General features: G+C 57.7%; 30 protein-coding genes, 3 tRNA genes and 1 riboswitch (1 of these 34 running past the window's edge). Of the genes, 17 read left to right on the top strand and 16 right to left on the bottom strand.

Annotated features, from left to right (window positions below; all coding sequences use genetic code 11):
- Positions 1–608 precede the first annotated feature (608 nt).
- The 3 genes from QOX26_RS06350 to QOX26_RS06340 all read left to right on the top strand — a co-directional run bounded on the left by QOX26_RS06350 (position 609) and on the right by QOX26_RS06340 (position 4,638).
- The gene (locus QOX26_RS06350) at positions 609–1,712 is read left to right on the top strand and encodes a galactose ABC transporter substrate-binding protein (protein WP_283674119.1); all 1,104 of its coding nucleotides are present in this window, start codon (positions 609–611) and stop codon (positions 1,710–1,712) included.
- Positions 1,713–1,829: 117 nt separating this feature from the next.
- Positions 1,830–3,329: a sugar ABC transporter ATP-binding protein gene (locus tag QOX26_RS06345; protein ID WP_283674118.1), complete on the top strand. Its 1,500-nt coding sequence runs from the start codon at positions 1,830–1,832 to the stop codon at positions 3,327–3,329.
- Between the two features lie 130 nt (positions 3,330–3,459).
- Positions 3,460–4,638 carry a galactose/methyl galactoside ABC transporter permease MglC gene (locus tag QOX26_RS06340; RefSeq protein WP_283674132.1) on the top strand — a complete coding sequence of 393 codons (1,179 nt, stop codon included), beginning with the start codon at positions 3,460–3,462 and terminating at the stop codon, positions 4,636–4,638.
- Positions 4,639–4,721: 83 nt separating this feature from the next.
- On the opposite strand, the gene QOX26_RS06335 is transcribed toward QOX26_RS06340, so the two are convergent.
- The 8 genes from QOX26_RS06335 to pflB form a co-directional block, all read right to left on the bottom strand.
- A complete protein-coding gene (locus QOX26_RS06335; RefSeq protein WP_283674117.1) occupies positions 4,722–5,429 on the bottom strand; it encodes a class I SAM-dependent methyltransferase in 708 nt (235 codons plus the stop codon).
- 20 nt (positions 5,430–5,449) lie between these two features.
- Positions 5,450–5,914 carry a VOC family protein gene (locus tag QOX26_RS06330; protein WP_283674116.1) on the bottom strand — a complete coding sequence of 155 codons (465 nt, stop codon included), beginning with the start codon at positions 5,912–5,914 and terminating at the stop codon, positions 5,450–5,452.
- Between the two features lie 184 nt (positions 5,915–6,098).
- A complete protein-coding gene (locus QOX26_RS06325) occupies positions 6,099–7,127 on the bottom strand; it encodes a galactose ABC transporter substrate-binding protein (RefSeq protein ID WP_283674115.1) in 1,029 nt (342 codons plus the stop codon).
- Between the two features lie 3 nt (positions 7,128–7,130).
- Entirely contained in the window at positions 7,131–8,078 is a 948-nt protein-coding gene (locus QOX26_RS06320) for a substrate-binding domain-containing protein (RefSeq protein ID WP_283674114.1), read from the bottom strand.
- Positions 8,075–9,886 carry a cache domain-containing sensor histidine kinase gene (locus QOX26_RS06315; RefSeq protein ID WP_283674113.1) on the bottom strand — a complete coding sequence of 604 codons (1,812 nt, stop codon included), beginning with the start codon at positions 9,884–9,886 and terminating at the stop codon, positions 8,075–8,077. Before QOX26_RS06315 ends, QOX26_RS06320 begins: the two co-directional genes overlap by 4 nt.
- Complete coding sequence (locus QOX26_RS06310) at positions 9,883–11,475, bottom strand: response regulator (protein ID WP_283674112.1); 1,593 nt, start codon at positions 11,473–11,475, stop codon at positions 9,883–9,885. The genes QOX26_RS06315 and QOX26_RS06310 overlap by 4 nt, the downstream gene beginning before the upstream one ends.
- A 150-nt stretch (positions 11,476–11,625) precedes the next feature.
- The gene (pflA, locus tag QOX26_RS06305; RefSeq protein WP_283674131.1) at positions 11,626–12,324 is read right to left on the bottom strand and encodes a pyruvate formate-lyase-activating protein; all 699 of its coding nucleotides are present in this window, start codon (positions 12,322–12,324) and stop codon (positions 11,626–11,628) included.
- Between the two features lie 434 nt (positions 12,325–12,758).
- A complete protein-coding gene (pflB, locus tag QOX26_RS06300; RefSeq protein WP_283674111.1) occupies positions 12,759–14,987 on the bottom strand; it encodes a formate C-acetyltransferase in 2,229 nt (742 codons plus the stop codon).
- 79 nt (positions 14,988–15,066) lie between these two features.
- Positions 15,067–15,149: riboswitch (ZMP/ZTP riboswitch) on the bottom strand.
- 205 nt (positions 15,150–15,354) lie between these two features.
- Here pflB and QOX26_RS06295 point away from each other — a divergent pair.
- Positions 15,355–16,431 carry a 6-phosphofructokinase gene (locus tag QOX26_RS06295; RefSeq protein ID WP_283674110.1) on the top strand — a complete coding sequence of 359 codons (1,077 nt, stop codon included), beginning with the start codon at positions 15,355–15,357 and terminating at the stop codon, positions 16,429–16,431.
- Between the two features lie 49 nt (positions 16,432–16,480).
- On the opposite strand, the gene QOX26_RS06290 is transcribed toward QOX26_RS06295, so the two are convergent.
- A complete protein-coding gene (locus tag QOX26_RS06290) occupies positions 16,481–17,095 on the bottom strand; it encodes a hypothetical protein (protein ID WP_283674109.1) in 615 nt (204 codons plus the stop codon).
- A gap of 240 nt (positions 17,096–17,335) precedes the next feature.
- On the opposite strand from QOX26_RS06290, the gene QOX26_RS06285 reads away from it, so the two are divergent.
- The 3 genes from QOX26_RS06285 to QOX26_RS06275 all read left to right on the top strand — a co-directional run bounded on the left by QOX26_RS06285 (position 17,336) and on the right by QOX26_RS06275 (position 20,462).
- Positions 17,336–18,706, top strand: coding sequence for a Mur ligase family protein (locus QOX26_RS06285; protein WP_283674108.1), 1,371 nt, complete (start codon positions 17,336–17,338; stop codon positions 18,704–18,706).
- Between the two features lie 11 nt (positions 18,707–18,717).
- Positions 18,718–19,455: a type 1 glutamine amidotransferase gene (locus QOX26_RS06280; protein WP_283674107.1), complete on the top strand. Its 738-nt coding sequence runs from the start codon at positions 18,718–18,720 to the stop codon at positions 19,453–19,455.
- A 185-nt stretch (positions 19,456–19,640) separates the two neighbouring features.
- The gene (locus QOX26_RS06275; RefSeq protein WP_283674106.1) at positions 19,641–20,462 is read left to right on the top strand and encodes a DUF4405 domain-containing protein; all 822 of its coding nucleotides are present in this window, start codon (positions 19,641–19,643) and stop codon (positions 20,460–20,462) included.
- Between the two features lie 171 nt (positions 20,463–20,633).
- On the opposite strand, the gene QOX26_RS06270 is transcribed toward QOX26_RS06275, so the two are convergent.
- The 4 genes from QOX26_RS06270 to QOX26_RS06255 form a co-directional block, all read right to left on the bottom strand.
- A tRNA-Thr gene (locus tag QOX26_RS06270) sits at positions 20,634–20,709 on the bottom strand.
- Positions 20,710–20,712: 3 nt separating this feature from the next.
- Positions 20,713–20,788: transfer RNA gene (locus tag QOX26_RS06265), tRNA-Trp, on the bottom strand.
- A 45-nt stretch (positions 20,789–20,833) separates the two neighbouring features.
- A tRNA-Asn gene (locus QOX26_RS06260) sits at positions 20,834–20,909 on the bottom strand.
- Between the two features lie 138 nt (positions 20,910–21,047).
- The gene (locus tag QOX26_RS06255; RefSeq protein ID WP_283674105.1) at positions 21,048–22,226 is read right to left on the bottom strand and encodes an iron-containing alcohol dehydrogenase; all 1,179 of its coding nucleotides are present in this window, start codon (positions 22,224–22,226) and stop codon (positions 21,048–21,050) included.
- 132 nt (positions 22,227–22,358) lie between these two features.
- On the opposite strand from QOX26_RS06255, the gene QOX26_RS06250 reads away from it, so the two are divergent.
- From QOX26_RS06250 to cysS, 6 genes are all read left to right on the top strand, one after another.
- Entirely contained in the window at positions 22,359–23,273 is a 915-nt protein-coding gene (locus QOX26_RS06250) for a putative ABC transporter permease (RefSeq protein ID WP_283674104.1), read from the top strand.
- A gap of 150 nt (positions 23,274–23,423) precedes the next feature.
- Positions 23,424–24,659 carry a cysteine desulfurase family protein gene (locus QOX26_RS06245; RefSeq protein ID WP_283674103.1) on the top strand — a complete coding sequence of 412 codons (1,236 nt, stop codon included), beginning with the start codon at positions 23,424–23,426 and terminating at the stop codon, positions 24,657–24,659.
- A 74-nt stretch (positions 24,660–24,733) separates the two neighbouring features.
- Positions 24,734–25,180, top strand: a complete 447-nt coding sequence (nifU, locus tag QOX26_RS06240; protein ID WP_283674102.1) for a Fe-S cluster assembly scaffold protein NifU — start codon at positions 24,734–24,736, stop codon at positions 25,178–25,180.
- 72 nt (positions 25,181–25,252) lie between these two features.
- Complete coding sequence (gene mfd, locus QOX26_RS06235; RefSeq protein WP_283674101.1) at positions 25,253–28,735, top strand: transcription-repair coupling factor; 3,483 nt, start codon at positions 25,253–25,255, stop codon at positions 28,733–28,735.
- Positions 28,736–28,832: 97 nt separating this feature from the next.
- Entirely contained in the window at positions 28,833–28,979 is a 147-nt protein-coding gene (locus QOX26_RS06230) for a hypothetical protein (RefSeq protein ID WP_283674100.1), read from the top strand.
- An 85-nt stretch (positions 28,980–29,064) separates the two neighbouring features.
- Positions 29,065–30,483 carry a cysteine--tRNA ligase gene (gene cysS / locus QOX26_RS06225; protein WP_283674099.1) on the top strand — a complete coding sequence of 473 codons (1,419 nt, stop codon included), beginning with the start codon at positions 29,065–29,067 and terminating at the stop codon, positions 30,481–30,483.
- A 65-nt stretch (positions 30,484–30,548) separates the two neighbouring features.
- Here the strand turns inward: cysS and ppk1 are convergent, their stop codons facing one another.
- On the bottom strand, positions 30,549–32,687 hold the full coding sequence (gene ppk1, locus QOX26_RS06220; protein ID WP_283674098.1) for a polyphosphate kinase 1: 2,139 nt from the start codon (positions 32,685–32,687) through the stop codon (positions 30,549–30,551).
- A gap of 346 nt (positions 32,688–33,033) precedes the next feature.
- Here ppk1 and QOX26_RS06215 point away from each other — a divergent pair, with 346 nt between their 5' ends.
- Entirely contained in the window at positions 33,034–33,645 is a 612-nt protein-coding gene (locus QOX26_RS06215; RefSeq protein ID WP_283674130.1) for an inorganic diphosphatase, read from the top strand.
- Positions 33,646–33,766: 121 nt separating this feature from the next.
- On the opposite strand, the gene QOX26_RS06210 is transcribed toward QOX26_RS06215, so the two are convergent.
- Positions 33,767–36,403, bottom strand: a complete 2,637-nt coding sequence (locus tag QOX26_RS06210; protein WP_283674097.1) for an S-layer homology domain-containing protein — start codon at positions 36,401–36,403, stop codon at positions 33,767–33,769.
- Positions 36,404–36,655: 252 nt separating this feature from the next.
- Positions 36,656–37,444, bottom strand: coding sequence for a TIM barrel protein (locus tag QOX26_RS06205; RefSeq protein WP_283674096.1), 789 nt, complete (start codon positions 37,442–37,444; stop codon positions 36,656–36,658).
- Between the two features lie 397 nt (positions 37,445–37,841).
- Between QOX26_RS06205 and QOX26_RS06200 the strand changes: the two genes are divergently transcribed.
- From QOX26_RS06200 to QOX26_RS06190, 3 genes are all read left to right on the top strand, one after another.
- Positions 37,842–38,882 (top strand): LacI family DNA-binding transcriptional regulator, encoded by a 1,041-nt coding sequence (locus tag QOX26_RS06200; protein WP_283674095.1) that lies wholly within the window; start codon positions 37,842–37,844, stop codon positions 38,880–38,882.
- A gap of 181 nt (positions 38,883–39,063) precedes the next feature.
- Positions 39,064–40,407, top strand: coding sequence for an ABC transporter substrate-binding protein (locus tag QOX26_RS06195; RefSeq protein WP_283674094.1), 1,344 nt, complete (start codon positions 39,064–39,066; stop codon positions 40,405–40,407).
- Between the two features lie 74 nt (positions 40,408–40,481).
- On the top strand, positions 40,482–41,309 hold the 5' portion of the coding sequence (locus QOX26_RS06190) for a carbohydrate ABC transporter permease (protein ID WP_283674093.1). It continues 15 nt past the right edge of the window; only the first 828 of its 843 coding nucleotides appear in the window; its start codon is at positions 40,482–40,484; its stop codon lies beyond the right edge, outside the window.

The raw sequence follows: 41,309 nt of genomic DNA, 5'->3' as shown, positions 1-41,309 counted from the left end.
TTTTTTCAAGTTTTGACTTCGTTCTCGGCAAGTTTCGAACTTTTCCGACCGCCGCTCAAAGAGCAGCTTAGTTAGTTTACCAAACTCAAGGCGTTTTGTCAAGAACTTTTTTCAGCTTCCGGAGAAGTTTTTTGTTCTCGCCGTATCCGCTTTTCCGCTTGGCCGCCGCCTCAAAAGACAGCTTAGTTAGAATACCACACCCCACCTATGCTTGTCAACGGTTTTCTTTTGAGTTTTTAAATTCTTTTTCGGGAGATGATTTCCTTCCTATTTAATATATAGGGCTTGCAACCGCAGCGGCAATTTCACTTGGCATGAACCGCGGACAGCGTGTTATTTGACAGTTTTTTCAGTAAATTTTCTCCGTGGTCTGAAATTATTACACCCTGTTTCAGTCAGTTTCTCCGCTCATTTGTGGCATATGCACAACAAGATATGTTTTACAATAGCCATACTGCACGATATAGGCAAAAAAATTTAAAGATACTGCAAAGAAAATTATAGAGTAATATTGGTAAATTTCCTTTATCATGGGTTTATCAAAAGGAGCGGGGACGAAAAGAGAGCACCCGCACCGACACGTCACTAACTTTTAGGAGGAAGAGAAAATGAGCAAAAAGAGATTACTCGCCCTGACACTGGCAGGCATGATGGCCACTTCGGTACTGGCGGGCTGCGGCGGCCAGAAGACGACAACACCGGACGCGACGAATCCTGATGCCTCGACCGACCAGCCCAGCGCAGACAGCGGTGCGGTCGACTATTCCGACATCACCATCGGTTCCTGCATCTATAAGTTTGACGACACCTTTATGACCAATGTCCGCAATGCAATGACGGAAGCCGCCGGCACGCTCGGCTGCAAGGTCGATTTGGTGGACTCTCAGAACAAGCAGCCCGAGCAGAACAATCAGGTGGATACCTTTATCACCAAGGGCGTTTCCGCACTTGCAATCAATGCGGTAGACCGCACAGCCGCAGGCCCGCTGGTTGAAAAGGCTAAGGCCGAGAGCCTGCCGATCGTATTCCTCAACCGTGAACCCGAAGCGGACGTCATGCAGTCCTACGACAAAATCTGGTACGTCGGTGCCAAGGCTGAAGAGTCCGGCACGATGTCCGGCGAGATTATCGTAGATTACTGGAAGGCGCATCCCGAAATGGACCGCAACGGCGACGGCAAGCTGCAGTACATCATGATTACCGGCGAGCCGGGTCATCAGGACGCAACCCTGCGCACCGAGTATTCGGTTAAGGCCATCACCGACGCGGGCATTCAGGTTGAAGAGCTCGGCAACGACACCGCAATGTGGGATAAGGTTAAGGCGACCGATCTGGTTACCTCGCTGCTCGCCGCAAAGGGCGTTGAGCGCGTAGAAGCTATCCTCTGCAATAACGACGACATGGCACTCGGCGCAATCGAAGCGCTCAAGGCTGCCGGCTACAACAAGGGCGACGCCGCTATGTACACTCCTGTCGTCGGCGTTGACGCAACCGACGCTGCACTGCAGGCAATGAGCGAAGGCACACTGCTCGGCACCGTACTGAACGACGCCGTCAACCAGGGCACCGCAACCGTCAACATCGCAGCAGCCGCAGCAGCCGGTCAGGAAATCACCAAGGATACCATCGGCTACGAAGTGACCGACGGCAAGTATGTTTGGATTCCCTACGTCAAGGTTACCGTTGACAACTATAAGGATTACATCAAATAAGTATTTCACCTTGTGCGGCGGGCCAATCGGCCCGCCGTATGCAGGAGGCGGAACGGGAGCCTGCGCTCCCGTTTTCCTTCCCTGCATCAATCCTCAAAAAGGAGGCCGGAGAAATTTATGGGCGAATACATACTGGAAATGAACGGCATCTGCAAATACTTCCCCGGCGTTAAGGCGCTCGACAATGTTTCTCTCAAAGTGCGGCCGGGTACCGTGCACGCGCTGATGGGCGAAAACGGTGCGGGCAAATCGACGCTGATGAAATGCCTGTTCGGCATCTACCAGGAAAATGCCGGAGAAATTATCCTAGACGGACAGCAGCAAAACATCACAAGCTCCAAAATGGCGCTCGATTTGGGCGTTTCCATGATTCATCAGGAGCTGCATCCCATCCGGTACCGTCCGGTCATGGAAAACATCTGGCTGGGACGCTTCCCGAAAAAGGGCATTGCGGTCAGCCACAAGCAAATGTACGAAAAGACCCGCAAGCTGTTTCAGCAGCTTGACCTGAACATCGACCCCGCCGTGCTGGCCGGAACACTTTCGGCCTCGACGCTGCAGTTGGTCGAGATCGCCAAGGCGGTCAGCTATGACTCGAAAATAATCATCATGGACGAACCGACCTCCTCGCTGACCGAGGACGAGGTCGGGCGCCTGTTCAAGATCATCAATCAGCTGCGATCGGAAGGGCGCGCCATCATTTACATATCGCATAAGATGGAGGAAATCCTCAAAATTTCGGACGAAGTCACCATCATGCGTGACGGCACGTACGTCGGCACATGGCCGTCCGCAGAGCTGACGACCGACCTGATTATCAAGCGCATGGTCGGCCGCGACCTGACCAATCGGTTCCCTGTCAAAAACTACGAAACAGGCACGGAAACCATTCTCGAGGTCAGCCACCTGACCAGCGCCAACCCCCGCTCGTTCAAGGACGTCTCATTCACGCTGCACCGTGGCGAGATTCTCGGCATCGGCGGACTGGTCGGCGCACAGCGCACCGAGCTGGTGGAGTCCATCTTCGGCCTGCGTTCCATCGCTTCGGGCGAAATGCAGATTGACGGCAAACCCTACCACGCCAAAAACGTAGCCGACGCGAAAAACCACAAAATTGCGCTTCTGACCGAGGAGCGCCGCGCAACCGGTATTTTCGGCTGTCTGTCGATTTTGGACAACACGGTCATTGCCGCGCAGAAACAGTATGCGCACGGCGGCGTGCTCAACGACAAGGCACGAATGGACGCGGCAACCGATTCCAACGCCCGTCTGCGCACCAAAACGCCATCCATGAACGAGCTGATTCAGAATCTGTCGGGCGGCAACCAGCAGAAGGTGCTGCTCGCCCGCTGGCTGCTGACCGAGCCGGACATTCTGATTCTCGACGAACCGACCCGCGGCATCGACGTCGGCGCGAAGTATGAGATTTACACCATCATGCAGTCGCTCGCGGCGCAGGGCAAGGGCATCATTATGATTTCCTCCGAAATGCCCGAGCTGCTCGGCATGAGCGACCGCGTTATGGTCATGTGCGCCGGACGTGAGTCAGGCATCCTGAATAAAGAGGACGCCGATCAGGTCAAGGTCATGGAACTGGCCACCCAGTTTATGAACTAACGGAAAACGGGGGACTGAAACAATGAGTAAAGAAAAAACCATACCGGCAAACCGGTATTATTTGACGCAGGCCGTAATCGGTGCGGTCATTCTGGCGCTGGCGCTTGCACTGGCGGGTGTCGAAGCATCCATGGGCTTGAAAAAGGTGCTGTACGACCTGCCGTGGTTCATCGGACTGATTGGCGTGGCCGTGCTCGGACTCGGACTGGCCAACTGGAAGAAGTCCGGCAAGGTTGAGGGTGCGTCTGTCACACTGAGCAAGTCACGCACCCACGATTTCCTGCTGAACAACGCCATTATTCTGGCATTGGCCGTACTGGTCGTTGTCATCTGCTTTAAGGAGCACTCCTTCATGCAGCTCAAGGTGATGAAGGACATCCTCGCACAGGCATCGCCCCGCATTATCATCGCACTGGGCATCTGCTTTACGCTGCTGATTGCCGGCACCGACCTGTCGGCATGCCGCATGGTCGGTCTGGCCGCCGTTATCTCGGCCTCCATGATGCAGACCGTGGAATATGCAAACCGCTTTTATCCCGATTTGCCGCAGATTAACCCGATTTTCGCCATCATCCCGGCGATTCTCGCGTGCATGTGCTTCGGTGCACTCAACGGCTTCCTCGTCGCAAAGTTTGACATGCACCCCTTCATTGCAACCCTAGCCGTGCAGGTTATTATCTACGGCGCGTGCTCGCTGTACTTTGACCTGCCCCCCAACAACTCGCAGCCGATCGGCGGCATCCGCCCGGATTTCTCCGCCATCGGCCAGACCCGCATTTTCGCGGGTGAGGGCACCTTCCTCGGCTTTATTAAGGACATTCCGATTCTCGGCACGCTGGTTGGCAACATTTCGATTCTGATTCCGATTGCGGCCGTGTTCATCATTGCAATCTGGTTCGTGCTCAACAAGACCGTATTCGGCAAGAACGTGTACGCCATCGGCGGCAACCGCGAAGCGGCTGTGGTTTCCGGCATCAACGTGTTCGCCACCATCATGGGCATCTTCATTCTGGCCTCTGCGCTGTACGGCGTGGGCGGCGTGCTTGAAGCGGCACGTACCGCGGGCGCAACGAACAACTACGGCGTCGGCTATGAGCTTGATGCAATTGCGGCGTGCGTCGTGGGCGGTGTTTCGCTCAACGGCGGCGTGGGCAAGGTATCCGGCATTCTGTCCGGCGTGCTGATTTTCCAGGTCATTCAGTACGGCCTGCAGTTTATCGGCATCAGCCCGATGTGGCAGCAGATTATCAAGGGCATCATCATTGCGGTTGCCGTTGCAATCGACCTGTCCAAGTACCGCAAAAAGTAAACTTGTCTCCCTCATATCGCTCCCTTTACCAGGGGCATGTATAAAAGAACGCCGTCGCTTGTGCGACGGCGTTCTTTTTGTCGTTATTCCGCTTCGGCCGCGCCAAGCTTTCTCCATTCCGCATAGAGAAACAGCGGCATGCCCGATATGTTGTCCGTATCATCGGCCGCACAAGGCTCCTCCATGCCAATCAGGCAAAGCCCGCTCTGTGCCGCAAGATTGCAGTAATAGCTGATTGGACGGTGAAAATGCGTCGTGCCGCCGCAAAAGTCGTGCTGAATTTGATATTCCCGCGCGTATGACCGCAGCATCCGCGCGATTTTCACGCCGTGTTCATCCTCCAACCATTCACCCGGGTATGCTGCCGGATGCACGATGGCGCAGAACAGTCTGCCGCCTGTCTTCAGCACACGCGCAAATTCATCAAACAAGCTTTCAATTTCAGGCAAATCCATCAGCACCTGATTGCAGAACACCAAATCAAACCGTTCGTCGGCATAGGGCAGGCTTTGCTGCAAATCAACCTGTTCAAATGCACCCTCCGGATACCGCGCCCTCGCCTGCCGCAGCATGGCGGGAGAACCGTCACATCCGATGACATCCGCGCCGATGCGCCGAAAATAATCAGTGAACACGCCATAACCGCAGCCTGCGTCAAGCACGGCACAGCCGGGCATTGCAGGGAACCGACGCTGTACAACCGCCATGTTGTCTCTCGCATTCTTGTTCTGCTCCTGCCCTGCGGCATATGCCTGCGCTGCACGCTCCCATTGCTCAAGCACCTGATTCATTCCGCTCTCCTTTTTCTGCGTCACAGCAAGCTTTTCACATATTCCACCGGCACGTCCATGCGCTTTGCGGTTTCTTCCGCCGAAAGACCGCTTTCCGCAAACCGGCGCACGACCGCTGCCATGTTTTCACCAACCTCCACAATATGGCGGTCCGGGTCGTAAAACCGCACGGCGCGCTGCCCCCACGCGTGCTCGACCGCAGGATGCACGAGCGCCACCCCTTCTGCTGCGGCGAGCTTTTGCAGGAATCCGTCAAAATCGTCCTCCTCAAAGTACAGTTCTCCGGCGTTGCCGCCGAACACGAGCTCCTCCTCCCGCTTGCCGATAAAACGCAGCCACGTTTCCCGCGTTTGCAGCGCAACCCCGCCCGTCAGCGTAACGTTCGCGCCGAAGTCCGCCACAACCGAGAGTCCCAGCACATCAAAGTAGAACTGCTTTGACCGTTCCATGTCCGAAACCGCAATCAAAGGACACTGAAATTTCATTTCCCTCACCCTTTCCCGCTCTTCCTGAGCGCAGCACATATAAATCATAAAAAGTCAGGACCTGCGCCTGACTTTTTATCCCCCGACTCAGCTGCCTTGGGCAGCGTCGTTCGGGTATCGAAAGGCAGTTTCTCCGGAACGGCCTTTCGTAGATAGGGGGCTTTTAAAGCCCCCTATCCATAACTTACGTTTCCGTCTGATATTGCCTGACATTGTCCCGCGTGATGCGGATATACGGCAGGCGCAGATAATTTCCGTCCATATGCAGCGATTCCACACTTTCTCCTTCAATCATCGCACAGGTCACGCGCACGGCGGCACGCGCCTGCCCCTCCGCGTCGTTGTACACCGTGCCCAGCATGCGGCGGTCGGCCACGGCGGCAAGGCCGACAGGCGTGCCGTCAATGCCGACGACGACGGGCAGCGTCCGTGTGCCGGCGGTTTCGAGCGCGTCAAGCGCCCCGAGCGCCATATCATCGTTATTGGCGATGACTGCTTCAATCTGATCGCCGTATTTTTCAATCCAAAGCGCCATTTTGGTGCTCGCCTGCACGCGCATCCAGTTGGCAATGCCGGTGGCCAGCTTATCTGTCTTGATGCCCGCATCGGTCAGCGTTTTGATGACTGCCTCGGTGCGGATGAGTGAATCCTGATGCCCCGCGTCGCCCTCGAGCATGACGTACTGCACCTTGCCGTCCCCGTTTCGGTCGAGCTGCTGCGGGTTCTGCTGCCACAAATCGACCAGCAGACTGCCCTGCAGCTGGCCCGACTCGGCCGCGTCCGCGCCGATATAGCACACCTTGCTCCAACGGGATAAATCCTCCTCCACCGGCTCGCGGTTGAAGAAAATCATTGGCACATCAGCCGCCTTGGCCTTGTCAATCAGCGCCGCCGCCGCTGTGCGGTCGACCAGATTGACCATCACCGCATCATAATTCTTCTCTAAAAAAGCTGAAACATGATCATTTTGCTTGTTCTGGCTGCTCTGCGCATCGGAAAAGGTCAGAATAATCTTAATATTCTTTTCCTGCTCCAGCTCTTTGGCAGCCTCCTGCATGTAGTTGGCCATGAGCGAAATAAAGGTATCCTCCTGCCGGTACAGGCTGACGCCGATGCGAACGGTGTGCACCTTTTCGCCCGCTTGCCCGCCGCCGCAGCCAATCAGGCCGAGCAGCAGCAGCACCGACAGTGCCGGTTTGAAAAATCGTTTCATCTCTCACCTCTGTAATGAAAACAGCAGCCATTGATTTTGGGCATCGTACATGGTATCATGATCGACCAGCGTAAACGGAATCAACGCTTCGGGCGGTGTTTTTTCATCGAGCAGCGCACACGCGGTCTGCACTGCGAGGAAACCGAGCGAAAAATCATCCGCCACGCACAGCGCTTCGATTTTTTCACTGTCGAGCGCGGCGAGCACGGCGCTTGACGTATCAAAGCCGTAAACCGAAAAGGTGTCGCCCGTCTGTGCGCTGCACAGCAGCTCCAGTTCGGGCAGATCGAGCGCGATAACGCTGGTCGTCCCGCGCTGACGCAGGCGGTTGCGGAAGCCATAACCCGCCACGTCCTGATTGCTCGCGTCCACAACCTCATACTCCACATTGCAGGTCGTCAGCACCTCAATCAGGCCTGCGAGCCGCTCGTCCAGACCGGTTCGGCGCGCCGCGGAGCGCACAATCGTAGCCACAGCCTTCTGTCCGTCGCGTTTCATGACCTCAAAGGCGAGCTTTTTGCCCATTTCGGTCTGGTCGGCGGACAGATGCGCGTCCACCTCCTCATCGCAGCCCGAGGTGATGGTCAGCAGCGGCACATTCGCCTCGCGGCAGGCCGTTACTGCATCCCCCATGCCGGTACGGTCGGCAGCGGAGAGTACAATCGCCTGTGCGCCGCCCGCCGTCTCGCGCTCGGTCAGGCGGCATTGTTCGTCCGCCGCACCTGTTTCGGACAGTGTGATGACCGACAGGTCGACCTTGTATTCCTCTGCCGCACGCTGTGCGCCCGCTTGCAGCATGACATCGCCCGCCGTGGTTTTTTCGTGCAGAATGAGCGAAATCTCACGCACCGGCGTTGGCGGCTGACTGCGCAGCGAGAGCACAATGCCGATGACCAGCACAATCACGCTCAGCACAAAGGCCAGTCGGACGGAAAAGGTGCGCTTTTTCATGGCGTTTCACCTCCCTGCCCCGCGTCGAACGGCAGTGCGGGCAGCCGGATGCGCACAGTCGTACCGCAGTCCGGTTCGCTCAGGATGGTCAGCCCATAGGGGGCGCCGTAGGTCAGGCGAATGCGCTCGTGCACATTATATAGGCCGTAACCCTTGCGCGCGCGGCCGCCGGTCTTGCTGTTTTTCTCAAAATCGGGCGTGAGCAGCTGCTGCTGCAGCGCATAGGGGATGCCCGGCCCATTGTCCGACACCTCGATAATCAAATCTTCCTCCTCGCGCGCCGTGCGGATGGTCAGCTCGCCCTCGCCGTCCACCATGAACTCCAGACCGTGATAAATCGCGTTTTCGAGCAGCGGCTGCACAATCAGCTTGAGGCAGGCCAGCTCATTGAGCGCAGGGTCGGATTGATCGCGTACGATAAACTTATCCTTATACCGCATCTGCTGAATGGTCAGGTAGCTGCGGGCGTGATCAAGCTCCGAGCCGAGCGTGATGACGTTGCGCCCCTTGCTTAAGCTGATGCGGAACAGCCGCGCGAGCGAGGTGACCATGGAAATCGCATCGCTGTATTCCTGGTTTTCAATCATCCAGATAATCGAATCGAGGGTATTATAGAGGAAATGCGGATTAATCTGGCTTTGCAGCACTTCCAGCTCGTTGCGGCGCTTCTGCTCCTGCTCGCGCACAATGTCGTCCATCAGACGGCGCAGCTGCGCGGCCATCGAGCGGATTGCCCCGCCGAGTCGGCGCACCTCATACGAGCCGCCAATCGGAATGGGCGTGGTCAAATCGCCCTCCTCAATCACATTGACCGCGCTTTCGAGGTTCTTAATCGGCACCGCGATGCGGGAGGACAGGAAGGTATTTGCCGCACCCATCAGCAGGATAATCAGCAGGATAATCAGCACCGGGAACACCCAATTGGGTGCAAAAGCGGACTCGATATCGCTCATCGGCATGACGCCCACCAGCTTCCAGCCGGTATAGCCGATTGCCTTGACCGTGACCATGCGTTCCTCGCCGCCGAAGTCCTCCACACGGTTGCCTTCTTCATAGAACGCGGCCGCGAGGTTGTTTTCGGCGTACAGTCCGGCGTGAATCAGCTGCTGATTGGGATGATAGATGATGTCTCCCGTGTTGTCTACAATATAAAGGTAGCCGTTTTCGCCCAGTCCGCTCGAAGAGCAGATTTGCTCCAGACCGGAAAAATCCATGTCGACCAACAGCACGCCCTGCTCGGACTGTCCCGAGCGCGTCAGCTCGACCGCGCGGCTGAGCGACACGACCCAGTGGTGCGTCTCATCGGGCGATAGGAACAAATTCTGCACATGGGGCTGTGAAAAGTGGAAATTCTCAATGCGGCCGAGCGCATCGGTAAACCACCGCTGCTCCGCCGGGTCAAGGCCGGGTTTGACCGTTGACTGCGGCACGGCGGCCTGCAGTCTGCCCGCGCTGTCGAACACCGCAATTGAAATCAGCTGATCGTGGTTGGCCTCGTACAGCAGGTTCATTTCCTCAGTCAGGCTCGACTGGTCGAGATCGGTGTTTTTGATGACCGTGTAATACATCGTATCCGACACGCGCATCATCGAGCGCAGGTAGCTGTCGAACGAGTAGTTGACCTGCCCGACGATGCGGATGTTGTCCTCACCGATGCGGTCGCGCGTCAGGTCGGTGCTGCGCACGTGGTAGCTCAGGCCGAAGGCCAGCAGGGCAAGCGCCGTGATGCAGGTGAACGACACCGTCAGCATCACCTGCAGGCTCGACCGGCGAAAGCGCTTGGCCGCGCGTTCAAACAGCGCCTTCATGCGCCCACGCCGCCTTCGCGGTATTTGGAGGGCGAAACGCCAAAGTACTTTTTGAACACATAGCTGAAGTAATTGGGGTCGGAAAGGCCGATTTCGGACGCAATGGCATAGGTTTTCAGGTCGGTCGTGCGCAAAAGCTCGGCCGCGCGTTCCATGCGCACGCGTGACAGGTAGGACACGAAGGTCTCCCCCGTTTCGCGCTTAAACACAGTCGAAAAATAGGAGGCACTGACATGCAGCGTCTCGCTGACGCGCTCGGCTGACAGCTCCTGATCGCCGAAATGCGCCGAAACATAGCGCTGCGCGTCCACGGCAAGAGATTTGACCGAATTGGTGTGCTCCCGATGAATCGAGGAGCTGATGCCGGTGCAAAGCTCGGTCAGGCGGCGAATCAGCTCATCCGGCGAGGGGCTTTCGAGCAGCGCGTCGGTCCGCGCCTGCTCAAACCCAAGCTGATAGACCTGCATCAGCTTGACAAGCTCGGTGACCACGGCCATGACGTAGAATTTGTACAGACCGACCGGCACGCGGCTGTCGCTGAGCCGGCGAACCATCCGCGTGACGCTGGCGCCGATTTCGTCGCCCTTGCCAAGCTTGATGGCGGACAGCAGCGTTTGCAGCTCCTGCTCGTCAAAGGCAAAGCGCGCATCGGGATCAGGCTCAATGTCGCGGATGAAGATGGCGCGGCCGCCGCCGACCAGCACGCGGTAATCGAGCGCGTCGCGCACGCCCTGCGCCGAACGGTACAACTCGCGAATCGAACCCACCGGCAGGCCGACGCCCGCGGTGACGGTCAAGCCGAAGTAGTGCTTGCCCAAGCTGCACACGCTATCGAGCGTTTCGAGCAGCATGGGGACGCCCTCTTCCCCATCGAGCAGGGCAATCACGCCCACTGAGTCCCCGCGCATGACGCACTGGAACCGGATGCCCCGCGCGGCAAGCTGCGTTTCGGTCAGCTCGCGCAGCGAAACGGGAATCAGCTCCTCCGTTTCGCCAAGGCCGCTGCCCTGCCGCTCCGCCATGACATAGCTGACCACATAACAGCCGGCCTCCAGGTCAAGGCCGAGCCGGCGGCATTCGTCCTCAATCGGCTCGGACGCGGCGCGGCGTTTCTCGAGCAGGCGGCCGAGCTGCTGCTCCCGCAGCACGGGCAGGCTTCGGCGGTAATGCTCCCGAAGACGCTCGACCGAGCGTTTTTCCTGTAATTCATCGGTCAGCCGCACGCGCACCTTTTCCAGTGTGCGCACCAGTTCGTCCGCGCTGATGGGTTTTAATATGTACTCGACCGTACCGAGCGCAAGCGCCTCCTGCGCGTACTCAAAATCATCAAAGCCGGACAACACGATAATTTTAATACCCGGCTGCTTTTCCAGAATGCGGCGGCTCATCTCCAGTCCGTCCATAAAGGGCATTTTGATATCGGTGATGATGACATCGGGCGCAAGACGCTCGGAAAGCTCCAGTCCCGCCTGCCCGTTTTCCGCCTGCCCGACGACCGCAAAGCCGCTCGCCTCCCAGTCGATGCGCCGCACCAGTCCCTCGCGCAGACGATCCTCATCATCCACAATCATCAGCCGGAACAGACCCATACTTGCACCCTCCCTCGCCTCTTCGGTCGGTTTTCAGTGTTACCAGTATAACATATTTTTCCGGTCATGGGTAGCGTGTCCTACGGCGCGGCGGGATAAAAAAATAACCGCCCGGACTTGTACAGACCGTACAGACCGAGCGGTGTTGCGTTACAGCTTTTCAATCAGTTCCTTGAGCCATGCATCGTTCATGGCAGGGGTATCGCGCAGGGGAAATTCCAATCCGAGCCGGTCATATTTTTCGATGCACAGCTTGTGGAACGGCAGGAATTCCAGCTTTTCAAAATTGGGATAGCTTTGCGCTTTGTCACGCACGCGGCGCATGTGCTCGAGCGAGTCGGTCATGCCGGGCACGACCACATGACGCACCCAAAGCGGAATTTGCTTCATCGCGGTCAGTTGCAAAAAGTGCTCCACCTGTGCAAAATCCGCGCCGCAGTAGCGTTTATAGTCGACCTTGGTGAGGAATTTGAGGTCGCACAGCACGAGATCGGTGTGGCGGAGCACCCGCTCGGCCTCAGACAGATTGCCCACGCCCGAGGTGTCGAGCGCGGTATGAACGCCCTGCTCGTGCAGCTTTTCAAAGAACTCCGCAACGAACGGCGCCTGCAGCAGCGGCTCGCCGCCCGATACGGTCACGCCGCCGCCGTTTTTCCAATAAGGACGGTACCGCAGCGCCCGCCGGACCAGCTCGTCCGCGGTCAGGAGTTCACCGCCCTCGGACAGCCAGGTGTCCGGATTATGGCAGTAAACGCAGCGCAGCGGACAGCCTTGCAGAAAGACAACATAGCGCAGTCCCGGTCCGTCGACCGCGCCGAGCGACTGGATGGAATTGATTCGGCCTTGCATGGACTTCACAACCTTTCCTGATATCGGGGACGAAGTGGTGCCGCACCCGCGGCGGGGGCAAAAAGGGAGGACAACCTGCGGTTTTCCTCCCCTTTTGAATCCTCTGCTTTCCGCAGCGTAATACCTGTTTTCTCTGCGTGCCGCCGTTTTCGGTCGAGAGGCAAGCACCCTTTTCGCATTTCGGTGGTGCAGGACGAACGGCTTTTCGCAGCTGAGCGGCGCGACGCGCCTGCATGTGCTCAGGGTGCACATCCCATTTCCGCGGCGTTGCCGCGGGTCAAATTGATGTTTCCGGTCACTTGTGATCGGAAACATACCACTGCCCGCACCGCGGCGGCGCGGCCGCCTTTTCGGTGAAAAGGCGAGTGGGTTATCGAAAAAAGTTTCATCGGAACTTTTTTCGTATCTAAGGGGGACAGCGTCCCCCTTGGAGCTTATATCGCCTCGTGGAAGGTGCGCGAAATAACCTCGCGCTGCTGCTCGCGGCTGAGCTTGTAGAAGTTGACCGCGTAGCCCGACACACGGATGGTCAGGTTGGGGTACTGCTCCGGATGCTCATAGGCCGCCATCAGCGTTTCACGGTTGAGGACGTTGACATTCAGATGGTGCGCGTTCTGGCCGAAATAACCGCCCAGAATGTTCACCAGATTGGTCACGCGCTCCTCCTCCGACTTGCCGAGTGCGCCCGGCGTGATCGAGAAGGTGTTGGAAATGCCGTCGCGGCAGTAGTCATAGCTGAGCTTGGCAACCGAGTTGAGAGACGCCAGCGCACCCGAGGTATCGCGGCCCGACATCGGATTTGCGCCGGGAGCAAGCGGCTCGCCGCGGCGGCGGCCGTCGGGGGTGTTGCCGGTCTTTTTACCGTACATGACGTTCGAGGTGATCGTCAGGATGGACAGCGTGTGAATCGCGCCGCGGTACAGCGGGAACTGCGTCAGCGCCTGATAGAATGCTTGAACCTGCTCGCAGGCAATAGAATCAACGCGGTCATCGTCGTTGCCGAACTTCGGGAACTCTCCCTCGGTCTCAAAATCGACGATGATGCCGGTCTCCGCGTCACGGATGCACTTGACCTTGGCATACTTAATCGCGGAGAGCGAATCGGCCATGCAGCTCATGCCCGCAATGCCGAACGCCATCAGGCGGCGGACGTCGGTGTCGTGCAGCGCCATCTGGCTCTTTTCGTAGGCGTACTTGTCGTGCATATAGTGGATGGTGTTCATCGCGGAAACGTAGGTCTTGGCCAGCCACGGACGGTAGAAGTCAATGCGGCGGCAGACCTCGTCATAATCGAGGTATTCGCCCTCGTATACGGGCATTTCAGGGCCGACCTGCTCGAGCTTGATGCCGTCGCGGCCGCCGTTAATTGCCATCATGACGAGCTTTGCAATGTTGGCGCGCGCACCGAAGAACTGCATGTCCTTGCCCACGCGCATCGCGGAGACGCAGCAGGCGATGGCGTAATCGTCGCCGTAGTACGGGCGCATCACGTCGTCGTTTTCGTACTGAAGCGCATCGGTGTCAATCGAAACCTTAGCGATGAAGCGCTTCCAGTTTTCGGGCAGCTGCTCGCTCCACAATACGGTCAGATTGGGCTCGGCCGAGGGATTGAGGTTGTACAGCGTGTGCAGCATACGGAAGCAGTTCTTGGTGACCATGTGACGGCCGTCCTCGCCGATGCCGCCGATGGCCTCGGTGATCCACATCGGGTCGCCGCCGAACAGCTCGTTGTACTCCGGCGTGCGCAGGTGACGCGCCATACGCAGATGCAGCACGAAATCGTCCATGATTTCCTGGGCTTCGGTCTCGGTCAGCACGCCGGCAGCCAAATCGCGCTCAAAATAGATATCGAGGAAGGTGGACACACGGCCAAGGCTCATCGCCGCGCCGTTCTGCTCCTTAATGCCCGCAAGGTAGGCGAAATACACCCATTGCACGGCTTCCTTCGCGGTTTCGGCGGGACGGGAAATATCAAAGCCGTAGGAAGCGGCCATTTTCACCATGTCCTTCAGTGCCTTGATCTGATCGGTCAGCTCCTCGGCACAGCGGATTTCGGTTTCGGTGGTCGGCACATCGCCCAGCGCGTCCTTGTCGTGCTGCTTCAGGGCAATCAGACGGTCAACGCCGTAGAGGGCGACGCGGCGGTAGTCGCCGATGATGCGGCCGCGGCCGTACGCGTCGGGCAGGCCGGTCAGCAGGCCGACGTGACGCGCCTCGCGCACGTCCTTGGTGTAGCCCGCGAACACGCCGTCGTTATGCGTCTTGTGGTAGGTGAAATTCTTTTCAATCTCGGGCGAGACCTCGTAGCCATACGCTTTGCACGCGTCGCGCACCATGCGCATGCCGCCGAAGGGATTGCAGGCACGCTTGAGCGGCTCGTCCGTCTGCAAACCGACGATGACCTCATTTTCCTGATCGAGATAGCCGGGGCCGAAGGCGGTGATGGTAATGACGGTGTCGGTGTCGATCTTACGCACGCCGTCCTTTTCGCGCTCCTCGGCGAGCAGACCCTCGAATTTATCACGCATGCTTTCGGTGCGCGCGGTCGGCTTCGCGAGAAAATCCGCGTCGCCGTCATAGGGGGTGTAGTTCTTCTGAATAAAATCGCGGACGTCCACTTCATCCTGCCAAGAGCCGGGTACAAAGGTGTTCCAAGCGTTCATAGTATACTCCTCTTTCTCTGTATGCCCGCCCTTTTTCGCTTTATCAGGGTAACAAAAAAGGGCGGCATCGCTTTTCTTGCGACACTGCCCAGACGGTCGGCTATTACGGAACCCCTGCTCCCCGATGGTTGCCCATCTTGTCCGTCAGTTGCAGGGAATTTGTCTATCCATAGAATAACACAGTGCATGTCCCTGCGCAATTGCTTTTCCGCACAAAAAAATACCGATGAAATGCACGTTTTTCCCGTCAGAAGACATAATCGGTGCATTTCAGGAGAAAACTGGATTTTACGGCGATTTGACTTTCCAATCCGGTCAAAGAAGCGTAAAATAAGGATACTAACTTTATAGAAGGAGGCTGAGCCGAATGAAAATCGGTATGCTGACAAGCGGCGGCGACTGCCAGGGACTTAATTCCGCCCTGCGCGGCGTGGCGAAAACGCTGTATCACGAGCTGGGGGACAAGGCCACCCTGTACGGCATCCGGGACGGCTACCGCGGCCTGATTGAGGGCGATTACCACGAAATGCAGCCGGATGATTTTTCCGATATTCTCACCGTCGGCGGCACCATTCTGGGCACCTCACGCCAGCCGTTTAAGGAAATGCAAAAGGCCGCGGAGGACAGCGAGGAGACCAAGCTCGACAAGATGCTTGAAACCTGCAAAAAGGCCGAATTCGACGTGCTGGTCATTCTGGGCGGCAACGGCACGCACAAGACGGCAAACCTGCTCAGCGAGCACGGCGTGAACGTCGTCACCCTGCCCAAGACGATTGACAACGACCTCTGGGGCACGGATTTGACCTTCGGCTTCCAGTCGGCGGTCGATATCGCCACGACCGTCATCGACTCCATTCACTCGACCGCGTTTTCCCACTCGCGCGTGTTCATCGTTGAGGTAATGGGGCACAAAGCAGGCTGGCTGACGCTGTATGCGGGCATTTCGTCGGGCGCGGACGTGATTGTCATACCGGAAATCCCCTATTCGGCCGAAAAAATCGCCGAGGCCATTGAATCCCGCGCGGAGCACGGCAAGCGGTTTTCCATCATCGCGGTGGCCGAGGGCGCAATCAGCCGCGAGGAAGCCGAAATGAGCAAAAAGGAGTTCAAGGCGCAGCGTGCGGCGATGAGCTATCCCTCGGTCTCCTACCGTCTGGCGGCCGAGCTGCAGGCCATCACCGGGCAGGAGATCCGCGTGACCATTCCGGGGCATTATCAGCGCGGCGGCGCGCCCTGCCCTGCCGACCGTCTGCTGACCACCCGGTTCGGCGTGGCCGCGGCCGAGCTCGTCCGCAAAAAGAAGTTCGGCTACATGGTCGGCCTGCAAAACGGCGGCATTGTGCCGGTCAAGCTCGCTGATGTTGCGGGCAAACTGAAAACCGTGCCGCCTGACGGCGAGATTGTCCGCACCGCGCGGGCGCTCGGCCTGTCAATGGGCGACTGACTGCGGAAAAGAGCCGCCGGACAAGCAGTTCGGCGGCTCTTTTTTTCGGTTATCGGACGGCCAGATAGTAATACGTACGCTCGCTGTCATTGAGTCTTGCATAGTACGAGCCGGAAGACGCGCTGCGGATGGTGAACCCGGTCTGCGTCAGCTCCAGAAAATTGACACTGTTCAGGGTCGCCGGCTTGTCTTCAAGCACAAATGCACCGTATGTGTAGTAGTTCGAAGCCACCTGTCCGCTCGCGGGCCAGACGAGCAGCGCCTTGGCTGCAAAGCCAAGCTCAATGGTGCGCGGGAGCGTTCCGTCGCCCGCATAGAAGCCAAGCGTCACGCTGCATTTGTCCGCCACCACTTGGGCAAGGGCCTCGCGCGCGGCGGATTCGGCGGCAAGTGCGGTCTTCTCGGCCTTGGCATCCAGTTCGGCCTGCAGCTCGGTGCGGAGCATGGATTTCGGAATGGTATCGCCAAAGGTCTCCGTGATGATGCCGCCGACGCGCTCGTCCAGCCGCGCCGCATCGTCGCACACGGCGTTGAGCGACTGGCGCAGCTGCTCGGGACAGGCGTCAAACCGTGCCTTGAGCGCCTCGGGCGACAGATTCGGCTGATCGGGCAAGGCCGCGACCGGCTGGCTGAACGCTGTGATTTTATAATCGGTAAAGGGCATGCAGATTCCTCCTTTCGGTTGTGCTGCGGGATTTGGATAAGCAATGCCATAGAATAAGCGGTTTTCGTAATTTGTCAAGTGCATTTTTTTGCAGGGGCGCGGCAGGTCGTAGAAAAAACTGCACAAAGTTTATGCAAGATGTCAGTTTCGCACCTCATCGACGTGCGGCATGCTTGTATTCCCATCCAAAATGCGGTATACTCTACCCATGTCTGATTACCGAAAACAGGGGTATGCTACATGAAATTTAAAACCAAATTGGCGCTCGCGGTCTGCAAAGCCGCCGGCGCAGTGCTGCGCAGGCTCGGACGCGGGGGCACCAATCTGCCCGGCAAGCTGGCGCTCAAAATCGACCGTGACATCCTCGGCGCACTGTCCGAGGGCGTGCGCGTCACCGTCGTGACCGGCACCAACGGCAAGACCACGACCTCCCGCATGATTGAACAGGCGTTCTCAGACGCGGGTTTTGCGTATTTTTCCAACAAATCGGGCGCAAATCTGCTGACCGGCATCATCGCGGTGTTTGCGCAGCACGTTTCGCTCTCGGGCAGGTGCGCCTATACGCACGCGCTGATTGAGTGTGATGAGGCCGCTTTCCGCACGGCAAGCAAGTATCTGCCCGTCGAATGTCTGGTGGTCAACAACATTTTCCGCGACCAGCTTGACCGCTTCGGCGAAATCACGCACACCTTAAACAGCATCCGCACCGGCATCGCGAACGTGCCCGGCGCGACGCTCTGCCTGAACGCCGACTGCTCGCTGACCGCGTCGCTCGCGGAGGACGTGCCCAATCCCATCGTCTGGTTCGGCGTGGATGTGCCGATCTACGAGACCACCGCGCACGAGCTGTCCGACGCGCCCTACTGCATCCACTGCAAGACCGAATACGAGTACGATTATGTCACCTACGGCCATCTGGGCGGCTTCCGCTGCCCCAAATGCGGCTATCACCGCATGAAACCCGAGGTTGCGGTCACCCGCGTGCTCAAAACCGGCGCGGATGCGTCCGATATTGAGCTGACCGTGTTCGGCCATGTGCACGAGGTGCACGTCAACCTGCCGGGCGGCTACAACATTTATAACGCCGCCGCTGCCGCCGCCGTCGCGCACGTGGTCGGCATTGACGAGGATACCGCTGTGGCGGCGCTCGCACAGTTTGAGTGCGGTTTCGGCCGCGCCGAGCGCTTTATGATCGGCAATTCGCCCTCGCGCATGATGCTCGTCAAGAATCCGGCGGGCTTTAATCAGGTCATCAACCTCATCGCGCATGATGAGGCAGCCTGTCAGCTTGCCTTTCTGCTCAACGATCGCTTTGCGGACGGCACCGACATCTCGTGGATTTGGGATGTGGATTTTGAAGCGCTTGCCGCACAGCAGGCACGGTTTACGCGCGTGCTCGTTTCGGGCGTGCGGCGGGACGATATGGCGCTGCGCCTGAAATACGCGGGCTTTGATGCGGCGCAAATCGAGGTCGTTGCGGAATACGGCGAGCTGCTCGACGAGGTCGGCAAGAGCGACGCGCCGACCTTCCTGATGCCGACCTACACCGCGATGTTCGATCTGCGCGGCGAAATCGGCAAACGCACGAGCGTGCACGCCTTTTATGAATGAGGAGGGATAACATGGAACTGAAAATCTGCCACCTGTATCCCGACATTTTGAACCTGTACGGCGACCGCGGCAATATCATCACGATGCGCCGCCGTCTGGCCGACCGCGGCATCGCGGCGACGGTGGACGAATGCTCGATTGGCGAGGCGCTTGACGCGTCGCAGTACGATATTTTCTTCATCGGCGGCGGACAGGATTTCGAGCAGGAGATTCTGCTGCGCGACCTTGCTGCGGGCAAGGCGAAGGAGATTATCGCGGCGGTTGAGGAGGAAAAAACCTTTCTGGCCATCTGCGGCGGATACCAGATGCTTGGGCAGTATTACAAGACGTGGGACGGCCACCAGCTGGACTTCATCGGTGCGCTCGACCTGCACACGGTGGGCGCGAAGGAGCGCATGATCGGCAACTATATGTTCCGCACGACCGATGAAAGCGGCGGAACGATGGTCGTCGGCTTTGAGAACCACTCGGGCAAAACCTATCTGGGCGACGGGGTCGCGCCGCTCGGCCAGATGATAGAAGGCTATGGCAACAACGGCGAGGATCAGACCGAGGGCGCGCGGTACAAGAACGTGTTTGCGACCTATTCGCACGGCTCGCTGCTGCCCAAAAACCCCGTTTTGTGTGATTTTATTCTGCGCACGGCGCTTGAGCGCAAATATGGTGCGCCGATTGCGCTTGCCCCGCTTGACGACACGCTTGAACAGAACGCCCACCGCTATATGGAAAACCGTCTTTCCAAAAAGTAAAGCACGACAGCACCGACGCAGTCCGCGCGGTGCTGTCGTTTTTATATGCATTTGTGAATATCCTACATATTTTCCATTTCACCAAACCGCCACAAAACCTACAAGGATTTCTCACAGCGCACGCCTAGAATACAGGCTAAGAGAAGTTCACAACGGTATTTGACGGACGAAACGGGGAATGGTTCATGAAAAAAAATACGATAAAAATCATTTTGGATGTGTTGCTGCTGCTTGCTGTCGGCTTATTTTACAGCAAAAACACCATCAGCATGAAGTTCCATGAGGTCGGCGGTCTGGTGCTTTGCGGCGTGTTTCTCATCCACATTTCACTCAATATCCCGTGGCTGAAGGCCGTGCCCAGGCGGCTGCTCGATAAAAATCTGCCTGCCAAGACCAAAATCGGCTTTGCGATCAATCTGCTGCTCTTGATTTGCTTTGCCGTCATTGCCTTGAGCGGCGTGATGATTTCCAAGACCATTTTGACCGGCATTTCGGGGCAAAGCCCCTATTGGAAGGTCGCGCACTACTTCTGCGCCGCGCTGACCGTCTTTCTGCTCGGCATCCACATCGGCCTGCACGTGCCCTTCCTCAAGGGCATGGCGCAAAAATTTGTCCGTTTGCCGCAGCGCGTCGGCGCAGGGCTGCTCGCCGTATTTCTGCTCGCCGCCGTTGTGTTCGGCAGCTACAACCTCGCCACGACCGGTGTTTCCCGTTGGCTTTCAATGCCGTTCCAGACGTCGTCCATGCCGTCCGGCGGTCAGCACGAGGGCGGCGGTATGCCCGAAAACGCAGACGGCACGCGTCCCTCGTCCACGGACGGCGGCTCCCACGGAGCCGGCAAGGGCAACGGCGGCCCGTCCGAGGGCGGCAAGGGCATGCAGTCCCCGAGTGTCAGCCGGGCGGTGCAGCAGAGCGCGACCTTCGGCTCGATGATTTTGACCTTCTCGGTGCTGACAGGTGCAATTTGCTGGCTGATTCAGAAAAAACGCTCCTCCCGGCAGCTGTAATCGCAAAGAAACGCAAAACCCGCCCTCCTGTACTCAAGGAGGGCGGGTTTTTGGCACGGCAAGCACACGGAGGACGCGAATTGCTTTCCATCGGTGCACAAATCAATGAATAAAAACAAAAAACCAGTCCGAAGACTGGTTTTTTCTGCGGAAACGCCTTGCGTTCCCATGTGGAGCTGTTGATCAGGATTGAACTGACGACCTCATCCTTACCAAGGATGTACTCTACCGACTGAGCTACAACAGCATGTGGCAGGGGCAGAAGGGATCGAACCCTCGGCACGCGGTTTTGGAGACCGCTGCTCTACCAGCTGAGCTATACCCCTGAATAAAAGTGTGTCCCGCCGCCGGGGCGACGACGGGACACGATTTGGCTCCTCAAGTTGGACTCGAACCAACGACCCTGCGGTTAACAGCCGCATGCTCTACCAACTGAGCTATTGAGGAATATGCTTGCGCGACCACTTGATTTACTCGTGATAGCCTAAACATTATAACGCTGTATCCATGCGTTTGTCAATAGGTGCTCGGCGATTTTTTTGAAAAAGGAAGGACGGCAAATGCGCCGTCCTTCGCTTCCCTTTTTTACTCTGCGAGACGGAAAATTTCCAGAATCGCGGCCTTGTCCAACGGTACATAGCTCTTGACCGGACCGCCGACTGTTTTCATCGCGTTTTGAGCAAGCTTTTCATACTCTTCGGGGCAAATTCCAAGCTCGGCCATGTGTACCGGCATGCCGATTTCTTCGAAAAACCGCTTCATCGTGTCGATACCCGCGCGCGCGGTGCGCTCAGGATGCTGAAAGTCCATTTCCACGCCGAATACGCGGTTTGCAAGCTGCGCAAAGCGCGGCACATCGTGCTCGAGCACAAAGTACGCCCACGCCGGAAACAGCACCGACAGACCCGCGCCGTGCGACACCTCGTCATGCAGGGCGGAAAGCTCGTGCTCGAGCTTGTGCACAGGGAACTGACGGCCGCGCCCGCAGCCGGTAATGTCGTTGTGCGACACGCTGCCCGCCCACATCAGCGAAGCGCGCGCCTCGTAATCGCACGGGTCGGCAATTGCGCGGCGGCCTGCGTCCCGCGTGGCAATGAGTACGCCCTCGGCAATGCGGTCGGTCACGTCGCTCTCGCCGCCCTCGGGTGTGAGATAACGCTCAAGCGTGTGCATCATGATGTCCACAATGCCACAGCCGGTCTGGAATTTGGAAACGGTGAACGTGTTTTCGGGATTCATAAAGCTGATGCGCGGGCGATTGGTCTGGCTCGTAATGCCGCGCTTTTCCATCGTCTCCTCGTTGGTGAGCACGCAGGAATTGCTCGTCTCGCTGCCCGCCGCCGACAGGGTGAGCACCGTGCCGACCGGCAGCGTGCAGGCAGGCGCCGTGCCGGTGGCCGCAAATTCCCACGGGTCTGTGCCGGTGGCCGCGCCCATGCCGATGCCCTTGGCCGAGTCGATGACCGAGCCGCCGCCGACCGCGAGAATGAAATCCACGCCCTCGCGTTTGGCAAGCGCGATGCCCTCGCGCACAAGCGACAGCTTGGGATTGGGTGACACGCCGCCGAGCTCGATAAAGCTGAGTCCCGCGTCCGTCAAGCTGCGCTCGACACGATCAAGCAGGCCGCTTTTACGTGCGCTTGCGCCGCCGAAATGGACGAGCACGCGCGTTGCGCCAAGTGCGTGCAGCTTTTTTCCGATTTGCTCCTCTATGCCGCGGCCAAACACGACCTCGGTCGATGTACAGATGCTAAAATTCTGCATGGGAATTCTCCTTCCGCCGATTTCCGTTATTGTTACTCCTATTATAACGCCCTCCCTTGCCAAAAGTCAAAAAATCATATAAAATATACCATGTATCTTTTCAAACAGCGGCAAAGAAGGAGGCTCACCGCGTTGTACGATTATTCCTTTCTGCAATGGATGCTCATTTTTTACATATACTGCTTTCTGGGCTGGTGCTTTGAATCGACTGTCGTGTCGGTGCAGCAGCGCCGTTTTGTCAACCGCGGCTTTCTGCGCGGGCCGATGCTGCCCATTTACGGCTTCGGCGCGACCATGCTGCTGCACATCGCCCTACCGCTTGCCGGCTATCCCGTGTGGATGTTCCTTGCGAGCATGCTCAGCGCGACCGCGTTTGAATATGTGGTCGGCGTGGTGATGGAAAAACTCTTTAAGGTGAAATACTGGGATTATTCCACCCACCGTTTTCAGTTCCAGGGGCGTATCTGCCTGCAAAGCTCTGTCTGCTGGGGCGCAATGGGACTGTTCTTGTCGAATTTCATCCATCCGCCGATTGAAAAGCTGATTATTGCAATGCCGTTCTGGCTGCTGCTGACGCTTGTCATCCTGCTGTCCGGCTCGTTTGCGTCCGACGTGGGCGTGTCCGTGCGCACGGCGCTCGATCTGGCGCGTGTGCTCGAGGAGATGGACAAACTGCGCGAGCAGGCCGACGAGGTACGCCGCGAGCTGAGCCGCACCGCGTTTGTCAAGCTGACCAACCTGTCCTATCGGGTGGACGAAGCGCGCGGCGAGTGGAGCGAGCGCGTCGGCGATGCAAAGGAACAGCTTTCTGACGTGAAGGATCAGCTTTACGACAAGGTGGACGACGCGAAAGAACAGCTGTCGGACGCCAAGGAGCAGCTGCTTGACCGTCTCGACGATCTGCAAAGCCGCTTCGAGCAGGCCGCCGGTGCACTCAAGAATACCCGCAAAAGCCTGCTGCGCGGCAACCCCTCAGCGCGGTCGGAGAAGTACGATGCGGTACTGCAAAAGCTAAAACGGCATGTAGATCCTCGTAAACGCGGTTAAAATAACGCAAAATGCACAAAATAATGAAAAGCGGGGGTATTGCCCCTTGTCCCTTTGTCACTTTTTTCGCTTGCTAAAATACGCGTTCTGGGTGTATATTTAGTACAGAGAAAAATTCTAATCCTCTTACTAGGGAAAGGCTGATTATAGATGAAAAAATTCGTTTACGCGGACAACGCGGCGACCACGCCGCTGTCGGATACCGCATTTGAGGCGATGAAGCCGTGGCTGACCGAGTTTTACGGCAATCCGTCCTCCCTTTATCGCATGGGCCGCGCTGCCAAGGAAGCGCTCAACGACGCGCGTACCGCAGTCGGAAAGGCGCTCGGCGCTGCCGAGCCGGTCAATGAGAGAAACGACTTTGCCCCGGGCGAAATCATCTTCACCGGCGGCGGCTCGCAGGCGGACAACCTCGCCATTCGTGGCTTTGTCCACGGCCCGACCGCCAAGGGCAGACGGCACATCATCACCTCTAAGATTGAGCACCACGCTGTGCTCTACACCTGCGAGGCGCTTGAAAAAGAAGGCTTTACCGTCACTTATCTCGACGTGGACTCCTATGGCCGCGTTGATTTGGAGCAGCTGAAAAACGCGCTCTCCGAGGATACCGCGCTCGTCTCCATCATGGCGGCGAACAACGAAATCGGCACGATTCAGCCGATTGCGGAGATTGCCGCGCTTGCTCACGCGGTCGGCGCGAAGTTTCATACCGACGCAGTGCAGGCGGTCGGCCACATGCCAATCAACGTGCAGGAAATGGGCATCGACATGCTCAGCCTGTCGGCACATAAGTTCCGCGGCCCGCGCGGCGTTGGCGTGCTGTATGTCAAGAAGGGCATCGCGCTCGAGCCGCTGGTGTACGGCGGCGGACAGGAAAAGGGACTGGTTTCCGGCACCGAGAACACCGCAGGCTGCATCGGCCTTGCCGCGGCGATTACCGACGCGGTCGAGGGCATGGATGAAAAGATGCGCTACGTGCGCGGCCTGACCGACCGTCTGGTCGAAGGCGTGATGAAGATTCCCTACACGCATTACACCGGTGATCCGGTCAACCGCCTGCCCGGCACGGCGTCGTTCGTGTTTGAGGCAGTCGAGGGCGAAGGCCTGATCCTGATGCTCGATAATCTGGGCGTCTGCGGCTCGACCGGCTCGGCCTGCTCGACCGGCTCGCTCGACCCCAGCCACGTGCTGATGGCCATCGGCCTGCCGCACGAAATTGCGCACGGCTCGCTGCGCCTGACCCTCGGTGAGCAGAATACCGAGGAGGATGTGGATTACGTCATCGAAGCGGTCACCAAGGTGATTGCAACGCTGCGCTCGATGTCCCCCGTGTGGGAAAACGGCAAGCCCAACCTGACCGCGGCTTCCGAGCTGCACAGCCACTAAATAACACTGTCTTTTCCCGGCAAAGCCGCGAAAAGACTGATGAAAACATTGGATAACGAAAGGAACTGTTCCATATGCAATACAGCGACAAGGTACTCGACCACTTCACCAACCCGCGCAACGTCGGCGAAATTGCGGACGCAAACGGCGTCGGTGAGGTCGGCAACGCCAAGTGCGGCGACATCATGAAGATCTACCTCCAGATTTCCGACGACGGCATCATCGAGGACGTAAAGTTCAAGACCTTCGGCTGCGGCGCAGCAATCGCGACCTCGTCGATGGCGACCGAGATGGTCAAGGGCAAGACGATTGAAGAAGCGCTTAAGCTGACCAACAAGGCAGTTGCCGAGGCGCTCGACGGTCTGCCCCCGGTCAAGATGCACTGCTCGGTGCTGGCCGAAGAGGCGCTCCGCAGCGCGATTGCGGACTACTACAAGCGCATGGGCAAGGACCCCACCGACATCCTCGGCTGCGACATGGACTGCGCGTCCTGCCATGCACACGACCATCACGAGCATTAATCACCGAATTTCCGCATAAACTAGGGCAGATTGAAAAATCTGCCCTTTTGGCGTGTTTGCAAGGGATGAATTATGATTGAACTGTTAAAAAGCATCGGCGGACTGGACGAGTATCAAAAGCTCCGGCAGGCTCTGCTGGACGGCAAAACCCCGCTTCTGGCGGTCGGTCTGTCGGCGATACACAAGGCGCACTTCGCGGCGGCTTTGCAGGCTGACCTCAAGCGCCCTGTATGCGTGCTGACTGACGACGAAGCCGCCGCCGCGCGGCTCTCAGCCGACATTGCGGGCTTTTCCGAAAAAACCGTCGCACAGATTCCGAGCCGTGACCTTGTGATGGTCAACGTCGCGGGTGTGTCGCGCGGGTACGAGCAAAAGCGCATCGCCGCCCTGTTTGGGGCATCCGATGCGCCCTTTGTCGTGCTCTCCGCGCCCGCCGCACTGCAGCGCACGCTGCCCCCTGCCCTGCTGCGGGACGCCGCTGTCACCTTGTCGGTCGGCGCGACCGCGCCCATCGAGCCTCTGGTGCAGCAATTTGTGCGCGCGGGCTACGAGCGCGCCATTCAGGTCGAGGGCACGGGACAATTCTCCCTGCGCGGCGGCATTCTGGACGTGTTTCCGCCCGCGGCCGAGCACCCGTACCGCGTCGAATTCTGGGATGACGAAATCGACTCCATCTCCACCTTTGACGTGGGCAGCCAGCGCCGTCTGGAAACCTGCGACACCCTGCTCTGCCTGCCCTGCATGGAAGCGCTGCCCCACCTCGCGCCGGATGGCGTGGACGGCCTGTGCCGCGCGGTGGACGCTCTGCGCAAAACTCGCCGCAAAAAGCATCCCGAGCTTGAACAAAACCTCGACCGCGACGTGGAGCGCCTGCATGAAACCGGTGCACTGCCCGGCGCGGACAAATATCTGCCGCTCATTTATCCCGATTTTACCTGCGCGCTCGATTATCTGCCTGAAAACGCCGTGCTGCTGATTGAGGACACGCCCCGTCTGCGCGATGCGTGCCGCGATTTTGCAAACCGCATCGGCGAGGACGTGACCGCCCTGCTCGAGCGCGGCGAGCTTGCGCCCGATTTGAATGACTACGCGCTGGATTTCGCGGGTCTGTGCGGCATTTCGCGCCCTGTAGTGCGGCTTGACACCTTTTTGGGCAATATTCCCGAGCTGCCGCCCAAACAGATTGAAAACTTCACCGCCAACCAGATGAACGCCTACGGCGGCAATCTGGACATGGCCGCGTCCGATATCTCCGCCTTCCAGCGTGAAAATCGCGCGGTCGTCGTCGTGTGCGGCAGCGAGCTGCGGTGTAACAATATGCTTGAAGCGCTTGCCGGCGCGGGCATCAAGGCCAAGGCAGGGCACAATCTGCCGAAGCCCGGACAGGTCGTCGTGACCGAGGGCGTGCTGTCGGCTGGCTTTGAATACCCCGACCTCGGCCTGGTCGTGATGACCGAGGGACAGGTGCTCGCCCGCCGCAAAAAGACGCTGCCCAAGAAATCCAACCGCGACCGCGTGAAAAGCTACACCGACCTCACGCCCGGCGACCTCGTTGTGCACGAGCACCACGGCATCGGCCGCTTCATCGGCATGGAGCGCATGAAGGTGGACGGTGCGGAGCGCGATTTTATCAAAATTGCCTTCGCGGGCACGGATTTTCTCTATGTACCCGCGACCAGCCTTGACCTCATTTCCAAATACATCGGCGGGGGCGACAGCGAAAAGACCCGTCTGAACAAGCTCGGCGGCGCGGACTGGTCGCGCTCCCGTGCGCGCGCCAAGGCGGCAGCCAAAGAGCTGGCAGAGGGACTGATGCAGCTCTACGCCGAACGTGCCCGCCTGAAGGGCTTTTCCTTTCAGCCGGACGACGAATGGCAGCGCGAGTTTGAGGACGCCTTCCCCTATGAGGAAACCGAGGATCAGCTGCGCTGCATCGAGGAAATCAAGGCCGACATGCAGTCCGACCGCCCGATGGATCGCCTGCTGTGCGGTGACGTAGGCTTCGGCAAGACCGAGGTCGCGCTCCGCGCCGTGATGAAGTGCATCCTCGCGGGCAAGCAAGCCGCGATCCTCGTGCCGACCACCGTGCTCGCGCGGCAGCATTATCTGACCGCAATGCGCCGCTTTTCCGGCCATCCGATTACCATTGAGCTGCTGACGCGCTACAAAACCGGCTCCGAGCAGAAAAAAATCCTGCAAAAGCTGGCCGCGGGGTCGATTGACCTGGTCATCGGCACGCACAAGCTGTTCCGCAAGGATTTGAAATTTGGCAACCTCGGTCTGCTTGTCATTGACGAGGAACAGCGTTTCGGCGTGTCCCACAAGGAAACGCTCAAGGAGATGAGCAAGCAGGTGGACGTGCTGACCCTGTCGGCAACGCCCATCCCCCGCACGCTCAATATGGCGCTGTCCGGCATTCGGGACATGTCCTCCATCGAAGAGCCGCCGCAGAACCGCCATCCGGTGCAGACCTACGTGCTCGAGCACAGTGACGGCGTGCTGCTTGACGCGATGCGCCGCGAGCTGGCGCGCGGCGGACAGGTTTATTACCTGCACAACCGCGTGGAATCCATTGCGCGGTGCGCGTCCATGCTGCAGCAGAGCCTGCCCGACGCGACAATCGGTGTTGTCCACGGCAAGATGACCCAGAAGGAAATCGCCGCCGCCATGAACGCGATGGCCGAAGGCGAAACCGATATTCTGGTCTGTACGACCATCATCGAGACCGGCATCGACATCGCAAACGCCAACACCCTCATCATCGAAAACGCTGACAACATGGGGCTTGCCCAGCTGCACCAGATCCGCGGACGCGTCGGCCGTTCGAGCCGCCACGCCTACGCCTATCTGACCTACCGACGCGGCAAGGCGCTCTCCGAAATCGCGCAGAAGCGCCTGTCCGCCATCCGCGAGTACGCCGCCTTCGGCTCGGGCTTCAAAATCGCCATGCGCGACCTTGAAATCCGCGGCGCGGGCAATGTGCTCGGCCCCGAGCAGTCGGGTCACATGATGAGCGTCGGCTACGACCTGTATTTGAAGCTGCTCGAAGAGGCCGTTTTGGAGGAAAAGGGCGAAACGCCAAAGCCGCGCGTCGACTGCGCCGCCGAGCTGCTGCTGTCAGCCAGCCTGTCCGACCACTATGTGCCCGACGCGGGACAGCGCGTCGACCTCTACCGCCGCATCGCGCTCATCCGCTCGGAGGAGCAGCGCAGCGACATGCTCGACGAGCTGATCGACCGCTTTGGCGAGCCGCCCGCCGAGGCCGTCGCCCTGCTGGACATCGCGCTGCTGCGCGCGAAAGCCTCCGATCAGGGCATTTCCGAAATCAAGCAGGCGGACGGCCGTCTGCTCGTCACCTTTGCGGAGACCGATTTTGCCCGCCTGTCCGTGCTGTGCGGCGACCCGGCGTACAAGGGTCGGCTGTTGCTCAACGCAGGGTCTACGCCCTATGTCTCGCTGCGCCTGAACAAGGACGAAGCGCCCATGGACATGGCGCGCCGCCTGGTCGACGGCTATGCCGCAACGGCGCAGGGCACGGCTGCCGCGCACGCTTGACTTTGCCGCCGGATGCTGATATACTGACAGCATAATGTGAGAAAATATGCGAGGAACGGGAAGAGTACCCATCCAAACCGCTTCAGAGAGGGGCCGTATGCTGCAAGGCCCTGCGGCAGAGGACGGCGAAGTGCGCCCGGGAGCATCGGGGGCAACGCCCCGCGGAAATCCGCCCGATACAGCGGAGCATGAGCGAGAAAACAAGAGTGGAACCGCGGAAAACGGAATGTTCGCCGCCTCTTGAGGGAAACCTTGAGAGGCGGCGTGTTTATTTCCGCATCCAAATAAGAACAAACCGAATTCGGTCAAACGATAAAAGGAGATTTTTTATGAAATTATTCAACACCCTGACCCGTCAAAAGGAGGAATTCGTCCCGATTACCCCGGGCGAAATCAAAATGTACTCCTGCGGCCCGACCGTGTACAACTTTTTCCACGTCGGCAACGCCCGCCCCTTCATCGTCTTTGATGTGCTGCGCCGCTACTTCGAGTACCGCGGCTACAAGGTGAACTTCGTGCAGAACTTCACCGACATTGATGATAAGGTCATCAATAAGGCGAACGACGAGGGCGTGGACTTCAACGTCATCGCCGACCGCTATATCAAGGAATATTACACGGATGCAGCTGGTCTTGGCGTAAACAAAGCGACCTGCCATCCCCGTGCGACCGAAACGATGGACGCGATCATCGGCATTGTCGAAACGCTGCTCGAAAACGGCCACGCCTACCTCGCCGAGAACGGCGACGTGTACTTCCGCACCAAGTCCTTCCCCGAATACGGCAAGCTGAGCCACCAGCCGCTTGAGGATTTGCAGGCGGGCGCGCGCATCGGCGTGGGCGAACTCAAGGAAGACCCGATGGACTTCGCCGTCTGGAAGGCTGCAAAGCCGGGCGAGCCTGCGTGGGACACGCCGTGGGGCTCGAAGGGTCGTCCCGGCTGGCACATTGAGTGCTCCGCAATGGTCAACAAGTACCTCGGCAAGACGATCGACATTCACTCCGGCGGCCTTGACCTGACCTTCCCCCACCACGAGAACGAAATCGCCCAGTCCGAGTGCGCCAACGGCTGCACCTTTGCAAACTACTGGCTGCACAACGGCTTTTTGACCATCGATAACGAGAAAATGTCCAAATCCAAGGGCAATTTCTTTATGGTGCGCGATGCGGCGAAGATGTTCGGCTATGAGACCATCCGTATGTTTATGCTGTCGGCGCACTACCGCACGCCGCTGAACTACTCGGAGGACAGCCTGAACATGAACAAGGTGTCCCTCGCCCGCCTGTATGAGGCACGCAACAACCTCGAATTCCGCATTGAGAAGGCCGCGGGCGACGCGATGACCGCCGAAGAGACGGCAAAGCTCACCGAGCTTTCGGCCTACAAGCAGAAGTTCATCGACGCGATGGACGACGATCTGAACACCGCTGACGCAATGAGCGCCATTTTCGAGCTGACGCGCGAGATCAACGCCTATTCGGGCGCACATCAAGACGCGACAAAGGCGTTCCTGCAGGCAGCGCACGCGCTCTTCATGGAGCTGACGGGCGTGCTGAACATCGTGCAGCAGCGCGAAGACGCCGCCGCCGATCCGGACGCCGAGAAGATTGAAGGTCTGATTGCCGACCGCGCCGCCGCCAAGAAGAACAAGGACTTTGCCGCCGCCGACCGCATCCGCGATGAGCTGCTCGCCATGGGCGTGACCATCAAGGACACGCGCCAAGGCACGCAGTGGACGAGAGGATAAGACCTTAATAGGCAATAAGCATCACACAAAAAGCCCCCAAGGCCGTAGGCCTTAGGGGGCTTTTTTTATCTCACAAAACGAGCCCTCAGCCGCTTCCAGATCGGCTCGCGGGGCGCGGCTTCGGCGCTCTGGCGCTGCGCTTCGTCCATCGCCTGCCGCATTAAGAGCTGCTGCGCGCAGATGGGGTCGGGTACGGCGGGCTTTTTGACGTAGCTGCCGTCCGGCTGCAGCACACGCGCCTTGACCGAATCGTGCTGCATCGCGTACAGAATATCGTGCAGCCGCGCCCGTACCTCGGGCGAGTCGATCGGGCAGGCAATCTCGACACGGCGCTCGGTGTTGCGCGTCATCAGGTCGGCGGAGGAAATGTACAGCTTTTCCGCCGCGCCCGTGCCGAAGCAAAAAATACGAGAATGCTCCAGAAACCGCCCGACGATGCTTGTCACCGTCACATTTTGGGTCTTGCCCGAAACGCCCGGCAGCAGGCAGCAGATGCCGCGCACAATCAGCTCAATCTGCACGCCCGCGCACGAGGCCTCGCTCAGCTTCTCAATCAGGTCAATGTCGGTCAGCGAGTTGAATTTCATCAAGATATAGCCCTCGCGCCCTTTGGCAATTTGCTCGTCAATCAGCGCAAGCAGGCTCGACTTGAGGCTGTGCGGCGCGACGAGAAGACGGTTGTACTCCCCGTCCAGATTGCCGAGCGCCATGTTGCTGAAAAACGCCGCCGCATCCGCACCGACCGACGGATTTGCCGTGATGAGCGACACATCGGTGTACAGCCGCGCGGTCTTTTCGTTGTAATTTCCGGTGCCCACCTGCGTGATATACCGCACCTGCCCGCGCTCCTGCCGCGTAATCAGGCAAATTTTCGAGTGCACCTTGTAGTCCTCGAAGCCGTAAATAATCTTGCAGCCGGCCTCCTCGAGCCGCTCTGACCAGTCGATGTTGTTCTGCTCATCAAAGCGGGCGCGCAGCTCGATCAGCACGGTCACATCCTTGCCGTTTTCGGCAGCCGCACACAGATATTCCACCAGCTTTGCCTTGCGAGCCAGGCGATAGATGGTGATGCGGATGGATAGCACCTCCCGGTCGGACGCGGCCTCACGAATCATCTGCAGGAACGGCTCCATCGACTCATAGGGATAGGAGAGCAGCACATCGCGTTTGGTGACCGTTTTGAGCAGGCTCTGTCCGGCGGGCAGCATGGCCGGCTGCTGCGGCTCAAACGGCGGGTCGGACAGCTCGCGCCGCTCGTCTTCAGGCAGCTTGTCACCCACCGAATAGGCATATTCCATCTTAATTGGCGCATGGGAAACGAAAATCTGATGGTCGGACACGCCGAAGCGATCGCAGAAGTATGCAATGAACCGGCGGCTGATTTCGCGGCCCAGCTCGACGCGCACCACGCCCAGCCGTCTGCGCTGTCGCAGCAGCTTTTCCATTTTCTTGCGAAAATCAGCCTCCACGTCGAACGCTTCGTCCTCCGGGTTAATGTCGGCGTTGCGCGTGACGCAGAACACCGTTTTTTCGATCACCTCATACATGCCGAACACGTGCGCGGCGTTGTGGTAGAGAATGTCCTCCACGCAGACATAGCGCACCCCGTCCCCGCCGGGCAGATAGAGCACGTCCGGCAGCGAGGACGGCACGGGCAGAATGCCGAACAGCTCGCCCTTCTTGTCCTTTTTGTCGCGCAGCAGTGCGCCGATGTGCAGCATCTTGCCGCCGATGTGCGGAAACGGGTGATGCATGTCCACAATCTGCGGCGACAGGATGGGCGCCACGACGTTCTTAAAATACTGCCGCACGAATTTCTGGTCGGCCGAGCCAAGCCGGTCAACGTGCAGGCGTGTCAAGCCCTCGCGGCGCAGACCCTCCTCCACCGCGTGCAGGGCGCGCGTGCGGCGCTCGTACAGCGGGGTGACGGCCGCGTAAATCTTGTGCAGCTGCTCTTTGGCGGTCAAACCGGATTTATTGTCCCGCGCGTTTTTGTCGACTGCCGCAAGGTCGGTCAGGCTGCCCACGCGAATCATGAAAAACTCGTCCAAATTGCTTGTGAAAATCGCGAGAAACTTGAGCCGCTCGAGCAGCGGCACGTTTTCGTCCTCCGCCTCCGCAAGTACCCGCGCGTTAAATCCCAGCCAGGAAAGCTCTCTGTTTTGCGTAAAGTCCCACGCCGCGCATCCCTCTTTACCGCTCATTTTTACACCCCTGCTATGCATTTGCGATGCCGCAGCGCTAACTGCGCCGCAATATCTGTTGAAAACCTGCGAATCCTAGCATATTTTCTGCTATTGTACCTTTATTATATCGAAGTTCCGTAAAGCGACAATCTATTTTGCGTGAAATCTCTGTAAATTATTCTAGGAATATACAATCCGTCGAAAGTTGCTGATTTTCCGGTGTTTTTGGTTGTTTCTTTTGAGTAAAAGGCGGGTTTGTTCTCAATTTCCGGATGTTCGGCGGCGGAAAACACGGAATTTGCTTGCGAACAGGCGGGTAATCTGCTACACTATTGCTGTGAATATTGAGAAGGGAATGAAAAATTTGAACATCTGGCATGACATTGATCCCCAGCATATCACGCCGAAGGAATTTATGGCTGTGATTGAGATTCCCGCTTACAGCAAAAAGAAATATGAACTGGACAAGGTGACCGGACTTTTGCGGCTCGACCGCATCCTATACACCTCGACGCACTACCCCGCCAACTACGGTTTCATCCCGCGCACCTACGCGGACGACGGCGATCCGCTCGACGTACTTGTGCTGTGTTCGGAGATACTCGATCCGCTAATCATGGTGAAGTGCTATCCGATTGGGGTTATCCGCATGATTGACGACGACGAGGTGGACGATAAAATCATCGCCATTCCGTGCGAGGACCCGACTTGGAATTTCTATCACGACATTGACCAGCTGCCCCCGCACTACGCCAACGAAATTGCGCATTTCTTCGAGGTGTACAAGGGGTTGGAGCATAAGCACACAACGACCTCGGACGCAATGACGAGCAAGGAAGCGATGGGGGTCATTGAGGACTGCATGGAGCGCTATCAGGTACATTTCTGCGGCAAGCGGCCGAGCAAGACGAGCCGGTCAAAGCCGGTGCTGCCCTACCCGCCCGAAGCGGAGGAAGCACAGAAAAAGAGCAAGTAAAGAGGAAAGCCGCCCATTGGGCGGCTTTTTTGCGCGGGTGAGGGGGCGGAACAGCGGTGACGCTCACGCGGGCATAGAAAAAGTCCCCGACCGAAGTCGGGGACTTTTATAGCTATTGCTATTACTCGCTAAAGAGATCGCCAGAAGTCTTTACAAGTTCCTTAGCAGCATCCAGCTCATTGCTGTCTGCATCGAAGATAACTGCGATAACCTTGTCGTCATCGCCGCCAACTACGACGTATGCGTTGGTAAGAACAGTCTCAGCATCGCTGGTCGAGTTCTTGCCTGCATTAGCAAGCTGAATCTGATCCATGGTAGCGCCTTCAACGCCTGCGGTATCCTCGTCCTTGATGCCGATGAATACGCAATCCTCGTCCAGAGTGATCTGGTTTGCGCCCTTGGCAATCAGAGAGTTTACAGCCGCGCCGGCAACGAAGGACAGCTCACCCTTAGCCTTGTAGTCAAAGCCGGTGATTGCAACTTCGGAGAATGCCTTCTCAATGTTAGCATTAACCTTGATGTTTTCAATGTAGCTGCCATTTACGTTGTAAGAAATTACAGCGCCAGCAACAGCATTAGAAACAACGCTTGCGGTATCAGCATACAGGGTTTCTGCACCGTTAGAAGTCCAAACCTCATAGGTGGCCTTATCCTCGCCGTCCTTGTCAGCCTTATAGCCGTCAGAGGTCAGGTAAGCATACATAGTATCCTTGGTTGCACCCGGTACGCTAGAGTCAGCGGCGGATACCAGTGCTGCCAGAGCAACATAGTTGATACCGTTCTTTTCCTTCAGTGCGTAAGCAAAGGAGGTAGTGGTCAGAGCGGAATCACTCCAGTTCTTAACCTGCTTGCCAGTCAGAACCTTGGTTTCCTTGCCAGTCTGTACAAATACTACAGCATCATCGGTCGGAGACTTGCCGGCAATCTTCTGGTCAGCATAGCCGCCAGTGGTGCCGGAAGCAACGGAGTCATAACCAGCCTTATTCGAGCTGCTCAGAGCCTTGATGTCATAAGTGCCATCAGACAGAACACTGTAGGTATACATCTTAGCTGCTGCAACGGAAGCTTCATTGCTTGTGGTCAGCTTCTCACCATCCAGCTTGGAAACCTTAACGGTCTTGTTAGAGGCATCGGTAAAGTAAGCGCGAACTTCCTTAGTGCCGTTGGTTTCGCCAACATATGCGTCAAAATCCTTTACGCCAGAGACGTACAGAACATCCTTGGAAGCAGCAGCAGTCTCGTCAGAGAACAGAACCACACCGCCTACGATAACCATATCATAGGTGTTGCCGCTCGTCGGCACGTCAGTCAGGCTAGATGCAAGCTTAACCCAAGTGTTGTCAACCTTAATTTCGCCAGTACGAGTACCAGAAACCTTCTGAGAAGTAACATCCAGCTTTACAACCAGATCCTTGTCAGCAGACAGGTTATCCTCAGAGGTAAACGCAACATAGTCGTCCTTTGCTACGCCATCATAGATGGTTGCATCTTTAAACTTAACGGTGTTGATGCCGTTGTTAACAGTAATAGAAGACTTGGAAACAGCGGTAACCTTACCAACCTTAACAGGAGAGTAAACAGCCGCGTCAACCTTGCCATCGCCATCATTGTCGATGAGCTTGATCGAAGAAGCAGCGTAGTTCTTGTCAACAGAACCCTTGACAACCTTATCAGCCAACGTATCGAAGCCCATCATAGCTTCATCAGTGTTGGCAGTCATAACGATTTCACCCGTGTTGTCAGCAGAATCCAGCTTGTAGGAGGTACCGTTCAGCTTGACCTTCTCAGTTCCGTCCAGTTCCAGAGCGCCAACATAGCCAGAGGCTACAACCTTAGAGTCATCATCAGCGTAGATGCCGTATACCTTAGAGGTATCGTTATCCTTGAGCATGACCTTAACATTCTGACCCATCAGATCAGAGTAGTCAGCCTCAACCTTCTTAAAGTCGGTTCCATTAATGGTAACGGTGAAGGTGTCCTTTGCATCTTCCTTGTTGACAGCAGTCAAGATGCCAGCAGAAGAGGTGGAAAGCTTCATGTACTTCTGGCCAACGGTCTCATTCTTTACAACGTTAACCCACTGAGAGCTGTCTTCGCCAGTCGGGCGGAGTTCGAGAACATTGGTTTCCTTCTTCTCGAAAGAAGAGGTATCAGCGCTCCAAACAACAGTGTCAGTATCCAGAGCGTTGCTGATAATCTGAGCAGCGTACTGACGGGGAAGGCCAGCTGCCAGATTGGTAGCGCCCATGTCGTCCAGCAGGCCAGCTTCAGAAGCCAGGGCCAGGGTCTTCTGATCCCAGCCAGTGCCGATCAGGCCAGCCTTGTCAGCCTGGTAGCCAGCAGTTACAAGCAGCATCTTAGCAGCTTCAGTACCAGTTACGAGTCCATCGGGATCGAAAATGGTAGCAGACTTACCAGCGATGATCTTCTGTGCTTCGCAGTACTTGATGAAGCCTGCAGCCCAGTGACCATTCACATCGGTAAACTTAGTAGCGATGTTCTTGTAGGAATCAGCATTGTCGTTGCCGCCGTTGCGGACAACATAAATCATTTTGGCCATCTCGGCGCGGGTAACAGTTCCTTCAGGCTTAAAAGAGCCGTCCGGGTTACCATTGATAACGCCCAGAGCCGAAAGCTTAGCTACGGCATCAACAGCCTTGATGTCGGCCTGATCCGTAAACGAAGCTGCACCAGCGAACATGGTGAACGCGCAAGCGAACGCCAGTACCAGTGCGAGAACCTTTTTGAGATTCTTCATAGGGGTTGTTCCTCCTTAATATTTTTGGGATTGCTCCCTTTTTACGTTGTCAATCATAGCATACTCATTTGGCCATCGTCAAGCATTTGACCCGCGATGTAACACGGGTGTAATATTACCCGCGGCGTATTACAGCACCCTGTAACAATACGCCGTTTTTCTTCCTTATTATATAAGATGCACGCACCGATCCCCTCCCCCGCACAGAAAAAGAGAGCCTCCGGTCGGCGGCTCTCTTTCATCGTTTTGATTTTAATAGGACATGATTGCCTTGACCGCCTCCGCAGTCGTGGTCTCCGGGAACAGCTCGAAGCCCACGCGGCCGGTATAGCCGCACGCCTGCAGGCAGTCGAACACCTTATTATAGTTAATCTCGCCCGTGCCCGGCTCGTGACGTCCCGGCGCGTCCGCAACGTGGATATGGCCGAGCTGATCGGCATTGGCGCGGATGGTGTCGCACAGCGAGCCTTCGTTGAGCTGCATATGGTACACGTCGTACAGCACCTTGAGCATCGGCGAGCCGATCAGGCGGGTCATCTCCGCCGCCATCTGCGTGTGCGCAAGGAAATTGCCGACGTGGTCGGTCGTGATGTTGAGCGGCTCGAGGTTCATCGCAATGCCGCTTTCCTCCGCGATTTTGGCGCATTCGAGCAGCATATCGTACATCGAGCACAGCTTAACGGTGTCAGACAGCTCGGTGTAGTGGTTGACGACAATACCGCCGTCGCCCAGCGCATTCGAGTGGATGGTGACGCTCTTTGCGCCGATTTTCTGTGCCGCGGCAACCGACTGGCGCAGGAAATCGAGGTATTTCTCCTTATGGGTGGGGTCGATCAGCGAATAGTCCGCGTCGCCGTTGAAGCCCGAAATGCCGATATCGGCCTTCTCGGCAGCCGCCTTGACCGCGTCCAAATCCTTGTCGGTCCAGCTCCAGAATTCGACGAACTCGAAGCTATCGTCCTTGGCCGCCTGAAAACGGTCGAGGAACGGAATTTCACTGTACATCGGCTCGATGCAGGCCGAACGGTTGAGTTTCAACATGATATGTCCTCCTTGCGGCGCGTGCCGCTGTCCCAATTTATGTGCTTTTGTTACTTTCTGCCCTCATTATAGGGCGGTGGCGGATGGCTGTCAATTCCTGTGCGCCCGCTTGCCCGCCAGACTTTTCGGCGGGTTTTTGGTTCTTTTCGACGATTGCACCGTTTCTCTCACAGCGGACTATTTGGTTTGCATTCTGCTGACCATCGACGATTTTAGCGGTATATCCGCTTAAGAATGTGCAGAAATATGTGCATCGCCCATTTGTGTGCAATTGCACGGAGGACTGCAAAACACCCCTGACTGCGGCCTTGACCGCGCGTCCGTGCAAAATAATCTGTGCAGTGCACAGGTTTTTGTGCTATGCTGTGGATAACAAGTTTCAGCGGAGGGATTTTTCATGGGTAAACAACCGACCATCCAAATGGTCGCCGATCGGGCGGGCGTGTCGCGCGGCACGGTTGACCGCGTGCTGAACAACCGCTCCTATGTCAAAACCGAGGTGCGCGAGCGCGTGCTGGACGCAATGCGCGAGCTGGGCTATCTGTCCCCGCGCGAGAAACATCTGCATATGGTGGAAGCCGCACGCTTCCGGCCGATTCGTCTGGGCGTGGTACTGCCGAGCTGGACAGGGCGCTTCAAGACCGAGGTCTGCCGCGGCATTGCGGCGGCGCAGGAGGAGCTCCGCGATTTTGGGGTCGAGGTTTCGCTTCTGGAGTGCTGCACCGAGCTGCCGGGTGAGGTCATTGAGCTGCTTGACCGCCTGACCGACTGGGGCGCGGACGGCATCGCGCTGTGCGCGGTGGGTGATCCTGCGGTCGAAGCGCGAATCGGCGCGTTAGCCGACGCAGGCGTGCCTGTCGTCACGCTCAATTCCGACCTGCCGCACAGCCGCCGCGTATGCTATGTCGGGCAGGATTATGAGAAAAGCGGCCGCATTGCGGGCGAACTGATGAGCAAATGCGTGCCGCCCGACGCGCGGGTGCTCGCCATGTGCGGCAATCTGGAGTTTGACGGCCACCGCCGCCGACTGGACGGCTTTTGCAGCCGATTGCACGAAAAAGGCTTCCAAACCGGACATATTGAGGTCGTTGAGACCTACAATGACTACGCCGTCACCCGCCGCAGGGTGCTCGAAGCGATTGCGCGCACGCCCGATCTTGCCGCGGTGTACATGGCCAACCGCAGCGTCACCGGGTGCTGCGAGGCCATCGGCGCGGCGGGCAAAACCGGCCTTATCCGCGTCATCGCGCACGATGTGTCCGAATCGACCAAACGCCTGCTGCGCGAAGGGCGGCTCGACCTGACCATCTCACAGGATTTATACGGACAGGGCTATCAGCCGCTGATGCTGCTCCGCGAGATGCTGCAAAAAGGCAAAACACCCGCGCAAACCCCCGCCCTCGGCGCAATGAGCATCGTCTGCGCCGAAAATGTGTAAGATTTCCCCGTCCTCCAGAGCGCAGCGACATAGAATTCTCAAAAAGGCAGGACATGTGCCTGCCTTTTTGCCCCCATTAAAAAAGCCCGCTTCTGCGGGTTTTTTTCGTATGAACACACCAAATTCGGCATATGCTACCTGTCGATGCAACCTGTGCTCAATCTATGAGGAGGAACAAACGATGCGAAAGAATCTTCTCGCACTTGGACTGTGCGCGGCCATGCTTGCCGGCGCGGCAGCCGGCTGCGGAAACAACACCAATTCCAACGCCGGTGAAACCGGCACACCGACCGCAAAGGGCGCGGTCTATTACCTCAACTTCAAGCCCGAGCAGGCCGATCAGTGGACCGCACTGGCCAATGCCTACACTAACGAGACCGGCGTGCCCGTCACCGTTGTGACCGCGGCTTCCGGCGGCTACGAGCAGCAGCTCAAGAGCGAAATGGCAAAATCCGAAGCGCCCACCCTGTTTCAGGTCAACGGCCCTGTCGGCCTTGCCGCGTGGAAGGCCTACTGCTACGACCTGTCCGGCTCGGACGTGGTTTCCGAGCTGACCAGCGACAGCTTCGCGCTGAAAAACGGTGACCAAATCGCGGGCGTTGCCTATGTGACCGAGACCTACGGTCTGATTTACAACGAGGAACTGCTCAGCAAATACTGCGAGCTGGACAATGCAAAAATCAAAAACGCAAGCGAAATCAACAACTTTTCCACGCTGAAGGCAGTTGCAGAGGATATTCAGGCGCGGCGCGACGAGCTGGGCGTCAAGGGCGCGTTCACCTCGGCCGGCATGGATTCGTCCTCCGACTGGCGCTTCAAGACCCACCTTGCGAACATTCCTGTTTATTATGAGTACCGCGACCGCAGCCTATCCACGACCGATGCGATTGAGGGCAAATATCTGGACAACTATCGCGCGGTTTGGGATTTGTATATCGAAAACGCAACCTGCGCCCCTGCCCTGCTGTCAAGCAAAACGGGTGACGACGCGGCGGCGGAGTTCGCCATGGGCGAAGCCGTGTTTTATCAGAACGGCACGTGGGCGTGGAACGACATCACCGGCTATGAGGTCGAGGATGACGACATCGGCATGATGCCGATTTATATCGGCGTGCCCGGCGAGGAAAATCAAGGTCTGTGCACCGGTTCGGAAAACTACTGGTGCGTCAACAAAAAGGCCAAGGATGAGGACATCATGGCAACGCTCGACTTCCTCAGCTGGTGCGTGACGAGCGACAAGGGCAAGACCGCGCTGACCGACATGGGCTTTGTCTGCCCGTTCCGCGGCTTTACCGACCAGTATGCACCCGATAACCCGCTGCTTGAGGCCGCGCGCGAGGACATTGAAGTCGGTCACACCCCGGTTGACTGGTGCTTCACGACCATGCCGAGCGAAACCTGGAAAAACGGCGTGGGCGCGGCGCTGCTCGAATACGCGCAGGGCACCGGCAAGTGGGATGCGGTTCAAACCGCCTTTGTCGAAGGCTGGAAAACCGAGTATCAGGCCTCGAATCCCGCAGCTTAATCTGAATTTGCAGAAAACGGACGCACAAAACCGTCCGTTTTCTGCAGTTTATCCCCGGAAAAGGAGCGTATCCAATGGAAAAGGCCATCAAAAAAACCTTTGCCCTATTCGCACTGCCGACGCTTGCCGCCTTTGTGATCGGCTTTTTCGTGCCGTTTATTCTGGGCATTTATCTGTCTTTCTGCCGCTTTACAACCATTTCCGACGCGCAGTTTACCGGCCTTGCCAATTACCGCGCGCTCGCGGGTGACGGTGTTTTTCTGCACTCGCTGTGGTTTACGGCGGCGTTTACCGCGGTCACCGTTGTGCTGATTAACGTGCTGGCCTTTGCGGCCGCTCTGTTGCTCACACGCAGCTTTCGCGGCACCAATGTATTCCGCGCGGTGTTTTTTCTGCCCAATTTAATTGGCGGCATCGTGCTGGGCTACATCTGGCAGCTGATTTTTAACGGCATTCTGAGCATATTCGGGCGTACGCTGACCTACAGCAGCGTTTACGGCTTTTGGGGACTGGTCGTGCTGATGTGCTGGCAGCAGATCGGCTATATGATGATTATTTATATCGCGGGTCTGCAGTCCATTCCGGACGCGCTGTACGAGGCCGCCCGCATTGACGGCGCGAACGGACGGCAGCTGCTCTTCCGCGTGACCGTGCCGATGTCGATGCCTGCCATCACCATCTGCACCTTTCTGACGCTGACCAATTCCTTCAAGCTGTTCGACCAGAACCTTGCGCTGACCGCCGGTCAACCCTCGCAGATGACCGAGCTGCTCGCGCTGAACATTTATAACACCTTCTACGGCCGTGCCGGTTGGGAGGGCGTGGGACAGGCCAAGGCGGTCGTATTCTTCCTGCTCGTCGCCCTGCTTGCCATGATTCAGACACGCCTGACCCGCTCGCGG

The sequence above is a fragment of the Butyricicoccus sp. Marseille-Q5471 genome, from assembly GCF_951230135.1.
GTDB lineage: Bacteria > Bacillota > Clostridia > Oscillospirales > Butyricicoccaceae > Agathobaculum.
The sequence above is the reverse complement of the archived record's forward strand: the minus strand, read 5'-3'. Positions and strand labels throughout refer to the sequence as shown.

What these genes read in the sequence shown, in the direction of transcription:
- QOX26_RS06350 (WP_283674119.1), top strand. Translation starts at nt 609, where the DNA reads ATGAGCAAAAAGAGATTACTCGCCCTGACACTGGCAGGCATGATGGCC.
- QOX26_RS06345 (WP_283674118.1), top strand. Translation starts at nt 1,830, where the DNA reads ATGGGCGAATACATACTGGAAATGAACGGCATCTGCAAATACTTCCCC.
- QOX26_RS06340 (WP_283674132.1), top strand. Translation starts at nt 3,460, where the DNA reads ATGGGCTTGAAAAAGGTGCTGTACGACCTGCCGTGGTTCATCGGACTG.
- QOX26_RS06335 (WP_283674117.1), bottom strand. Translation starts at nt 5,429, where the DNA reads ATGAATCAGGTGCTTGAGCAATGGGAGCGTGCAGCGCAGGCATATGCC.
- QOX26_RS06330 (WP_283674116.1), bottom strand. Translation starts at nt 5,914, where the DNA reads ATGAAATTTCAGTGTCCTTTGATTGCGGTTTCGGACATGGAACGGTCA.
- QOX26_RS06325 (WP_283674115.1), bottom strand. Translation starts at nt 7,127, where the DNA reads ATGAAACGATTTTTCAAACCGGCACTGTCGGTGCTGCTGCTGCTCGGC.
- QOX26_RS06320 (WP_283674114.1), bottom strand. Translation starts at nt 8,078, where the DNA reads ATGAAAAAGCGCACCTTTTCCGTCCGACTGGCCTTTGTGCTGAGCGTG.
- QOX26_RS06315 (WP_283674113.1), bottom strand. Translation starts at nt 9,886, where the DNA reads ATGAAGGCGCTGTTTGAACGCGCGGCCAAGCGCTTTCGCCGGTCGAGC.
- QOX26_RS06310 (WP_283674112.1), bottom strand. Translation starts at nt 11,475, where the DNA reads ATGGGTCTGTTCCGGCTGATGATTGTGGATGATGAGGATCGTCTGCGC.
- pflA (WP_283674131.1), bottom strand. Translation starts at nt 12,324, where the DNA reads ATGCAAGGCCGAATCAATTCCATCCAGTCGCTCGGCGCGGTCGACGGA.
- pflB (WP_283674111.1), bottom strand. Translation starts at nt 14,987, where the DNA reads ATGAACGCTTGGAACACCTTTGTACCCGGCTCTTGGCAGGATGAAGTG.
- QOX26_RS06295 (WP_283674110.1), top strand. Translation starts at nt 15,355, where the DNA reads ATGAAAATCGGTATGCTGACAAGCGGCGGCGACTGCCAGGGACTTAAT.
- QOX26_RS06290 (WP_283674109.1), bottom strand. Translation starts at nt 17,095, where the DNA reads ATGCCCTTTACCGATTATAAAATCACAGCGTTCAGCCAGCCGGTCGCG.
- QOX26_RS06285 (WP_283674108.1), top strand. Translation starts at nt 17,336, where the DNA reads ATGAAATTTAAAACCAAATTGGCGCTCGCGGTCTGCAAAGCCGCCGGC.
- QOX26_RS06280 (WP_283674107.1), top strand. Translation starts at nt 18,718, where the DNA reads ATGGAACTGAAAATCTGCCACCTGTATCCCGACATTTTGAACCTGTAC.
- QOX26_RS06275 (WP_283674106.1), top strand. Translation starts at nt 19,641, where the DNA reads ATGAAAAAAAATACGATAAAAATCATTTTGGATGTGTTGCTGCTGCTT.
- QOX26_RS06255 (WP_283674105.1), bottom strand. Translation starts at nt 22,226, where the DNA reads ATGCAGAATTTTAGCATCTGTACATCGACCGAGGTCGTGTTTGGCCGC.
- QOX26_RS06245 (WP_283674103.1), top strand. Translation starts at nt 23,424, where the DNA reads ATGAAAAAATTCGTTTACGCGGACAACGCGGCGACCACGCCGCTGTCG.
- nifU (WP_283674102.1), top strand. Translation starts at nt 24,734, where the DNA reads ATGCAATACAGCGACAAGGTACTCGACCACTTCACCAACCCGCGCAAC.
- mfd (WP_283674101.1), top strand. Translation starts at nt 25,253, where the DNA reads ATGATTGAACTGTTAAAAAGCATCGGCGGACTGGACGAGTATCAAAAG.
- QOX26_RS06230 (WP_283674100.1), top strand. Translation starts at nt 28,833, where the DNA reads ATGCTGCAAGGCCCTGCGGCAGAGGACGGCGAAGTGCGCCCGGGAGCA.
- cysS (WP_283674099.1), top strand. Translation starts at nt 29,065, where the DNA reads ATGAAATTATTCAACACCCTGACCCGTCAAAAGGAGGAATTCGTCCCG.
- ppk1 (WP_283674098.1), bottom strand. Translation starts at nt 32,687, where the DNA reads ATGAGCGGTAAAGAGGGATGCGCGGCGTGGGACTTTACGCAAAACAGA.
- QOX26_RS06210 (WP_283674097.1), bottom strand. Translation starts at nt 36,403, where the DNA reads ATGAAGAATCTCAAAAAGGTTCTCGCACTGGTACTGGCGTTCGCTTGC.
- QOX26_RS06205 (WP_283674096.1), bottom strand. Translation starts at nt 37,444, where the DNA reads ATGTTGAAACTCAACCGTTCGGCCTGCATCGAGCCGATGTACAGTGAA.
- QOX26_RS06200 (WP_283674095.1), top strand. Translation starts at nt 37,842, where the DNA reads ATGGGTAAACAACCGACCATCCAAATGGTCGCCGATCGGGCGGGCGTG.
- QOX26_RS06195 (WP_283674094.1), top strand. Translation starts at nt 39,064, where the DNA reads ATGCGAAAGAATCTTCTCGCACTTGGACTGTGCGCGGCCATGCTTGCC.